At 38.1% G+C, this 57671-nt stretch carries 64 protein-coding genes, 2 pseudogenes and 3 riboswitches (2 of these 69 cut by a window edge); of the genes and pseudogenes, 54 read left to right on the forward strand and 12 right to left on the reverse strand.

The annotated features are described in order from the left end of the window. The 19 genes from BK574_RS20880 to BK574_RS20960 all read left to right on the forward strand — a co-directional run. Nucleotides 1-1421 carry the 3' portion of an acyl-CoA dehydrogenase family protein gene (locus tag BK574_RS20880; RefSeq protein WP_078429950.1) on the forward strand. 364 nt of this gene lie to the left of the window's left edge, so the window shows 1421 of its 1785 coding nt (coding positions 365-1785); the start codon falls outside the window, past its left edge; its stop codon occupies nt 1419-1421. A 215-nt stretch (nt 1422-1636) separates the two neighbouring features. After that, a complete protein-coding gene (locus tag BK574_RS20885; protein ID WP_078429951.1) occupies nt 1637-1996 on the forward strand; it encodes an arsenate reductase family protein in 360 nt (119 codons plus the stop codon). 70 nt (nt 1997-2066) lie between these two features. Continuing rightward, nucleotides 2067-2450 carry a glycine cleavage system protein GcvH gene (gene gcvH / locus BK574_RS20890; protein WP_078429952.1) on the forward strand — a complete coding sequence of 128 codons (384 nt, stop codon included), beginning with the start codon at nt 2067-2069 and terminating at the stop codon, nt 2448-2450. 215 nt (nt 2451-2665) lie between these two features. Continuing rightward, entirely contained in the window at nt 2666-2911 is a 246-nt protein-coding gene (locus BK574_RS20895; RefSeq protein WP_075387978.1) for a YusG family protein, read from the forward strand. A 186-nt stretch (nt 2912-3097) separates the two neighbouring features. Continuing rightward, complete coding sequence (locus BK574_RS20900; protein ID WP_078429953.1) at nt 3098-3511, forward strand: DUF4395 domain-containing protein; 414 nt, start codon at nt 3098-3100, stop codon at nt 3509-3511. Nucleotides 3512-3709: 198 nt separating this feature from the next. After that, entirely contained in the window at nt 3710-4951 is a 1242-nt protein-coding gene (locus BK574_RS20905; RefSeq protein ID WP_078429954.1) for an MFS transporter, read from the forward strand. Between the two features lie 90 nt (nt 4952-5041). Further along, a riboswitch (SAM riboswitch) is annotated at nt 5042-5159 on the forward strand. A gap of 178 nt (nt 5160-5337) precedes the next feature. Next, nucleotides 5338-6360, forward strand: coding sequence for a methionine ABC transporter ATP-binding protein (locus BK574_RS20910; protein WP_078429955.1), 1023 nt, complete (start codon nt 5338-5340; stop codon nt 6358-6360). Further along, nucleotides 6353-7021 carry a methionine ABC transporter permease gene (locus tag BK574_RS20915; protein WP_078429956.1) on the forward strand — a complete coding sequence of 223 codons (669 nt, stop codon included), beginning with the start codon at nt 6353-6355 and terminating at the stop codon, nt 7019-7021. The genes BK574_RS20910 and BK574_RS20915 overlap by 8 nt, the downstream gene beginning before the upstream one ends. Before the next feature lie 19 nt (nt 7022-7040). Beyond that, entirely contained in the window at nt 7041-7901 is an 861-nt protein-coding gene (locus BK574_RS20920) for a MetQ/NlpA family ABC transporter substrate-binding protein (protein WP_078429957.1), read from the forward strand. 1055 nt (nt 7902-8956) lie between these two features. Next, nucleotides 8957-9361: a carboxymuconolactone decarboxylase family protein gene (locus BK574_RS20925; RefSeq protein ID WP_078429958.1), complete on the forward strand. Its 405-nt coding sequence runs from the start codon at nt 8957-8959 to the stop codon at nt 9359-9361. 321 nt (nt 9362-9682) lie between these two features. Continuing rightward, complete coding sequence (locus BK574_RS29365; protein ID WP_274379203.1) at nt 9683-9814, forward strand: YuzK family famiily protein; 132 nt, start codon at nt 9683-9685, stop codon at nt 9812-9814. A 554-nt stretch (nt 9815-10368) separates the two neighbouring features. Then, nucleotides 10369-11148, forward strand: coding sequence for a Fe-S cluster assembly ATPase SufC (gene sufC / locus BK574_RS20930; protein ID WP_075387985.1), 780 nt, complete (start codon nt 10369-10371; stop codon nt 11146-11148). A gap of 19 nt (nt 11149-11167) precedes the next feature. After that, nucleotides 11168-12463 carry a Fe-S cluster assembly protein SufD gene (sufD, locus tag BK574_RS20935; RefSeq protein ID WP_078429959.1) on the forward strand — a complete coding sequence of 432 codons (1296 nt, stop codon included), beginning with the start codon at nt 11168-11170 and terminating at the stop codon, nt 12461-12463. Then, nucleotides 12463-13686 carry a cysteine desulfurase gene (locus BK574_RS20940; RefSeq protein ID WP_078429960.1) on the forward strand — a complete coding sequence of 408 codons (1224 nt, stop codon included), beginning with the start codon at nt 12463-12465 and terminating at the stop codon, nt 13684-13686. Before sufD ends, BK574_RS20940 begins: the two co-directional genes overlap by 1 nt. Further along, nucleotides 13673-14116, forward strand: coding sequence for a Fe-S cluster assembly sulfur transfer protein SufU (gene sufU, locus BK574_RS20945; protein WP_075387988.1), 444 nt, complete (start codon nt 13673-13675; stop codon nt 14114-14116). The genes BK574_RS20940 and sufU overlap by 14 nt, the downstream gene beginning before the upstream one ends. 12 nt (nt 14117-14128) lie before the next feature. Further along, the gene (gene sufB / locus BK574_RS20950) at nt 14129-15526 is read left to right on the forward strand and encodes a Fe-S cluster assembly protein SufB (RefSeq protein ID WP_078429961.1); all 1398 of its coding nucleotides are present in this window, start codon (nt 14129-14131) and stop codon (nt 15524-15526) included. Between the two features lie 149 nt (nt 15527-15675). Continuing rightward, on the forward strand, nt 15676-15810 hold the full coding sequence (locus BK574_RS28930; RefSeq protein WP_274379437.1) for a hypothetical protein: 135 nt from the start codon (nt 15676-15678) through the stop codon (nt 15808-15810). A 129-nt stretch (nt 15811-15939) separates the two neighbouring features. Beyond that, entirely contained in the window at nt 15940-16317 is a 378-nt protein-coding gene (locus BK574_RS20955) for a YmaF family protein (RefSeq protein WP_078429962.1), read from the forward strand. 141 nt (nt 16318-16458) lie between these two features. Beyond that, nucleotides 16459-16551, forward strand: a complete 93-nt coding sequence (locus BK574_RS20960; RefSeq protein WP_078429963.1) for a YjcZ family sporulation protein — start codon at nt 16459-16461, stop codon at nt 16549-16551. A 433-nt stretch (nt 16552-16984) separates the two neighbouring features. On the opposite strand, the pseudogene BK574_RS28935 reads toward BK574_RS20960, so the two are convergent. After that, nucleotides 16985-17134 (reverse strand): annotated as a pseudogene (locus BK574_RS28935) (spore coat protein); the annotation flags it as partial. Nucleotides 17135-17383: 249 nt separating this feature from the next. Here BK574_RS28935 and BK574_RS27665 point away from each other — a divergent pair. From BK574_RS27665 to BK574_RS21035, 15 genes are all read left to right on the forward strand, one after another. Further along, nucleotides 17384-17524 (forward strand): hypothetical protein, encoded by a 141-nt coding sequence (locus BK574_RS27665; protein ID WP_158211710.1) that lies wholly within the window; start codon nt 17384-17386, stop codon nt 17522-17524. 335 nt (nt 17525-17859) lie between these two features. Further along, complete coding sequence (locus tag BK574_RS20970) at nt 17860-17991, forward strand: cytochrome c oxidase subunit 2A (protein WP_078429965.1); 132 nt, start codon at nt 17860-17862, stop codon at nt 17989-17991. Nucleotides 17992-18013: 22 nt separating this feature from the next. Next, the gene (locus BK574_RS20975; RefSeq protein WP_078429966.1) at nt 18014-18520 is read left to right on the forward strand and encodes a cupredoxin domain-containing protein; all 507 of its coding nucleotides are present in this window, start codon (nt 18014-18016) and stop codon (nt 18518-18520) included. Then, nucleotides 18517-20208, forward strand: a complete 1692-nt coding sequence (locus tag BK574_RS20980) for a b(o/a)3-type cytochrome-c oxidase subunit 1 (protein ID WP_078429967.1) — start codon at nt 18517-18519, stop codon at nt 20206-20208. Before BK574_RS20975 ends, BK574_RS20980 begins: the two co-directional genes overlap by 4 nt. A 253-nt stretch (nt 20209-20461) precedes the next feature. Beyond that, nucleotides 20462-21325 (forward strand): DUF72 domain-containing protein, encoded by an 864-nt coding sequence (locus BK574_RS20985; protein ID WP_078429968.1) that lies wholly within the window; start codon nt 20462-20464, stop codon nt 21323-21325. 27 nt (nt 21326-21352) lie between these two features. Then, nucleotides 21353-22177 carry a sulfite exporter TauE/SafE family protein gene (locus BK574_RS20990; protein ID WP_078429969.1) on the forward strand — a complete coding sequence of 275 codons (825 nt, stop codon included), beginning with the start codon at nt 21353-21355 and terminating at the stop codon, nt 22175-22177. A 63-nt stretch (nt 22178-22240) separates the two neighbouring features. Next, on the forward strand, nt 22241-23638 hold the full coding sequence (locus BK574_RS20995) for a bifunctional metallophosphatase/5'-nucleotidase (RefSeq protein WP_078429970.1): 1398 nt from the start codon (nt 22241-22243) through the stop codon (nt 23636-23638). A 196-nt stretch (nt 23639-23834) separates the two neighbouring features. Next, nucleotides 23835-24128: a YunC family protein gene (locus BK574_RS21000; RefSeq protein WP_420797001.1), complete on the forward strand. Its 294-nt coding sequence runs from the start codon at nt 23835-23837 to the stop codon at nt 24126-24128. A 372-nt stretch (nt 24129-24500) separates the two neighbouring features. Continuing rightward, on the forward strand, nt 24501-25595 hold the full coding sequence (locus BK574_RS21005; protein WP_078429971.1) for an HD-GYP domain-containing protein: 1095 nt from the start codon (nt 24501-24503) through the stop codon (nt 25593-25595). A gap of 54 nt (nt 25596-25649) precedes the next feature. Then, complete coding sequence (locus tag BK574_RS21010; RefSeq protein WP_078430935.1) at nt 25650-26591, forward strand: thymidylate synthase; 942 nt, start codon at nt 25650-25652, stop codon at nt 26589-26591. 403 nt (nt 26592-26994) lie between these two features. Beyond that, complete coding sequence (locus tag BK574_RS21015) at nt 26995-27492, forward strand: dihydrofolate reductase (protein ID WP_078429972.1); 498 nt, start codon at nt 26995-26997, stop codon at nt 27490-27492. A gap of 178 nt (nt 27493-27670) precedes the next feature. Continuing rightward, on the forward strand, nt 27671-28525 hold the full coding sequence (gene yunB, locus BK574_RS21020; protein ID WP_238458066.1) for a sporulation protein YunB: 855 nt from the start codon (nt 27671-27673) through the stop codon (nt 28523-28525). A gap of 200 nt (nt 28526-28725) precedes the next feature. Beyond that, nucleotides 28726-28898, forward strand: a riboswitch (Lysine riboswitch). A 199-nt stretch (nt 28899-29097) separates the two neighbouring features. Then, entirely contained in the window at nt 29098-30630 is a 1533-nt protein-coding gene (locus BK574_RS21025; protein WP_078429973.1) for a Na+/H+ antiporter NhaC family protein, read from the forward strand. Between the two features lie 364 nt (nt 30631-30994). After that, on the forward strand, nt 30995-32509 hold the full coding sequence (locus BK574_RS21030; protein ID WP_078429974.1) for a sodium-dependent transporter: 1515 nt from the start codon (nt 30995-30997) through the stop codon (nt 32507-32509). Further along, a complete protein-coding gene (locus tag BK574_RS21035) occupies nt 32509-32613 on the forward strand; it encodes a methionine/alanine import family NSS transporter small subunit (protein WP_078429975.1) in 105 nt (34 codons plus the stop codon). Before BK574_RS21030 ends, BK574_RS21035 begins: the two co-directional genes overlap by 1 nt. A 370-nt stretch (nt 32614-32983) precedes the next feature. On the opposite strand, the gene BK574_RS21045 is transcribed toward BK574_RS21035, so the two are convergent. Then, on the reverse strand, nt 32984-33985 hold the full coding sequence (locus tag BK574_RS21045; RefSeq protein WP_078429977.1) for a M23 family metallopeptidase: 1002 nt from the start codon (nt 33983-33985) through the stop codon (nt 32984-32986). Between the two features lie 164 nt (nt 33986-34149). On the opposite strand from BK574_RS21045, the gene lipA reads away from it, so the two are divergent. After that, entirely contained in the window at nt 34150-35091 is a 942-nt protein-coding gene (lipA, locus tag BK574_RS21050; RefSeq protein ID WP_274379468.1) for a lipoyl synthase, read from the forward strand. Between the two features lie 139 nt (nt 35092-35230). On the opposite strand, the gene BK574_RS21055 is transcribed toward lipA, so the two are convergent. Then, nucleotides 35231-35908 carry a YhcN/YlaJ family sporulation lipoprotein gene (locus BK574_RS21055; protein WP_075388007.1) on the reverse strand — a complete coding sequence of 226 codons (678 nt, stop codon included), beginning with the start codon at nt 35906-35908 and terminating at the stop codon, nt 35231-35233. Between the two features lie 468 nt (nt 35909-36376). On the opposite strand from BK574_RS21055, the gene BK574_RS21060 reads away from it, so the two are divergent. Further along, entirely contained in the window at nt 36377-36667 is a 291-nt protein-coding gene (locus BK574_RS21060) for a YutD family protein (RefSeq protein ID WP_078429978.1), read from the forward strand. Nucleotides 36668-36793: 126 nt separating this feature from the next. Here BK574_RS21060 and BK574_RS21065 read toward each other — a convergent pair whose 3' ends face one another. The 3 genes from BK574_RS21065 to glpX all read right to left on the reverse strand — a co-directional run bounded on the left by BK574_RS21065 (nt 36794) and on the right by glpX (nt 38520). Next, complete coding sequence (locus BK574_RS21065; RefSeq protein WP_078429979.1) at nt 36794-37102, reverse strand: cytosolic protein; 309 nt, start codon at nt 37100-37102, stop codon at nt 36794-36796. A gap of 166 nt (nt 37103-37268) precedes the next feature. Continuing rightward, nucleotides 37269-37535 carry a DUF3055 domain-containing protein gene (locus tag BK574_RS21070; RefSeq protein ID WP_075388010.1) on the reverse strand — a complete coding sequence of 89 codons (267 nt, stop codon included), beginning with the start codon at nt 37533-37535 and terminating at the stop codon, nt 37269-37271. A 10-nt stretch (nt 37536-37545) separates the two neighbouring features. Next, complete coding sequence (glpX, locus tag BK574_RS21075) at nt 37546-38520, reverse strand: class II fructose-bisphosphatase (protein WP_078429980.1); 975 nt, start codon at nt 38518-38520, stop codon at nt 37546-37548. A 242-nt stretch (nt 38521-38762) separates the two neighbouring features. Here glpX and BK574_RS21080 point away from each other — a divergent pair, with 242 nt between their 5' ends. Continuing rightward, entirely contained in the window at nt 38763-39209 is a 447-nt protein-coding gene (locus BK574_RS21080; RefSeq protein ID WP_078429981.1) for a DUF86 domain-containing protein, read from the forward strand. 8 nt (nt 39210-39217) lie between these two features. On the opposite strand, the gene BK574_RS27675 is transcribed toward BK574_RS21080, so the two are convergent. Then, nucleotides 39218-39379 (reverse strand): hypothetical protein, encoded by a 162-nt coding sequence (locus BK574_RS27675; RefSeq protein ID WP_158211712.1) that lies wholly within the window; start codon nt 39377-39379, stop codon nt 39218-39220. A gap of 133 nt (nt 39380-39512) precedes the next feature. Continuing rightward, a riboswitch (SAM riboswitch) is annotated at nt 39513-39617 on the forward strand. A gap of 234 nt (nt 39618-39851) precedes the next feature. On the opposite strand from BK574_RS27675, the gene BK574_RS21085 reads away from it, so the two are divergent. The 5 genes from BK574_RS21085 to BK574_RS21105 all read left to right on the forward strand — a co-directional run bounded on the left by BK574_RS21085 (nt 39852) and on the right by BK574_RS21105 (nt 44194). Further along, nucleotides 39852-40895 carry a methionine ABC transporter ATP-binding protein gene (locus BK574_RS21085; RefSeq protein ID WP_078429982.1) on the forward strand — a complete coding sequence of 348 codons (1044 nt, stop codon included), beginning with the start codon at nt 39852-39854 and terminating at the stop codon, nt 40893-40895. After that, complete coding sequence (locus BK574_RS21090; protein ID WP_078429983.1) at nt 40855-41517, forward strand: methionine ABC transporter permease; 663 nt, start codon at nt 40855-40857, stop codon at nt 41515-41517. Before BK574_RS21085 ends, BK574_RS21090 begins: the two co-directional genes overlap by 41 nt. Before the next feature lie 77 nt (nt 41518-41594). Continuing rightward, on the forward strand, nt 41595-42452 hold the full coding sequence (locus BK574_RS21095) for a MetQ/NlpA family ABC transporter substrate-binding protein (RefSeq protein WP_078429984.1): 858 nt from the start codon (nt 41595-41597) through the stop codon (nt 42450-42452). A gap of 224 nt (nt 42453-42676) precedes the next feature. Next, on the forward strand, nt 42677-43321 hold the full coding sequence (locus tag BK574_RS21100; protein ID WP_075388016.1) for a helix-turn-helix transcriptional regulator: 645 nt from the start codon (nt 42677-42679) through the stop codon (nt 43319-43321). A gap of 99 nt (nt 43322-43420) precedes the next feature. Continuing rightward, nucleotides 43421-44194, forward strand: coding sequence for a TIGR01457 family HAD-type hydrolase (locus BK574_RS21105; RefSeq protein ID WP_078429985.1), 774 nt, complete (start codon nt 43421-43423; stop codon nt 44192-44194). A 230-nt stretch (nt 44195-44424) separates the two neighbouring features. Here the strand turns inward: BK574_RS21105 and BK574_RS21110 are convergent, their stop codons facing one another. Beyond that, complete coding sequence (locus tag BK574_RS21110; protein ID WP_078429986.1) at nt 44425-44916, reverse strand: phosphatidylglycerophosphatase A family protein; 492 nt, start codon at nt 44914-44916, stop codon at nt 44425-44427. Between the two features lie 221 nt (nt 44917-45137). Between BK574_RS21110 and yutH the strand changes: the two genes are divergently transcribed. From yutH to thrB, 6 genes are all read left to right on the forward strand, one after another. Further along, nucleotides 45138-46175 carry a spore coat putative kinase YutH gene (gene yutH, locus BK574_RS21115; protein ID WP_078429987.1) on the forward strand — a complete coding sequence of 346 codons (1038 nt, stop codon included), beginning with the start codon at nt 45138-45140 and terminating at the stop codon, nt 46173-46175. A gap of 34 nt (nt 46176-46209) precedes the next feature. Beyond that, nucleotides 46210-47190, forward strand: a complete 981-nt coding sequence (locus BK574_RS21120) for a 2-hydroxyacid dehydrogenase (RefSeq protein WP_142248010.1) — start codon at nt 46210-46212, stop codon at nt 47188-47190. 1 nt (nt 47191) lies between these two features. Continuing rightward, entirely contained in the window at nt 47192-47413 is a 222-nt protein-coding gene (locus BK574_RS29310; protein ID WP_078429989.1) for a DUF1450 domain-containing protein, read from the forward strand. Between the two features lie 342 nt (nt 47414-47755). After that, entirely contained in the window at nt 47756-49048 is a 1293-nt protein-coding gene (locus BK574_RS21130) for a homoserine dehydrogenase (protein ID WP_075388021.1), read from the forward strand. Between the two features lie 3 nt (nt 49049-49051). Then, on the forward strand, nt 49052-50116 hold the full coding sequence (gene thrC, locus BK574_RS21135) for a threonine synthase (RefSeq protein WP_078429991.1): 1065 nt from the start codon (nt 49052-49054) through the stop codon (nt 50114-50116). Next, entirely contained in the window at nt 50113-51030 is a 918-nt protein-coding gene (gene thrB, locus BK574_RS21140; RefSeq protein ID WP_078429992.1) for a homoserine kinase, read from the forward strand. The genes thrC and thrB overlap by 4 nt, the downstream gene beginning before the upstream one ends. 153 nt (nt 51031-51183) lie before the next feature. On the opposite strand, the gene BK574_RS21145 is transcribed toward thrB, so the two are convergent. Further along, nucleotides 51184-51423 (reverse strand): NifU family protein, encoded by a 240-nt coding sequence (locus BK574_RS21145; RefSeq protein WP_075388024.1) that lies wholly within the window; start codon nt 51421-51423, stop codon nt 51184-51186. A 173-nt stretch (nt 51424-51596) separates the two neighbouring features. Between BK574_RS21145 and BK574_RS21150 the strand changes: the two genes are divergently transcribed. Further along, nucleotides 51597-51905 (forward strand): YuzD family protein, encoded by a 309-nt coding sequence (locus BK574_RS21150; protein ID WP_078429993.1) that lies wholly within the window; start codon nt 51597-51599, stop codon nt 51903-51905. 146 nt (nt 51906-52051) lie between these two features. Here BK574_RS21150 and BK574_RS21155 read toward each other — a convergent pair whose 3' ends face one another. Next, a complete protein-coding gene (locus BK574_RS21155; protein WP_420797002.1) occupies nt 52052-53119 on the reverse strand; it encodes an NAD(P)/FAD-dependent oxidoreductase in 1068 nt (355 codons plus the stop codon). A gap of 456 nt (nt 53120-53575) precedes the next feature. Beyond that, nucleotides 53576-53689: pseudogene (locus tag BK574_RS29315) on the reverse strand (TetR/AcrR family transcriptional regulator); the annotation flags it as partial. A 268-nt stretch (nt 53690-53957) separates the two neighbouring features. On the opposite strand from BK574_RS29315, the gene BK574_RS21160 reads away from it, so the two are divergent. The 3 genes from BK574_RS21160 to dapF all read left to right on the forward strand — a co-directional run bounded on the left by BK574_RS21160 (nt 53958) and on the right by dapF (nt 55382). Further along, nucleotides 53958-54194 (forward strand): YuzB family protein, encoded by a 237-nt coding sequence (locus BK574_RS21160; protein ID WP_078430937.1) that lies wholly within the window; start codon nt 53958-53960, stop codon nt 54192-54194. A 90-nt stretch (nt 54195-54284) separates the two neighbouring features. Then, nucleotides 54285-54524, forward strand: coding sequence for a hypothetical protein (locus tag BK574_RS21165; protein WP_078429995.1), 240 nt, complete (start codon nt 54285-54287; stop codon nt 54522-54524). A 9-nt stretch (nt 54525-54533) separates the two neighbouring features. Next, entirely contained in the window at nt 54534-55382 is an 849-nt protein-coding gene (gene dapF / locus BK574_RS21170; protein ID WP_078429996.1) for a diaminopimelate epimerase, read from the forward strand. A 422-nt stretch (nt 55383-55804) separates the two neighbouring features. On the opposite strand, the gene mqnE is transcribed toward dapF, so the two are convergent. Beyond that, nucleotides 55805-56899: an aminofutalosine synthase MqnE gene (gene mqnE / locus BK574_RS21175; RefSeq protein ID WP_078429997.1), complete on the reverse strand. Its 1095-nt coding sequence runs from the start codon at nt 56897-56899 to the stop codon at nt 55805-55807. A 497-nt stretch (nt 56900-57396) separates the two neighbouring features. On the opposite strand from mqnE, the gene BK574_RS21180 reads away from it, so the two are divergent. Beyond that, nucleotides 57397-57582 (forward strand): Spo0E family sporulation regulatory protein-aspartic acid phosphatase, encoded by a 186-nt coding sequence (locus BK574_RS21180; protein ID WP_238457594.1) that lies wholly within the window; start codon nt 57397-57399, stop codon nt 57580-57582. 70 nt (nt 57583-57652) lie between these two features. Then, nucleotides 57653-57671, forward strand: partial view of a HesB/IscA family protein gene (locus BK574_RS21185; protein ID WP_078429998.1) — the 5' end (the start) only. The gene runs 335 nt beyond the window's last position; 19 of the gene's 354 nt are visible here — the first part of the coding sequence; it begins with the start codon at nt 57653-57655; the stop codon falls past the right edge of the window.

Raw genomic sequence — 57671 nt, forward strand, 5'->3', positions numbered from 1 at the left:
CAATCGTATTTTTCGGTAACCATGAACAAAAATCAAAGTACCTTCCAGATCTTGCTTCTGGTGCAAAAATTGCTGCATACGCACTTACAGAGCCAGGTTCAGGTTCAGATGCGCTAGGTGCAAAAACGACTGCGGTTCTTAATGAAGCAGGTACTCACTATGTATTAAACGGACAAAAACAATGGATTACAAACTCTGCATTTGCAGACGTATTTGTAGTATATGCAAAAATCGATGGTGAGCACTTCAGCGCATTTATCGTAGAAAAAGCATTCGATGGCGTTTCCACAGGTCCAGAAGAGAAGAAAATGGGTATCAAAGGTTCTTCGACTCGTACATTAATTTTAGAAGATGTTCATGTGCCAAAAGAAAACCTACTTGGTGAAGTTGGTAAAGGACACGTTATCGCGTTTAACATCTTAAACGTAGGTCGTTACAAGCTTGGGGTAGGTACTGTTGGAGGAGCTAAGCGTGCGCTTGAATTAGCAGCTAAATATGCAAATGAGCGTAAGCAGTTCAAACAACCGATCGCAAAATTCACGTTAATTCAAGAAAAATTAGCGAGTATGGCGACAGCGATTTATGGTGCGGAAAGCTCGATTTACCGTACAGGTGGTTTGTTCGAAGACCGCTTAGGATGCTTAACAGATGAAGAGCAAAAAGACGGCCGTAAAGTGGCGGAGGCAATTGCCGAATATGCAATTGAGTGCTCTTTAAATAAAATTGTTGGTTCAGAAACGTTAGACTTCTGTGCTGATGAAGCGGTCCAAATTCACGGTGGTTATGGATTTATGGCTGAATACGAAGTAGAACGCATTTACCGTGACTCTCGTATTAACCGTATTTTTGAAGGTACAAATGAAATTAACCGTCTTTTGGTGCCTGGAACTATCCTTCGTAAAGCAATGAAAGGTGAGCTTCCTTTACTCGAAAAAGCAATGTCACTTCAAGAAGAATTAATGATGATGATGCCAGAAGAAGTTGGAACTGAGCCGTTAGAGCAAGAAAAATATTTATTAAAAATGGCAAAGAAGGTCTTCTTAATGATCGCTGGTACTGGAGCGCAAAAATACCAACAAAAGCTTCAGCATGAACAAGAGCTTCTTGCGAATGTAGCAGACATCGTTAGTGAAGTGTTTAATATGGAATCGGCAATTCTTCGTACAGAAAAAGCAATCAACCGCAATGGTTTAGATAAAAACGAGCAGAAATTACTTTTAACGCAAGTATACTGCCAAGAAGCGTTTAACCGTATCGAGGCACATGCGAAAGAATCGTTAGTTGCTATGGAAGAAGGCGACACTCTTCGTACAATGATTTCAATTTTACGTAAATTAACTCGTCACACTCCAGTTAACGTCATTGCGAAGAAGCGCCAAATTGCTGAACGTGTACTAACAGAAGAGCGTTACACTGTTTAATTCATTTTGTTATTCAATTTTGGAGCATTAGTTCCAAAAAAAATATAATCTCCTTTCTACAAGGAAGCATTCTCCTCTCTACTAAGATCAAAGAAGTCCCAAATTGGGGCTTCTTTGACGTCGTAATTAATGTGTAGGGTGAAACATTATAGTTGTTAAACAACCCAGTTTAAGGAATAATGTCTATATAAAGTAAACTTTAAGGAGGAGAAACAATGAGCTTACAATTTTACTGGTATCCAAATTGTGGAACATGTAAAAAAGCAAAAAAGTGGTTTGATGACAATGAAATTGAGTATGAAGCTATACATATCGTTGAACATCCACCTAGTCGAGAAGAATTAGAGTCGCTCTACAACAAAAGTGGATTAGAAATTAAAAAGTTTTTTAATACGAGTGGAAAAAAATATCGTGAACTCGGGTTGAAAGATAAAGTAAAGGAATCTTCACCTGAAGAATTACTAGATATCCTCGTAACAGATGGTATGTTAATTAAACGTCCAATTGTTACCGATGGTGAAAAAGTGACGGTTGGGTTTAAAGAAGAGGAATTTGAAGAGAATTGGAAAAAGTAACTAGGGTTGTATAACGTTACTAATTTATTATATAGTAACGATGAACACCGAAATTATTGGAGGGATATTCGTGAATTTACCACAAGAACTAAAATACTCTGAAGAACATGAATGGGTAAAAATTGAAGGAAATAAAGTGCATATTGGAATTACAGATTTCGCACAATCTGAATTAGGTGATATCGTATTCGTTGAACTACCAGAAATTGGCGATGAAATTACTGCGGACGAGCCATTCGGTAGCGTTGAATCGGTAAAAACCGTTTCAGAACTATACGCTCCAGTGAGTGGTAAAGTCGTTGAAATTAACGAAGGATTAGACGATGCACCCGAACTTGTAAATGAATCACCGTATGAAAAAGCATGGATGATTGTAGTTGAATTATCAGATGCGTCTGAATTAGATAAATTAATGTCAGCTGAAAAATACCAAGAAATGATTAGTGAAGACTAAGATCTAATCATAAAAGGTTGACGGAAAGTGTTATCCTTAGGAGTGAAATGGCAGTAAATGCGGCACTCATGAGAGATTACAATGCTTGAAGTCAGCCTTTTTATTTTCCCGAAATTTCCTCCCAACCAATGCAATAGCTAAGTTCTTCTCGGTTTGAAAAGCAAGAGTTTGGGGTATCGTAAACATAACCGCCCGAAAAGGAGGAGGTTTGATTTATGATTGAAAAACAAATGAAGAAAGTAGACGTAACAAGTAAAGTCGATGGAAAATTAGAAAACGGAGCAATGAATTTATATATGGATGAGGCGCGTATCGGTAAAATTATTATGACAAACCAGGGAAATCAGTATGAGATGGCCGAAGGTTTTGAGTTTGACAGTAATAAAGTGTACCGTTATGAAAATGCCCATCCAGAGAAACAAGATAAGTATGTCGATGATTGTGACTTAGGGTGGTGTTAGGTGAAAGCGAGGGGGAAGAGCCCTCGCTTTTTTCAGCGTGGTATAAACACCCGTAAGTTAAATAACCTTAATGTCGTTATTCCAAAAATAAAACTAGAAGGCACTTCCATTGCCAAAACGGATACTTTTCACATAAAATGACTTAAACACATAAATTCTTATCGGGATAAGGAGGCTTTGTATAGTATGAAGGATATTCCAAAATCTTTTGTAAGAGCAAACCAATATACAATGGTCGTTTTAACAGTACTTTCAATCAGCTTTCAAAGTGTGGCATTATTAGCCTTAACATTATTGTTTGTATTACTACCACTGTTTTTTGGACCGAAGGCAAATATTGCGTTTGCTGTCGCCAAGCAGTTAAACAAAGACGCTTCAAAGGATGAAACCGAAGCGGCTGAACTTCAACGCTTTAATCAAATGATTGCAGCATCCTTGTTAGGGATCGCGTTTATTTTACTCCTTGTAACAGGACATTGGTTCGGTTGGGTTCTCGTTGGCATGGTATCGGTGGCTGCGACAGTGGCGTTACTAGGTTTTTGCGTCGGCTGCTTTTTATATTTTCAATTTAAAAAATTAAAATACGACCTAAAGAAATGAGGATGACGAAAAGTCACCTCATTTTTTTCTGTCCAGTGGAGGAAGAGGAATACTTTTACTGGTGGAAGTTTCATTTTATATGGAACTCACCTTAATTTTACAAAAAAATTATAGTGAAAAACTCTATGCAAACTCGAAATAATTGACTATTATATTTAGGGTAGCGAAATTTATTTCGGGAAGGAAATTGAAATTAGAATGTCTAAGTTTATTGGGGATTGGGGTAATCAATTAAAAAGTTATAACAAAAATGTTCGGTTATTCTTACTCACATCCTTTTTAGGAAATGTCGGTATGGGCATTTTCATGATCATATACAATTATTATATTCGTGAACTGGGCTATGACGATCAAGTAAATGGAAAAGTGATTGCGATGACCGCAATGGCCTCAGCAATCTTTTTATTACCTGCGGGATTAATGAGTGATAAAGTTGGAAGAAAAAAGGTAATTTTAGTTGGGGCTGTTTTTTCTGCCATTACCTTACTTCTAAGGGCGGTCTTCGTGGACGAGTCACTTTTGCTTGTAAGTGCATTTTGTACCGGTGTTTTCATGGCATTTATACAAGTTTCTTCCATTCCCTTGCTGGCGGAAAACTCTACTGAAAAACAACGTGTTCATTTGTTTAGTTTTAATTTTGCATTAATAATGGTCGCTAATGTTGTCGGTAATGTAGTTGGAGGAACGTTAAGTGATGCGCTGCAAGCCTTTTTATCTTTAAGTCCCTTATGGAGTGTTCGAATTACGTTACTCGTTGGAGCAGCATTCTTCTTTGCTTCGATCATTCCTGTATTAAAAATCAATGAGAAAAAGAAGCTTAAAACTGAAAAAACAGCTGCAAGTTCATTTACAAGTATTTTCAAAACACAGAAATCAGGCTTGAAAATGATTGCGCTTTTTGCCATTGCTCAGTTAATTATAGGTTTTGGTTCAGGACTTGTAATACCGTACTTAAATTTATATTTTACCGATCGATTTGAGATTAACAAATCACTTGTTGGTATTATTTTAGCCCTTGGTCAAGCGAGCACTGCAATCGCATTAATGATTGGCCCAGCAGTCGTGAAACGATTTGGTGAAGTTCGAGCCGTTGTCATTTTACAACTATCTTCATTACCATTTCTGTTATTAACTGCTTACACTGAAAATCTTTGGTTCGCTGTGATTGGATTTTTATTCCGTCAGGCTTTAATGAATGCAGGAAATCCGATTCAAATGTCATTAATGATGAGGAGCGTGGATGACTCTATAAAAGGGTTAGCGAACTCAGTCGGACAAATGGTGTTCCAATTAGGTTGGGCGGTGATGGGGCCTGTTTCGATGACGTTTGTCATGTTATATGGTGCATATTATGGATATGCGATCGTCTTTTCAATCACTGGTGGACTGTATTTAATTGGCTCTATTTATTTTTATCTCGTATTTCGAAAGGTTAAATAAACGTTTAATTAAAAGTGGTTGACAACAAATTTCGACACATGTTATCATTCTCTCATTGCTTTAATAAATTCATAATTTAATAGCTATTAGCTCTTATCTAGAGTGGTGGAGGGACTGGCCCGAAGAAACCCGGCAACCTTTGAAAACACGAAAAAGTGTTAAGAAAGGTGCTAAATCCTGCAAGGTGAAATCCCTTGAAAGATGAGAGAAAGGACTAACATTGCGATTAAACCTTTCTGTTCATCTGTTGACGGAAAGGTTTTTTTATTCAAAAGTAAACTTTTAATAGAAGGTAGTATCGCCTTTATTACAAGTAAACATATAGGAAAAGTATAGATAGAAAAAATAGAGAGATGGGAGAAAAATAATAAAAAAGGAGGATCACGATGATAAATTTAAGCGGCATTCGAAAACTGTTTAAAACAAAAGACGGAATTGTAACAGCAGTAGATCATGTTGATTTAAATATAAATGATGGTGAAATTTACGGAATTATTGGTTACAGTGGTGCAGGAAAAAGTACACTCATTCGTATGCTAAATAGTCTAGAACGGCCGACAGAAGGAACGGTTACTGTTGCAGGAAAAGAGCTTTCGTCATTAAAAGGAAAATCATTACGGAAAGCGCGACAAGAAATTAGTATGATCTTCCAGCACTTTAACTTATTATGGTCAAGAACAGTCAGTGAAAATATTGTGTTCCCGTTGGAAATTGCTGGTGTGCCTAAAGAAGAACGTAAACAGCGAGTGGACGAGTTGATAAAGCTCGTTGGATTAGAGGGTAGAGGCGGATCGTATCCTTCCCAGCTGAGTGGGGGTCAAAAGCAAAGAGTCGGAATTGCAAGAGCGCTTGCGAATAACCCGAAAGTACTCCTTTGTGATGAAGCAACATCTGCGCTCGATCCAAAAACGACAGACTCGATTTTAGAATTACTCGTTGATATTAATAAAAAGCTTGGCTTAACGATTGTCCTAATTACGCATGAAATGCACGTCATTCGGAAGATCTGCCATCGTGTAGCCGTGATGGAAGCAGGGAAGGTCGTCGAAGAAGGTCCTGTTCTTGAGGTCTTTAAACATCCAACTGCTGGTATTACGAAACAGTTCGTAAAACAAGTTACAGATCCTGAAGAGACGAAAGAAACGATTTCCCACATTATTGAAGAAGAAACGGGAAAAGTCATTCAATTAAGCTTTGTTGGCGAAGAAACGGAAAAACCGTTAATCACTAGAATTATACGGAATTTTGATATAGAAGTTAACATTTTACAAGGAAAGATCTCGCAAACGCAAGAAGGAGCGTATGGAACGCTTTTTATACAGATTAAGGGAGCAGAAAATGAGATCGAAAATGTGATTGCCTTTATTCGAGAGCAAGGAGTTCAAGTGGAGGTGATCGATCATGTTTAATGAATGGCTTAGCAAAATGAAATGGGATAAATTATGGGAAGCAACGGTTGAAACCATTTATATGACGTCAATCTCGGTTGCCGCAACGTTCGTCATTGGGATTGTTTTAGGACTTATTTTATATTTAACAAGTAAGGGAAACTTATGGGAAAACCGTCCCGCTAATCTAATTGTAAGTTTGATTGTCAATGTATTTAGGTCTATTCCGTTTATTATCCTAATTGTATTACTCATCCCGTTTACAAGAGCGTTAATGGGTACAATGCTAGGGGCGAATGCGGCGCTACCCGCTTTAATTATTGGCGCGGCTCCTTTCTATGCTCGTATGGTAGAAATCGCCTTAAGAGAAATCGATAAAGGTGTGATTGAAGCCTCGCAGTCGATGGGTGCAACGAATTGGCAAATCATTTATAAAGTATTAATTCCAGAGTCACTACCAGCGTTAATCTCAGGAATTACCGTTACAGCGATTGCTCTCGTAAGTTATACAGCAATGGCAGGGGTGATCGGGGCTGGAGGACTGGGCCACTTTGCATACTTAGAAGGGTTCCAGAGGAATAATACAACCATTACTATGGTGGCAACAATCGCAATCCTATTAGTTGTTTTCGTTATTCAATGGATTGGAGATTATTTCACAAATAAAACAGATAAACGTTAATCAAGGGGGAAAAAAAGAGATGAAAAAGTTCTTAAGTTTAATTGGAGCTGCAGCGATTTCTTTATCATTAGTCGCTTGTGGCGGTGGCGCTGAAGAAGAGCCGCAAACAGAAGAAACACCAGGTGAAGAAGAAGCAGCACAAGAAGAACATGTAAAGCTAGTCGTAGGAGCATCAGCTGTTCCGCATACAGAAGTATTGGAATTTGCTGCTCCACTTTTAGCGGAAAAAGGGATCGATCTTGAAATTAGAACATTCACGGATTATATTTTACCGAACCAAACGTTAGAAAATGGCGAATTAGATGCGAACTATTTCCAAACACCAGGTTATTTAGCTATGCAAATTGAAGAGTTTGGTTATGAGTTCGAAAGCATCGGGCCCATTCACGCGGAGCCAATCGGTGTTTATTCAAAAGAGTACAGCAGTTTAGATGAACTTCCGGATGGAGCAACAATTATCATGAGTGAATCTTTTAGTGATCACGGTCGTATTTTACCAATCTTTGAGCGTGCAGGTGTGATCGAGCTTGACGTAGAAGAAGGTCAATTAGCACAGCGTGAAGACATTGTTTCCAATCCAAAAAACTTAGATTTTTCAACACTTGTAGAAGCTAGTTTGCTTGCTCCTTCATTTGAAAGTGGAGAAGGAGATGCAGTTGTTATCAATACAAACTTTGCACTACAGGGTGAAGTTGATATTGAAAAATACGGTATTGCATTTGAAGGACAAGATGTGCTTCAACCGAACTTAATCGTTGTTCGCTCTGAAGATGTAGATCGTCCAGAAATCCACACTTTATTTGAGGTGTTACGTTCTGAAGAAGTAGTAAACTTCATTCATGAAAGATATGACGGTGCCGTTATTCCTTGGAGTGAATAATAAATTAAAATGATGGCAAAGGTGTTCGAAAAGCTTAGGCTTTTCGGACACTTTTTTTATTCTAGAAACTGAAAAAAGACTAGGAAGAGGTGTTCGATATGAAGCGCGAGCATGGCGATCATGATGGTCGCGATAGGAAGTCACAAGAAGATCACGGACACTATAGGAGTTCATAGTGCCCGAAGAAGGCAGTTGCGAGTAGTTGGCGGTCACTATAGAGAGCTCATAGTGCCCGCAGGAGGCAGTTGCGAGTAGTTGGCGGTCACTATAGAGAGCTCATAGTGCCCGCAGGAGGCAGTTGCGAGTAGTTGGCGGTCACTATAGAGAGTTCATAGTGCCCGCAGGAGGAAGTCAAAAGAAGAGAGCGGTCACTATAGAGAGTTCATAGTGCCCGAAGGAGAAAGCAAAAGAAGAGAACGGTCACTATAAAGAGTTCATAGTGCCCGAAGAAGGAAGCCAAAAGAAGAGAACGGTCACTATAAAGAGTTCATAGTGACCGAAGAAGGAAGCCAAAAGAAGAGAGCGGTCACTATAGAGAGTTCATAGTTCCTGAAGGAGAAAGCAAAAGAAGAGAGCGGTCACTATAGAGAGCTCATAGTTCCTGAAGGAGAAAGCACAAAGGAAGAAAAATCACCATAATGCCCTATATATCAACGAAAAAATACTACTCCGTTTAACTGGCTCTAAAATTCACACATCAATGCTACCTGATAATAGGCAATGTTTATAGCAGCAAACGTAATAATATAGACAATTAAGATTATTTTCTGGCGCCATCGTGCAAATTTTATTAGCATCGTTGTCTTTAAGGAAACAAGAAAGTCTAAGTGGAAGATAAGCTCTAGCAAAAAACCGGTTGGTGCAACTCATACTAAGTGAGGGATGCAGGAAAACCCCCGCTGAATAGATTTTACTTTATACAACAAAAAACAAAAAAATCTAACCCCCTCTTTCCACCAGCTTGTAAGCACTATTGAACAACGATACATAAAATCCTGAGAAAAAGGCATAATAGGTTCGTTAATTGTGTTCAGCTAATAAGGAGGGTACATACGATGAATCAACAAGACCAAAATCAAGATCAGCAACAGGACAGCGTCATTCAAATGGCTTTGCAAGACTACAAAGAAGGTTTGGGACAGTTTCTTCAAAAAATGCCAGATATCGCAGGAAAATATAACGAATTCACGGAAGCTTGTTTTAAAGAAGGCAAACTAACAAAAAAAGAAAAACAGCTCATGGCATTAGGTATTAGTGTGTTTGCACAAGACGAGTATTGCATCATATACCATACAAAAGGTTGTCTCGATGAAGGGTGCAGCGAGGAAGAAATTCTTGAGGCGCTCGGTGTAACAGCCGCGTTTGGTGGAGGAGCAGCGATGAGTCAAGCGGTAACGTTAGTTCAAGAAGCAATTTCTGAATTAAGTAATTCAGATGATCAACAACAGCAGAAACATTAACCTTTATTTTAAACTGCCTGATTGCCCATACACAGTGGTTCATTTTCTCCATTTGTGAGCATGAAGGAGTATCTGTGTTGAATTGTATAGCATAACTACGTGAGAAAAGTTGACTGTATGAAATGAAAGATTGTCAGATAATTTAACACTATATCGTAGTTGGGAATAAATCGTCAGGATGATAAGATTGTTTGTAGATAAAGCGCAACTAAGCTCTCGTTTGTAAAAAACGACTAATCAAAAGTTCGCTTTAAAAATGGAAAGGATTGATTTATTATCCACTCGATTAAAACGAATTACACAGGTGAAATGGAAAAAGCGATGCAACAAAGCCATGGAATAGGGTATGAGGAGTATAATCGAAGCTTGGACAAACGTATGGAAATCGAAAAGGCGCGCGATATAGAATATAAGCGATCAATAAAATTAGCAATAGAATTCAATCCACGTTAAAATAATAAATGTAGATAGAGGCTGATTCATTCATCATGAGTCAGTCTCTTTATCTAGTTACAGTCTCTAGCTCCTCAAGGTCAAATGTTCTGCCATAACAAAAGTCAAAAAGCGGACTTTCGCCTGCCAGAACATTTGCTGGTCGGAGCTAAACAAGAGCCTTCCGCTTTTCTGTGTCTAGCTACAGTGTCCAGCGCCTAGTGAATTTTCGCGCCCCTCCTTACGATAAGTCAACATCGTATCGTTAGCACTCTACGTGTTTCCTTTATCTCATACGGGGGTGCTTCAATTCATACGTCGCTAAACGGACACTTTCGCTTTTCTGTCACACGTATGAGATAATAGGAAGATGAGAAACTAATGTTGTTGGACAAGGCGTTGAAATACTTTCTAAACATAAGTATATAAAAAGTGTATAAATGTTAGTAAAAAAGTTGAACTTAGTTTGCATTTGTTATAAGATTGTAATGAGAATAAATTGAGAATAAACAAAAGCACTTTTTTCGTCAAGACCTTAGTGCAAAATTTAGACAATATATTGGAGGTAGTAAAGAATGACAGCACCATACTTAAAGATTGAAAATCTTCATGTAGCAATAGAAGGTAAAGAAATCTTAAAAGATTTTAACCTAGAAATTAACGGTGGAGAGATCCACGCGATCATGGGACCAAATGGTACAGGTAAATCAACATTAGCATCTGCACTAATGGGTCACCCTAAATATGAAATTACGAGCGGAAACGTTACTTTTAACGGCAAAGATTTATTAGAAATGGAAGTAGATGAGCGTGCTCAAACAGGTTTATTTTTAGCAATGCAATACCCAAGTGAAATTAGTGGGATTACAAATGCGGACTTCCTTCGTTCAGCGATCAACTCGCGTCGTGAAGAAGGAGAAGAAATTTCATTAATGAAATTTATCCGTAAACTAGATGAAAAAATGGATCTTCTAGAAATGGACCAATCATTTGCACAACGTTATTTAAACGAAGGTTTCTCTGGTGGAGAAAAGAAACGTAATGAAATTTTACAATTAATGATGTTAGATCCGAAAATCGCGATCCTAGACGAAATTGACTCAGGTCTTGATATCGATGCACTTAAAGTCGTTTCTAAAGGTATTAATGCAATGCGTGGAGAAGAGTTCGGTTGCTTAATAATCACTCACTACCAACGCTTATTAAACTACATTACGCCTGATAAGGTTCACGTAATGATGCAAGGTCGTATCGTTAAATCAGGTGGTGCGGAGCTAGCTGAACGTTTAGAAGCAGAAGGATATGACTGGATTAAAGATGAGCTTGGCATTGAAGACGAAAAAGTAGAAGCATAAGGTAGTAAGGAGGGATAACATGTCAGTGGAAACGAAGCTAGCGTTCGATAAAGAGTATGTTAAACAATTTTCTACAGGGCGCGGCGAACCTGAATGGCTATTAAATTTTCGCCTAAAGGCGCTCGAACTAGCAGATAAATTAGACTTACCAAAACCAGATAAAACAAAAATTGATAACTGGAATTTCACGCAGTTTGCTCATCGTCAAGACGTTACAGTTCCATCTTTTGATGAGTTGGATGACGAAGTAAAAAGTTTAGCTGGTGAAGCAACAAATGAGCAAATTATCCTTGTCCAAAAAGATGGTGTAACTGCTCGTCTTCAAGTTAGCGAAAGCGTGAAGCAACAAGGAGTTATTTTTACGGATTTAGCGACAGCACTTAAAGAACACGGACAATTAGTTGAAAAACACTTTATGGCGGATGCTGTGAATGTCGATGAAAACCGTTTAGTAGCCCTACATGCAGCATTATTAAATGGTGGTACTTTTATCTATGTACCGAAAAATACAGAAGTGACTATACCTTTACAAGCGATTTATAATGTTAGTGATACGGCGCTATTTAACCACGTTATCGTTGTTGCAGAAGAAAATAGTTCTGTAACTTATGTAGAAAACTATGTTGGAAGCCCTCAAGAAGAAACAGTAGCGAACATCGTAGCTGAAGTTTATGCAGCTGCAGGTGCGCGAGTTTCTTTCGGAGCGGTTGATAACCTTTCTGAAAATGTAACAACATATGTCGTTCGTCGTGCGCATGTTGGCCGTGATGCACGAGTAGATTGGGCACTTGGTCAAATGAACGATGGAAACACAGTGAGTGACAATACAACGCATCTTATCGGTGAAGGTTCATATGCTGATACAAAAACGGTAACAATTGGCCGTGGAAAACAAAAACAAAACTTTACTACACAAATTTTCCATCATGGAAAACATTCAGAAGGATATATATTAAAACACGGTGTTATGCGTGAAGAAGCAACTTCAATTTTTAACGGAATTACGAAAATTGAACATGGTGCTTCTAAATCTAACGGGGAACAAACTGAGCGTATTCTTATGTTAAGTGAAAAAGCGCGTGGAGATGCAAACCCAATTCTTCTTATTGATGAAGACGATGTAACTGCAGGACACGCGGCATCGGTTGGACGAATTGATCCGCTCCAAATGTTCTATCTCATGAGTCGTGGGATTACAAAAAAAGAAGCGGAGCGCTTAATTATCCATGGTTTCCTTGCACCAGTAGTTAACCAACTTCCAGTTGAATCAGTAAAAGAGCGTTTTACTGAAGTTATTGAAAGGAAAGTAAAATAATGAACGTCCAAGAGGTTCGCAAACAATTTCCAATCTTACACCAGGAAGTGAACGGGAACCCACTTGTTTATTTAGATAGTGCGGCAACGTCTCAAAAGCCGATTCAAGTCATTGGAGCTTTAGATGATTATTATCGTCGCTATAATTCTAATGTACATCGTGGGGTTCATACCCTCGGTACACTTGCAACTGATGGCTATGAAGGTGCAAGGGAAAAGGTAAGAAAATTTATTAACGCCCATTCGACCGAAGAAATTGTTTTTACACGAGGAACAACGACTGCACTGAATTTAGTGGCTAGTAGTTACGGTCGTGCAAACGTAGGTGTTGGTGATGAAATTGTCATTACACCAATGGAACATCACAGTAATATCATTCCGTGGCAACAAGTGGCCAAAGCGACTGGTGCGACGTTAAAATATATTCCACTTCAAGAAGATGGAAGTATTGATTTAGGTGATGTTGAGAAAACCATTACTTCACAAACGAAAATTGTCTCGGTCATGCACGTATCGAATGTGTTGGGAGCAATAAATCCGATCAAAAAAATCGCTGCAATCGCTCATAAGCATGGTGCAATTATGGTAGTCGATGGGGCACAAAGTACGCCTCATATGAAAATAGATGTTCAAGATTTAGATTGTGATTTCTTTGCTTTTTCTGCCCATAAGATGGCTGGTCCTACAGGGATTGGGGCTCTTTACGGTAAGAAAAAGCTATTAGACAACATGGAACCCATTGAATTTGGTGGAGAAATGATTGACTTCGTCGGTCTTCAAGACTCCACTTGGAAAGAGTTACCGTGGAAATTCGAAGGCGGAACACCTATCATTGCAGGTGCAATTGGATTAGGTGCTGCCATCGACTTTTTAGAAGAAGTTGGCATGGATGCAATTTTAGCTCATGAGCACGAACTAGCACTATATGCGATGGAGCGAATGTCTGAAATTGAAGGATTAACGATTTACGGTCCTAAGAAAAGGGCTGGTGTTGTTACTTTCAATATCGATGATGTTCATCCTCACGATGTTGCGACGGTGCTTGATGCTGAAGGAATTGCTGTTCGTGCAGGACATCACTGCGCGCAACCATTAATGAAGTGGTTGAATGTAACAGCAACAGCGAGAGCAAGCTTTTATTTATACAACACGAAAGAAGATGTTGATGCACTTGTCAATGGATTAATAAAAACAAAGGAGTATTTCGGCGATGTCTTTAGGTAACAATCTCGATACTTTATATCGACAAGTGATCATGGACCATTATAAGAACCCTCGAAATCGTGGCGAGTTTGAAGAGGAATCCGTAACCGTGAATATGAATAACCCAACGTGTGGTGATCGTATTCAATTACAAATGCAAGTAGAAGATGGGAAAATATCTGCTGCTAAGTTTGTCGGTGAAGGATGTTCAATTAGCATGGCTTCTGCATCAATGATGACTCAAGCCGTTAAGGGCTTATCAGTTGACGATGCACTTAAAATGTCACGAATCTTCTCAGATATGATGCTAGGGAAAGACTATGATGACTCTACGTTTGACTTAGGGGACATTGAAGCACTACAAGGTGTTGCGAAGTTTCCCGCACGAATAAAATGTGCAACGTTAGCGTGGAAAGCGATGGAAAAGGGTATACAAAGCGAAAACGAATAAGGAGGTTTTCTCATGGCTAAGAAAATGCCGGAAATCGGTGAATATAAATATGGCTTTAGAGACAAAGACGTTTCGATTTTCCGTTCGAAAAAGGGATTAACTCGTGAGATCGTCGAGGAAATTTCTCGAATGAAAAATGAGCCACAGTGGATGTTAGATTTTCGTATCAAGTCACTTGAGCAATTTTACAAAATGCCAATGCCACAATGGGGTGGCGACCTTTCAGGATTAAATTTCGATGAGATTACGTATTATGTAAAACCGTCAGAGCGTTCTGAGAAGTCTTGGGATGAAGTTCCAGAAGAAATTAAAAATACGTTTGATAAACTAGGAATTCCAGAAGCAGAGCAAAAGTATTTAGCAGGTGTTTCTGCACAGTACGAATCTGAAGTTGTTTATCACAACATGCAAGAAGATTATGAAGATCTAGGAATTATCTTTAAAGATACTGACTCGGCTCTACGAGAGAATGAGGACATTTTTAGAAAGTACTTCGGTACTGTTATTCCTCCTTCTGATAATAAATTTGCGGCACTTAACTCAGCGGTTTGGTCGGGTGGATCATTCATCTACGTACCAAAAGGTGTAAAGGTTGAAACACCTCTACAAGCGTATTTCCGTATTAACTCAGAAAACATGGGTCAATTTGAGCGTACGTTAATCATTGCTGATGAAGATAGCCACGTACACTACGTAGAAGGCTGTACAGCACCTGTTTATTCAACAAATTCACTTCATAGTGCAGTTGTTGAAATTATCGTTAATAAAGGTGGTTACTGCCGTTATACGACGATCCAAAACTGGGCGCCAAACATCTTTAACCTTGTAACGAAACGTGCGGTTGCTGATGCTGGGGCAACAATGGAATGGGTTGATGGTAACATTGGTTCGAAATTAACGATGAAATATCCAGCTGTAGTCATGAAAGGTGAAGGAGCAAAAGGTACAATCCTTTCGATCGCTATTGCAGGTAAAGGTCAGCATCAAGATGCTGGGGCGAAAATTCATCACTTAGCACCAAACTGTTCTTCAACGATTGTTTCAAAATCAATTTCAAAACATGGTGGAAAAGTTACGTACCGAGGAATTGCTCACTTTGGACGTAAATCAGAAGGCTCAAAATCAAAAATTGAGTGTGATACGTTAATCATGGATAACGAGTCCACTTCTGATACAATTCCTTACAATGAAATTCTTAACAACAACATCACATTAGAGCATGAGGCGACAGTTTCTAAAGTGTCAGAAGACCAATTGTTCTATCTCATGAGTCGTGGTATTTCGGAAGTAGAAGCGACAGAAATGATTGTTATGGGCTTCATTGAACCATTTACAAAAGAATTACCGATGGAATATGCAGTAGAGATGAACCGTCTCATCAAGTTCGAGATGGAAGGTTCAATCGGTTAATCCGTTAATAGATCAGATCAAGCGAACCTTTCGGGGTTCGCTTCTTTCATTAGCAATCATATACAGTTCAATTGGTTATGGGATTTCAACCATTTAATACACATGGAAAAAGGCTTTGAGATTCGTCTCAAAGTCTTTTTTGTGTCTATTTGAAAATATGGTATTTAGAGTTAAGGATTGATGAAGAATTAAATGAAAAAAAAAAGATTGCAGATATCACTGGGGAAGATGATGAAGAAATTGTTATAAAGGCATTAAAAGAATATGTAGAAGTCAGAACGTAAAGAAGCTTACAGCTTAACTGTTTGGTTCTTTTAGTGTGAAATAATAATTTTTTTACAATTGCATGAATCCACTCGTTTTCAAACATTAGCTCATAGGATACAAGAGAATTAGAAAGGGTGATGGATTAAGTGACAAACGTACCTATAACAGGATATTTATACCATTCAGAAGAGAATGGTTCTGAACACTCGCACAATCTTTATATAACTACATGGGATGGACGACCTGTTCATACACATGAATTTAAAGGGGTAACCTCATTTGATGTGGGACATGACCATCGCTACGCTGGAACAACAGAACCTGCACCAAGTGGAGTACAGCATACACACCGCTATTTTACTTTTACTTCTATTGATGATAGGCACAGACACAGAATTCGTGGGGTAACAGGACCTGCAATATTTCTTCCAGATGGAGGGCATTACCATGAATTTAGTGGAGTAACAACTATTGATGGCGCAATTCCGCATAGGCATAGGTATGGTGGTAGAACTAGTTTATAAAGAGTAGTAAAGATGTATGTTTATCATTGGGAAAAAGATTATACATTTTAAATGGGGAATAGATACAAGCATTATAAAGTTACCAACATACCTTGGTATTCTGAGAGGGTATTTCACAATTTATCTTAAGGGGGTTAAATAATGAGCGGTTATGCAGGTTCAGGCTTTGCGTTAATCGTTGTACTATTCATATTATTAATCATTGTAGGTACAGCATTTGTTAGACCTTACTAACGTATACTAGATTTAATAGGGGGATTAAAAGAGTCAGCACAAAGTGTTTGGCTCTTTTGATGTTTAGGTATACAACAGTATTTACCACTTATCTGAAAGCGCTTTAGGGTGTTAATCTAAAAAATGGGCTTCTATTCTGTAAAGGAGGTCTATTTCTATTTGGAAAATTGGTACAAATGTTCAATATAAAAACTGCCATTATAAAATCATCTGGATATATAATAGTGGGTTATGTGAGATACAAAAAATTGATACTATTTATGTTGTAAAATTAGTTAGTATTTTAGAACTTACTCCTATAGAATAACCCAGTTTAGAAGCCCTATATTAAGGAAAAGTCAGCACTAGCCTGTGTTGGCTTTTTGGTCTTTATAATTTTTCATATGTTTTTTTGATAAGAGCCTTACAGCGTCAGCTGTTTGGCTCTTTAAGGTTAAAAAGGTTGATTTAATGCTTTGTTTGCAAGTTTTACATCGTTTTCTAGTAAACGCTCTAAGTTATATGATGGATAATAACTTCTTTCATACATGTAATTAAATATTTTTGCATGCATATCAATACCGCGATTTAATTGTTGTTTTAAAACATTTCTAAGTTAATAGTACTGTTTACATGCATAACTACATTGGGGGAATTTTCATGTAGACTTTTTAAGCATGTCGAGTATGGAAGAGGATGGGTATGACAAAGACTTTTGTTTCGTATTTAATACCATATTATTAAAATTCTATAATTCAGAAAAATAAGTAGCGTTTTATAATAAATTCAGTAAAAAGTACACAATATATTAATGTTAATTATCACAAAAACTTAATGTAGGGGAGATTAAAAAGTGACTAACAATAATAACAATCCGTCAGGTCAACAAGGAGCAATGGGTCAGACTAAAACGAACACTGCAACTTCGGGAGCAAATGCTGCTAATTCTAAAACAGTTGGTGTACGTGGAATTGGAAGGAATAATAAGAAATAAAAGTATTTAAAAAGATTCTTTTAATGTTGTCGACTCTTTTTTATAAATGGATATATTAGCAATCATATACTGATCAATTGGTTATGGGATTTGAACCATAGCTAATAGACCAAAAAAAGACTTTGAGCTTCGTCTCAAAGTCTTTTTTTGGTCTATTTTATCATCAAAGAAGCGTACAAGGAGTTCGTTAGCTCTTTTCATATTTCCAACCAATTTTTCCTTCATTCCTCCTTCAGAAACGTTCATTCAAAGTTCAAAGATTATGAATTTTTAAGTGATCTACATCACTATTAAAAATTTAATGTTTGCTAATCTGAAAAAGGGAGGTGAGGAAAATGAAAAAAGGTGAGCAAGAAAACAGCCATTCTAATTTGAAAGGCACATTGATTTCCGTATTTATTTTAATAGGTATTATTATTGTCAGTTGGGTGGGGGTATTTTTCTTATTTCTTTCAAGAGGTGTTTGAATTATTAAAGGAGTGATCTGGTATGCATATACACAAGTTTGAAAAGATCTGCATTTCTGTGGGAATTGCTACGTTAATCTTTTTCTTAGTCGTATTAGGATATGGTGGATTCCATCTAGGTGTCCATCCACAAAGTCATGCAGAAACGATTGATCCAGGGAATGTCCAAGCGCATGAAGCTTTTCAAAAGGAAAATCTAGGGTTAACACAAGTTAGTGAGGATCAGTACATTGTTAATGTTGTTGCGTCTTCATTTAATTATGATCTAGGTGTTGATGAAGAAGGGAAGCCAATTAGACATATTCGTATACCTAAAAGAGCAACTGTACTTTATCAAGTAGCAACAATTGATGTGATACACGGTTTTCATATTGTTGGAACGAATGTCAACATGATGGTTGAACCAGGCTACATTAGCAAGTTGGAAACGACAATGAATCAAGCAGGCGAGTTTACCCTGTTATGTAATGAGTATTGTGGAGTTGGTCACCATATGATGTTTTTAACTGTGGAGGTGTATGAAGAATGAGCTTGGCTAAACGAATAATACAGACAGAAGCTTCAACAGTTTATCTACCAATCACCAAACCAGAATCAAAGCTATATATGTCATTTATTTATGTAGCCTTTATATCTTTATTAATCGCTGGTTTAATGGGGCTTTTGCAAGTATTTGTTCGCTCGGGCCATTTTACACTCCCGTTTGGTATTGATTATTATCAAGTATTGACCGTGCATGGTGTAGTTTTGGCTCTCGTTCTTACGACGTTTTTCATCATTGGTTTTCAATATGCCTTGATGGGAAAAACGGTCGGAATTTCTGCAATGCAGCGGAGTTGGGCATGGATTGGGTTCTGGTTAATGACACTTGGAACAGTCATAACGGCTATTTCAGTGCTTCTAGGAAGAGCTAGTGTATTATATACATTCTATGCACCGTTACAGGCTCATCCAGCATTTTACATAGGTTTAACACTAGTCGTTATCGGAAGCTGGATTGCATGCTTTATAAACTGGAGACAGTTATATGTATGGAAGCAACATCATCCAGGCGAAAAATCTCCATTATTAGCTTTTATGGTAAACATTAATATGATTATGTGGTTTATCGCAACGCTTGGTCTAGCAGCAGCCATGCTCTTGCAGTTTATCCCATGGTCACTAGGGTTTTCGGAAACCATTAATGTTTTAGTTAGTCGAACATTATTCTGGTATTTCGGTCACCCATTAGTCTATTTCTGGTTACTGCCAGCTTATATGGCTTGGTATGCCATTATACCAAAAATTATCGGGGGAAAGTTGTTTAATGACTCGCTCGCTAGATTGTCTTTTATTCTGTTCCTATTTTTCTCTATCCCTGTTGGCTTTCATCATCAGCTATCTGAACCAGGAATTGATACAACTTGGAAGTTCATTCAAGTTGTACTGACATTTGTCGTTATTGTTCCGAGCTTAATGACAGCATTTTCTCTCTTTGCAACATTTGAAATTACAGGTAGAAAAAAGGGAAGTGGTGGTTTATTTGGATGGTGGAAGTATCTCCCTTGGAAAGACGTCCGCTTTCTAGCACCATTTATTGGTATGCTCGCATTTATTCCAGGGGGCGTAGGTGGGATTATCAATGCTTCCCATCAGATGAACGCAGTTGTGCATAACACGATATGGGTTACAGGTCATTTTCATTTAACCGTTGGAACAACTGTCATCTTAACCTTTTTCGGAATAACATATTGGCTCGTTCCCCATCTGATGAACAGACAACTGACACCGTCTCTTAACAAGTTAGGAATTATCCAATCGATCACATGGGCTGTCGGTATGTTGATTATGTCAACCGCTATGCATATTCAAGGGTTACTTGGTGGTCCAAGGCGTTCGGCCTACTCAGATTATGGTGGAACGGCACAGGCTGCTGAATGGGGAGCCTACCAAATGGCTCAAGCTATAGGTGGTACAATTTTGTTTATTGCAATCATTTTGATGGTGTACATCTTTATAAAGCTAGCATTTTTTGCACCGAGAGGAGAAGAGGAATTTCCAATTGCAGAAGAAGAGGAGGATGCGCCCCCTACACCGATGTGGATGGAAAGATGGAAGTTATGGATTGTGATTGCCATTGCGTTAATCTTGTTTGCTTACACGATTCCATTCATTGATATGATCCAGCATTCACCACCAGGATCCCCGCCATTTGATTGGCCGATTGGGAATAGGTAAATGAAAGCAAACCTTAACGAAAGTAGTCTAGTTATTGTGGAGAAAACTTTCTAAAAACCAGTTTAAATCTCATTAACAGCATGATTAACATTAATGAACGCTTGGGGTATAAACCAAGCGTTTTTCAATTCTTCTTTAACTAAAGCAACTGTAGCTTTGTAAATTAATAAGTACATTAATTGTGAAAATGGGAATGACAATAGTATTATTAATACATATCAGAAAATTTCATTACATTCATAAGGGGATTGTCATGATTTACATCGGATTAACAGGGTGGGGAGACCACGATGATTTATATGAGGGCATAAGACAACAGGAGAAGCTATGGACCTATAGTAGTCATTTTCCTATTGTTGAGGTCGATTCTTCGTTTTATGCGATTCAACCTGTTCGTAATTATGAAAAGTGGGTCCGTGAAACCCCTTCGTCTTTTCAATTTATTGTGAAAACATACCAAGGAATGACAGGTCATCAGCGAGGAGAAATTCCATTTCAATCGAAAGAGGAAATGTTTGAAGCGTTTATAGAATCCATCCAGCCACTAGTACGAGAAAACCGTTTAGCGATGGTTCTTTGTCAGTTTCCTCCTTGGTTTGATTGTAAAAAAGAAAATGTTCAGTATTTACGCTATGTTAAAGAGCAGCTTCAGTCTCTTCCAGTTGCGCTTGAGTTTCGTCATCAATCATGGTTTGCAGAAGACATCAAGGAAAAAACGCTACGATTTATGAAGGATAAGCGGTGGATTCACAGTATTTGTGATGAACCACAGGCTGGTCAGGGTAGTATACCGATCGTACTAGAAGCAACGGATGAAAACAAAACACTCATTCGTTTTCATGGTCGAAATCATTATGGTTGGCGTGATCCAGGAGAGGGGAACTGGAGAGATGTTCGTTATTTATATAATTATAACGATCAAGAATTAAATGAATGGGTAGAAAGAATTCGCTTATTAGAAAAGTCGACAAAGGACCTCTACGTTCTTTTTAATAACAATTCTGGTGGGGATGCAGCTGGAAATGCAAAACGATTTCAAACGATGCTTGGGGTTGAGTATGAAGGGCTTGCTCCAAGACAATTAAAATTATTTGATGATGGAAGTTTCCCTTTATAAGAACAGCAAGAAAGTTGGCGGATATGTATGGAATGGTTGTCATTAGTTGTCATCGGTCTTATTGCAGGGACATTAGGCAGCTTGATGGGGTTAGGTGGAGGAATTATTGTTGTACCTGCCCTAATGTTACTTAGTGGGTACATAAGTATATTAGTTGGAGTTACCCCACAAGTTGCTGTTGGTACTTCATTGTTAATTATGATTTTCACAGGGTTGTCTTCAACACTTGCTTATATTAAGCAGAAAAAAGTAGATTTTATAAGTGGATCCATCTTTTTGGTCGGCAGTATACCTGGAGCTTTATTTGGCGTATATTTAAACAAAGGCATTGATGTTTCTAGTTTTCTTATTTATTTTGGTTTTTTTATCATCATCGTTTCATTCATCTTAATGGTTAGAGAACATTTAAAGCCGATAAAGGTAGGAAATAAAGGGATAAAAAGAGAATATGTGAACGAGTTAGGTGAAACGATCCACTACGGATTTAGTCCATGGCTAGCCATTCCGATTTCGTTTATCGTTGGAATGTTATCAGGGTTATTTGGAATTGGTGGTGGTTCTCTTATGGTACCTGCGATGATCTTACTTTTCGGTTTTCCAGCCCATTTGGCAGTTGCGACTTCCATGTTTATGATCTTTTTCTCGGCTATTTCTAGTTCGATTTCTCATATTGTGTTAGGGAATGTTGATTGGCTTTATGCACTGGCATTAATTCCAGGTGCATGGATTGGTGGAAAATTAGGAGCTCAGATTGGTCAGAGATTAAAAAGTGATACACTGATTATGATTTTGCGAATTTTTTTAGTCATTATTGGTGCACGATTAGTGTGGCAAGGAATGACAATTGTATAAGTTTTTCTATCTTCCTCGATGAGGAATCTTTTATTTTTACACTATAAAAAGGAGGCTTTTTGAGTGTCTTCTGAACATTCTTTGTTTATTTATCATACGAACGATATTCATAGTTATTTTGAACATTGGCCGAAAATTGACCAATTTATTAAAAAACGTCGTAATCTGCATTTCAGAAAAAATGAAAACATGCTGTACTTTGATATTGGTGACCATGCTGATCGTTGTCATCCAATGACCGATGCAACAGATGGTCAAGGTAATGTAAAATTACTAAATGAAATCGGTGTTCAAGCTACGACGATCGGAAATAATGAAGGGTTAACGTTTTCTAAAGAGACTTTAAATCAATTATATAAGGACGCGACCTTTCCAGTACTAGTAGCCAATTTACTAGATGAAGATGGTGAGGTGCCGTTTTGGGCAAAGTCCTATCATTACATACAATTAGACAACAGTTTGAAAATTGGTCTTATCGGTGTAACTGCGCCATTCTTGCCTTTTTACGATAAGTTAGGATGGACCATTCAAGATCCATTTGAAATCTTGCCTCATTTGGTAGCAAAAGTGCGTGCGGAATGTGACATCGTCATTTTATTATCTCATCTAGGCTTTCCTGCAGATGAAGAAATTGCAGAGCATATAGAAGGTATTGATATTATATTAGGCGCCCATACTCACCACGTATTACAATCAGGGAAAAATGTGAAAGGAACGCTAATCGGTCAAGCTGGTAAGTTTGGCTATCATGTTGGCCAAATAAAGCTTACGATTCAATCAGAAACGAAAGAAATTGTGGAATTTGAAATGGCAGCAATTGAAACGAAAACAATGCCACCATCACCGCAAACCACTAATTTATTAGAGAGATTACAAGTAGAACAAGAAGAAATTATGAGTGAAGAGGTTGTCACGTTATATAGTGACTTGTCTGTCGATTGGTTCAAACCATCGACAGGACCGATCATATTGGCTGAAGCATTAAAAGAATGGTGTAAAACCAATATAAGTATGGTCAACGCTGGGGTCCTTCTCGAAAGTATTCCAGCGGGAAGAGTGACAAGAGGAGATATTCATCGAATATGTCCACACCCGATTAATCCAGCTGTTGTTAAGTTACGTGGGGATCGTTTAAAAGAAACCATTCTTCATTCGTTTACTGAGCGTATGCAACGTCTAGAATTAAAAGGTTTTGGCTTTCGGGGGGAAGTTTTAGGAAGAATGGCCTTTTCAGGTATTGATGTTCAAACAAAAAAATTAGGAGATAACGTTGAACACGTAGTGGGCATTTATATTGATGGCAACCCGATTGACCCGAAAAAAGAGTATGAATTAGCGACGTTAGATATGTTCACTTTTGGTAAATTGTATCCAGCGATCGCCGAATCTACTTCAAAGGTTTTTTATATGCCAGAACTTCTTCGTGATGTTTTGCTTTGGAAATTAAAGCAAAATAGGTAATCGTCCAACCTTTGCACTTTTTCGTTTGTTTTTCATATTGTAATAGCGAGGATAAGTCAAACGCCTTCATCGAAGCGACAACTTCATGAGGGAAGTTCAAGCGATTTGTTTTCATAGGAAGCCAGTTTTCAAGTAGAACCCCTATGGGAGCGAAAGACAATGTCCGAAAAACGAAGGAGTGATTTAAGTGCTTGAAATGGATCCGATTTCAATCGATGGTCATACCTTCATTGCTGTTACACTTAAGCTTCCAAAAACCAATTTTATGGCAGTCATGAGTGACAAAGGATATATTATGTGCGGAGCACTAGACATTGCATTGTTAAACGAAAAGCTAAAAGAACGTAAAATTATTGCAGGTCGTGCAGTCGGTGTCCGAACGATTGAACAATTATTAGATGCTCCACTTGAGTCAGTGACATTAGAGGCTGAAGCTGTAGGTGTGAAAGCAGGGATGAAAGGTAGAGATGCATTGTTAAAAATGCTATAAATAAAAAAGAAAAGTTCAAAAAGAATGAAAACTAGCGGCTTTGAAATTCTTTTCAGCTCTTGTTATTTTCTTTTTGAACACGGATTGCAAGAGGCCAATGTATTTTCATTGGCCTCTTTTGTATCAGGCTAATAGACCTATAAATAAATGTCGTTTTTTTCCAATATTATGAACCGTAGTCCTGAATTTTTGAAGAAACCTAAAAGTTAGTTAACAGATTTAGGATCTAATGTTAACCTTAATATGTCGAAAAAAGATTAAATATGTAAATTATTAAATATAGTTGGTATATTTTGTCGTTTATCTAAGTACGGTTAAATTATTGAATTGTCTGGAATGGAAATTATGTAAAATTGAAGTAGGAGCCACTTTATGAGACTAGTATCTACCAAATCGCTTAAAGAAAATACTTACCTTGCTAAGCCGATCATCAATGATAGTGGGCAAGTTCTTTTAAAACAAGGTGTTCTGCTATCTTCCAGAATGATCCAAAGATTGATTGACCTTGGGATTACGTTTGTATATATTCAAGATAAGCTTACCGAAGATATTGAATCGACTGAAGGAATTGCTGCGAAAGTTCGAGTGGAAGCAACGAATACAATTAAGTCGGAGTTTAACCAAATATGCAAAGACATCAAATTACAAAAGTCGTTTCACAATGATCATTTAGGTCAAAATTTTTCAAAAGTGATTCGTTCGATTTTAGCTGAAGTAAAAGGAAATCCAAAGGCAATTTCTCTGCTTTCCGATGTTTATTTGTACGATTCTTATATTTTTACTCATTCATTAAATGTGACGATCTATACATTAGCGCTTGCAATAAAATTAAAATATAACGAAAAACAACTGATGGAAATTGGTCTTGGAGCGATTTTACATGATGTCGGAAAAATGGCGATTCCAACTAAAATCCTAAATAAACCAGGTCGTTTGGACCCTGAGGAATTTTCCATTATAAAAACTCATGCTCAAGTTGGGTATGAGATTTTGAAAAAACAACCGAATCTCTCTTTGTTAACTGCCCATTGTGCATTTCAGCACCATGAACGAATAAATGGATCAGGTTACCCCCGAGGTATTAAGGGAGATGAGATCCACCCTTATGCTAAAATTATAGGCATATGTGATGTATTTGATGCGGTTACGTGCAATCGAGTTTACCGAAAAGCGATGCTTCCTCATGAAGCGATCGAATTATTGTACTCAGGTGTCGGTACATTGTACGATAAAGACTTAGTTGAAGCATTCGCAAAATCAATTGCTCTTTATCCAGTTGGGATTACGGTAGGTTTAAGTGATGGGCGAGAAGGGATCGTTCTTAAACAAAATAAAGAACTTTCCACTAGGCCTATTATTCGAGTGATTAGCGAGAATAATCAACAAGTTGAACCGTATGATCTTGATTTAATGAAACAAGTGAATGTGACGATTACGAGCTGTGAAGCAGTATTAGCGAATGAATAAGCAAATAAACTAAAAGTTAAAAAAGGAGTTGCGTTTACGTTGAGTACGAATGAAATGAATTATCTTCAATTGTGTAAGTTTGTACTTGAAAATGGAACGAAAAAAGAAGATCGAACAGGAACGGGAACGGTATCCATTTTTGGTCATCAGATGCGCTTTGATTTAAACGAAGGATTTCCCTTACTTACGACCAAACGTGTTCCTTTCCGACTCATAGCTACTGAGTTGTTGTGGTTTATGAAAGGTGACACGAATATTCGTTATTTGCTACAACAAAACAATAATATATGGAATGAATGGGCATTCGAACGTTGGGTGATGAGTAAAGAGTACGAGGGCCCGAATATGGAAAACTTCGGTTTACGCTCACAACAAGATGAAGCTTTTAGATTGCAATATGAGGAGCAGTTAGAGGCATTTAAAAAACGTATTCTTGAAGATGATGATTTTGCTCGTAAATATGGTGACCTAGGACAAGTCTATGGTAAACAATGGCGTGCATGGGAGACGAGAACAGGAGAGACACTTGATCAATTAAAAGATGTGATCGAAACGATTAAGAAAAACCCTTCATCGAGAAGGCTTATCGTATCCGCATGGAATCCTGAAGATGTTCCGTCGATGGCATTACCACCTTGTCATACACTGTTCCAGTTTTACGTATTAGATGGGAAACTATCGTGCCAGTTGTATCAAAGAAGTGGCGATATTTTTCTTGGTATTCCGTTTAATATCGCAAGCTACGCCCTGCTCACACACTTAATTGCACATGAATGTGGTTTGCAAGTTGGTGAGTTTATTCATACATTAGGGGATGCTCATATTTATTTAAATCATGTGGAACAAGTGAAAACACAGTTAAGTCGAGAAACGAAACCACTTCCGAAACTTATCTTAAATGAAGATGTGAAGTCTGCTTTTGATTTTGAGATTGAAGATATTTCAATTGAAGGCTATGACCCTCATCCGACAATCAAGGCACCAGTTGCCGTTTAAACTGCACGTACGGCTATAAATAATACATTTATATATAACTCAAGGATAGGTTCATCCTTGAGTCTTTTTTAAAAGATAAGCATTTATAAAACTTTGTTTGCAAAAAGCGTAGTGGGCGTAACTAAAGAGCGTTCATAGTGCCCATCGAGCAAGGGAAGGAAGAAGAACGGTAACTATAAAGCGTTCATAGTGCCCAATCGAGCAAGGGAGGAAGAAGAACAGTAACTATAAAGCGTTCATAGTGCCCATCGAGCAAGAGAGGGGAAGAAAACAGTAACTATAAAGCGTTCATAGTGCAAAACTAGCAGGAGAAGGGAGGGCTGACTCTATTCATTTCGTCACGGAATAGTCAGTCGCATGCGCTTTTCTTGCTTAAGTACTTAATAAAGGAAGGGTGTTTTAATTGATTTCATTTTTAGTAGCTATGGATCGAAATTGTGTCATCGGTAAAAATAATGATTTGCCATGGAAATTGCCTGCAGATCTTGCCTATTTTAAAAAAGTAACGATGGGTCATCCGATTGTAATGGGCCGTAAAACATATGAATCGATCGGCCGGCCACTTCCTGGACGACAGAATATTATCATCACTCGAAATCAAGAATATACGGCTGAAGGCTGTACTGTCCTTCATTCGATTGAAGATGTTCAAAAAGTGATCGATCATCATGATAAAGAAGTGTTCATTATCGGCGGGGCGGAAATTTTCAAAGAAGCCTTTCCGATCGCTGACAAGCTCTACATCACTCATATTGATGAGGAATTTGACGGTGATACGTTTTTTCCAGAATTCAACTTGAGCGACTGGCATGAGGTATCGCGAGAAAAAGGGATGAAGGATGAGAAAAATCCATATGATTACTATTTTTCGGTTTACGAAAAGAAGAGAAATACACAGTAAGCTTATATAATTGATGAAGGCGCCAAACAAGCAGCGGCACACCTGCCAATTACATGAATGTATTCCAATAAAATTTAACAACGATCTCTATTACTTAATGAAAATAAGGTTGTCCCATTAAAATTAAGGTCAAGGCCGTCCCCCTTTTGCATATATTTTTGCAAAGGGGGTTTTTAGAGTGGTTCGTTTTAGACAGCGTGGGGTATGGAAAGGCCCTCTCCTTAAAAGAAAAAGAGGGAACGGTTTCCTCTTTAATCAAAACAAAGGGAGTATGAAAGGTCCGCTTCCATTTCGTTATGTTCTGCTATTATCTTTTGTTATTTTTATAGTTCTCACCGCACAAGGTTTATGGCTAGTAGAAAAAGGAATTCGGCCGACGCTTATTCACATTGCGAAGACAGAAACACAAGTATTAGGTACAGAAGCCATTAATGATGCGATTTCTAAAAAAATTGTAGAACAATTAGATATGGATGAACTACTGATCATTGAGAGAGATCAAAATGGAGATATTACGTTAATCACATTTAACTCTTCGATTGCTACAAGAGTCATGTCAGAAGCAGTACAAAGGGTGCAAAAGTATTTACGTTTGATGGAGCAAGGAAGAGTTCATGAACTTGGTCTTCCGGATGGTGTGGAAGTAGAGTTTAACGAAGAAGTGTACACGCAAGATGGAATTATTTATACAATCCCTTTAGGGCAAGCGACCAATAACGCATTATTAGCTCATTTAGGACCGCAAATTCCTGTACGATTTACCGCAATTGGGGATGTAAAGGCTAATATGAGGCATGAAGTCGAGAACACAGGTATCAATAATACGATGTTATCTTTGTATGTTGACCTTCAAGTCGATGTCAAAATCGTTATTCCATTTGCAACCGATATGGAAGTCGTTAAGACATCCATTCCTATTGGTATGACGTTAGTTCCAGGGAAAGTTCCCGAATATTACAATGTCGGTGGAACAGGTCCTGCACCTACGTTTATACGAGAATCTGATATTCAAGATGCTGTGAACAATCAGTGATTGTTGAGAAAGGGTGAATTCTTTATATCACGATACCTTGTTCTGTTTGCGAGATGTGTATGACTAAGAGTTCACTCTTTTAAAAAATAGAGCTTTACTTATCCTAACTTTTAGAAAAAATTACAATTGGCGTTTTACTAGAATAATGATATACTATAGCGTGGTTAAAGGAAAGTGAATAATTACACCTCATCAGTGTACGATGAGGTAGAGGCGCAAGTGCCATTAGTAGTCAGTTGGAGGATGACAACTGGGAGGATTGACGAAAGGGAAACTTGCCGAAGTGAAGGATTGCGTCTACAAACCTTTGCTGGGGTTACATTGAATAAGTGTAACACTGTCACAGTAGGTACTGTGGAGAACTACTTTAGTTGATGGGGAGCCAGAAACTGTTTATTCGAGAGGCTTACTCAAAAAAAGAGTCACCATTTCAACTGTGAAGTGAGTTGGCGCTTAAGAGTAGGCCTTTTTTTGGTTCCATTTCAAAAACAATAAAGGAATAGAACGACATCGATTTTCGCCACCTTGACGTAAAATCGTGTTTGTTTATCCAAACAATAGGAGGCTGTCAGATGGAAGCATCAATTTGGTCATTAATTCCTCCAGTCCTAGCGTTAGTTATGGTTATTTTGACGAGACGTGTATTAATTTCGCTCGGGACAGGAATTATTGTCGGTGCGTTATTACTGAACGGATTTGATCCGATCGGGAGCGTAACGCAAATATTTAGTATTATTGCTGCTATTTTTTACGTGGATGGAGCAATCAATGATTGGGAACTTTATATTATCTTTTTCTTATTATTACTAGGAATGCTGGCTTCATTAGTCGCACTTTCGGGTGGAAGTCGTGCCTTTGGCGAATGGGCATTAAAGCGTGTAAAAACAAGAGTTGGCGCACAATTAGTAACGGTTGTTTTAGGTATTATTATTTTCATTGATGATTATTTCAATAGTTTAACGGTTGGTAATGTGAGTCGTCCGTTAACAGACCGTCACCGGATTTCACGTTCAAAATTAGCGTATCTCGTAGACTCAACAGCTGCACCAATGTGTGTTATTTCACCCATTTCAAGCTGGGGAGCATTTATCATTACGATTATCGCAGGAATTTTAGCTACACATAGTGTTACGCAATACGAGGCACTTCAAGCGTTTTTACTTATTGTACCCATGAACTATTATGCGTTATTTGCGGTGTTGCTTGTATTAGCAGTAGCCTTGCTTAAACTAGATTATGGTGCAATGAAAAAGCATGAAACATTAGCAATGGAAACAGGAGAGGTTTTCGATAAAACAAAAGGAACACCTCCTGGGGAGAATATGGACGTTCAACCTGTTGATAATGGCAAAGTAAGAGACTTAGTTCTGCCGATTGTAACCTTAATCATCGGTACGGTTCTTTTTATGATCATTACAGGGATACAAGGGACAGAAGGCGATGCAACGGTTCTTGAAATTTTTGAAAATACAGATGTTGCAGCGGCTCTTGTTTACGGTGGTTTACTAGGTTTAGCTGTTGCTGTTATTTTAACGATGATGAAAAAAGTGTCTGCACGTGATTTTGGTGTTGGATTATGGGCTGGGATTAAATCCATGTTACCTGCCATCTACATTTTAATTTTCGCATGGACGATTATTGAGATTATCGGTGATCTTGGTACGGGAGAGTATTTAGCATCCTTGATTGACGGCAATATTCCTGTTGCTCTTTTACCTGTGATTGTTTTTATTATTGCGGGTGCAATGGCCTTTTCAACAGGTACATCTTGGGGAACGTTCGGGATGTTATTACCTATTGCAGGGGATATCGCAGCCACGTTAGATATTACAATGTTATTACCGATGCTTGCAGCTGTATTAGCGGGAGCGATCTTCGGGGACCATTGTTCACCGATTTCAGATACAACGATCTTATCGAGTACGGGAGCAGGTAGTCATCACATTGACCACGTCATTACACAGCTACCTTATGCCATTCTTGTGGCCGTTATCTCGATTGTCGGTTTCTTAGTGCTTGGATTTACTGGGAGTATGTTGCTCGGCTTTGTCGCATCATTCGTGGCATTTGCAGTATCCGTATTAGTTTTAAAAAGAATAGTGTAATGAATTAAATAGAGGCTCTATAGGGGGCCTCTATTTTTATTTTCTGCAGATGTAGAAGGATAATAAGTCAAAATGTAATAGAAGGGAAGGATATTCGTTTTTTTTCGACAAAACTCTTTACAAAGCAGGGTGAAATTATTATAATGAAATAACGAATTGTCTGAAAATTAGTAATAGAAAGGAGAAATTACTATTCGATTCGTAGTCATTAGGATCAATTACTATAAAATTCGTCAGAACCAAATATTCTAAAAATTTTAAAAATAATAAATTTAAGGTAGACTATCTAATAAAAAGTAGAATATACTTGCATTAAAGAGATAGAAAATTTAGAAAACTATAAAAAGAAAGGGGTTATGAAAAAATGAATGGACGTGAACAGTGGGGCACACGTGCTGGATTTATTCTAGCGGCAGTCGGTTCAGCAGTAGGTTTAGGTAACATTTGGCGTTTTCCTTATGTTGCGTATGAAAATGGAGGAGGAGCGTTCTTTTTCCCATATTTATTCGCATTATTAACAGCAGGGATCCCATTATTGATTATGGAATTTACGATGGGGCATAAGTATCGTGGATCGGCTCCATTATCGTATGCACGATTGAATAAGAAAACCGAATGGATTGGTTGGTGGCAAGTAGGGATCTCTTTTGTGATCGCGACCTATTATGCGGTCATTATCGCTTGGGCGATGGCTTATGCATATTTTGCATTGGGTCTACGTTGGGGTGAAGACACGCAAGGATTTTTATTTGGAGAGTATTTACAGTTAGCAGACGTTCCTGGTCAAGTTGGAAGTATCGTACCATCCGTATTTATTCCATTAGTAATCGTATGGGTTATTGCGTTAGGAGTTTTATTTAAAGGTGTTAAGAAAGGTATTGAAGTTGCTAACCGTATCTTTATTCCTGCTCTTGTAATTTTATTCTTAATTATTGTTATTCGTGCTTTAACTCTAGAAGGAGCTACTGTTGGTCTTGATGCATTTTTCAAACCGAACTGGAGTGAAATTATGTCTCCTGGTGTATGGGTAGCCGCCTATGGCCAAGTGTTCTTCAGTTTATCAATCGGATTTGCAATTATGATCACGTACTCGAGTTATTTAGGAAGAAAATCAGATATTACAAACAATGCTTTCATTACTGGTTTCAGTAACTCCAGTTTTGAAGTTTTAGCTGGGATCGGTGTATTCGCTGCTTTAGGTTTCATGGCGACACAAGCAGGTGTTCCATTAGATGAAGTTGCCGCTGCTGGAGTTGGGTTAGCGTTCGTCGTTTTCCCACAAATTATTAATACATTCCCAGCGCTTAACGGGCTGTTTGGTTTCCTATTCTTTGCTTGTTTAGTATTAGCTGGTTTATCATCATTGATTTCAATTGTGCAAACATTTGTTGCAGGTATTCAAGATAAATTCAAAGTTTCGCGTGCAAAAGCAGTAGCATTTGGTGGAGGTCTTTCAGCTTTAATCTCAATCTTGTTTGCAACACAAGGTGGTTTATACTTCCTAGATGCAGCTGATTACTTCATTAACACATTCGGTGTCGCACTTGCAGGACTTGTATCTGTAATTACAGTCGTGTGGTTTGTGAAGAAACTTCCAGAACTTCAAGGTCATGCAGACTCTGTATCTGATATGCGTTTAGGTTTATGGTGGAAAATTTGTTTAGGTTTCATTACGCCAGTTGTTCTAGGGTATATGGCGGTTCAAAACTTAATTGGAAATCTTCGTGATAACTATGAAGGCTATGCAACATCATTCTTACTCTATTCTGGATGGGGTGTTGCAGTCGCTGCGATCATCGTCGGATTTATTTTCGCTTCGATGAAGTGGGGGAAAAATGACTTAGAAATGCCAAAAGAAGAAAAAGGAGCTGACTTATAATGAGTGCAAGTGCAATTACAATGATGCTCGTTGGGATAGCCATCGTTTGGGGCGGTTTAGCTCTAAGTATCATAAATGCAGTGAAAGTTTCGAAAAACAAATAAGTGAAAGTGAAGGTTTCGTTTAGAGAAAAGGCTCTCAGGTAGTATCTGAGTGCCTTTTTGCATTGCGCGTTCCCACGAGAGAGAAACTCAACAGGGTTACAGTAACGAAAGACAAGCATTCGAGCCCGCGGGAGGAAAAATTAGGAAAAAAGTAACGAAAGAGCTACTATCGTACCCTAGCAAGGAAAAAATTAGAAGAAATAAGTATCAAAAAGATGCAATCGTACCCCAGATAAACTCAGCAACAAAACAGATGAACACAGGTCCAATAAAAAAACGGATTGCAAATCTCTCGAGACTTGCAATCCGCATCTTATGTTACCAGCCGATACAATATACACTTACCTAAACGTAGATTATGTCCCGTAGCTTACCTTTTCCGTCTGGCGGCCCGTTCTTTCTTTTCCCACGAACGAAGGGAAGGATACGGATCAAATGACCATTCGGTAATACCGTTATCTCGATACATTCCATAATGAAGGTGTGGAGGGAATTTCCCTTGCGTTCCAGGTTTACCGTAACCCGAACTTCCTACATACCCGATGACTTGACCAGGCTCGACAATGGTACCAGGGTCGATGCCTTTTTCAAAGCCACTTAAATGAGCGTAATAATGATATATATTATTTAAGTCGCGAATCCCAATTCGCCAACCACCGTACCTATTCCAGCCTTTTAATTCTACGATTCCATAAGTGGTGGAGCGAACTGGTACGTTATAGTTCGCAAAGATATCCGTACCTTCATGAATTCTGCGTCCACCCCAGCCGCGACGATCTCCCCAAGTGCTTCGGTAACTGTAGTTATGATTGATTGGCATTGGGAATGCATTTTTTATTAGCTCGAGTGTCCCAAACTTTTCATAAATTTTTGCATGCCCTGAGATAATATTCACCGTTTGATCACGATGATAATGCTCCCACAGCGCTGTTCTGAAGTCATCAAAATCAAATCCATACGTTTCTAAATGTCTTGCCATTGTATAGAGAATATCTTCATCGTCTTCTCTGTCTGCTATACCGTCACCATTACCGTCAAGCCCGATACCTCCAAACATACTAATTGATAATGGGTCAGTATCTTCTGGGTTAGGGTTTAATGGTCCAACCCATTGCTCAGGTGAAAAGTATATACCAATTGCACCTATTTCTTCAGCGCGATCACGTCTCGCTTTTCGTAATCCTCGTTCATAAGTGTCAACAGCCGCTAAATAGTTCCAAGGAATGTTGGTTAGAGCTTCAACCTTTTTGAATAAGTTCATGCGTCTTTCATATACTGATTCGGTTTTCTGTTCCCCAAATACGATGTCAGGTTGAAATGTAGCAAACAGAAAAGGAATAACGGCAAAAATAATTGCGAGTTTTTTTAGCATTATGTTATTCTCCTTTCTAGTAGGTGTAGCATGCGATACCCTCCAAAAGTTCATAATATTAGTTTGTATTTTAAAGAGAAAATAATCTGAGTTAATTAATGGTAATCAAACAAGGTATTTGTGAGATTCAGGTAAAACATGATACATTAGTATTAAGAAAATTAATGGTTGGAGTGAACGATACCATGGCAAAAAAAGAAGAACATATTCGTAAACCCGATTGGTTGAAAATAAAGTTAAATACAAATGAAACATACACAGGCTTGAAAAAAATGATGCGTGAAAATAATTTACATACCGTTTGTGAAGAAGCTCGCTGTCCGAACATTCATGAATGTTGGGCAGAGCGTAAAACGGCGACATTTATGATTTTAGGTGATGTATGTACCCGAGCATGTCGTTTCTGTGCTGTAAAAACAGGGCTTCCAACAGAATTAGATTGGCAAGAACCTGAACGTGTAGCTGATTCTGTTCAATTGATGGGCTTAAAGCATGCTGTTATCACAGCTGTTGCGCGCGACGATTTAAAGGATGGTGGTGCTGCTGTCTTTGCTGAAACCGTTCGAGCAGTTCGTCGAAAAAACCCATTTACGACAATTGAAGTTCTTCCTTCAGACATGATGGGAGTGTATGAAAACGTCAAAACGTTAATGGATGCAAGACCGAACATATTAAACCATAATATTGAGACGGTGAAGCGCTTGACGCCAAGAGTGCGTGCTCGGGCAACGTATGAACGATCACTAGAATTTCTTAAAAGGGCTAAAGAATTACATCCCGATATTCCAACTAAATCGAGTTTGATGATCGGACTTGGCGAAACAAAGGAAGAAATTATTGAAACGATGGATGACCTACGAGCTAACAATGTAAATATCATGACAATTGGTCAATATTTACAGCCAACGAAAAAGCATCTTAAGGTAGTAAAATATTACCATCCAAATGAGTTTGAAGAAATGCGTGAAATTGCCATGTCGAAAGGCTTTAATCATTGTGAAGCAGGTCCTCTCGTCAGGTCCTCGTATCATGCAGACGAACAAGTCAATGAAGCACAAGTTCATCAAGAAGCTTCAAAAGTGATTGAAAAAGAGGCAAACTCGTAAACGATTGGCCCCTTTTATCGAATAGAGGTTACTCCATAAGAGTCAGGCGCCATCCAGCGGTGCCTGGCTCTTTGATGATGGAGTATTAGTATCTACTGACCTATTGCTACTGGAGTTGACCTCTTTTTCGTTCTTTTTGTTACATCGATTCTTGTCCTTCATCTTCTGGAAGTTGCTTTTCTCGGTCTAGTGGATACGGTTCATCTTGCTGCACTTCAAAATCATCTTCGTGTAACTGTTCAAGTTGTGGGAAAATAGGTTCCATATCATTAATTTGTTGTTCTAAAAGTTCATCCACTCGCGGTGTTAAACTGCTAAGACTTCCAAAGCGTTCAATTTGTTCCATCATTTCTGCATTGTCCGTTACATAAACGTCTAAGTACCGTGGAACCATTGACTGTGCCGTTACTTTTACTTGAAGAGCGACATCATCTCTATTTACATCACCGTTAGTTTCATAAGCGACAAGAACGTACTTGTCCGTGACGAGTGTCCCACACTCTTCCACTTGTGGTAGATAAACGGCCATTCGACTTATCGTATCTGCTAATAAATCACGATCTATATAGGAAGCATCGGGTTCACGATGTTCGCGCTGTTCTTGTGCTTTGTTGTGACGAACATAACCGAACTGGGCGTGTTCTGGGTTTTGTACGCGATTTCGTTCAGTATGCAGAATACCTGCACCACCACCACTTGGATTATATTGTGTATGTTTTGCTTGCATATTAGGAGCTTCATTTCCCATCATTGTTTGACAACCTGTAGTAATCAGCATCGAAGAAAGAACACAAGCAGTAATCATTTTCTTTTTCATTAAGACGACCCTCCTTTTTAAACTCGTACGTAGAAGTGCTTTGTTATAACTTAGTTGAAAAATCTCTTTTATAGCTTGAGCGACTGAGTCGAATTTTACTGAATGAAAATTTTGGTTAATTTGAATTAGTGTGACCGTTATTATTGAGCATCGTATAACACGCCCCACAAAACGCTGTATGAAGTTTCACTTTACCCCGTTTAACTAGTACTAAGACTCTTTAACAAACTAATTAGAGTCAAGTGCGGGTAACAACCCGATTGGTTCAACTAACACACAGCACAAAACGCTGTATGAAGTTTCACTTTACCCCGTTTAACTAGCACTAAGACTCTTTAACAAACTAATTAGAGTCAAGTGCGAGTAACAACCCGATTGGTTCAACTAACACACAGCACAAAACGCTGTATGAAGTTTCACTTTATGGTAAAATAAGATGATGAATGAAGTAAAAGAGGTGAAATCTTTATGATTCGGGTACAAGGCGTGAGTTTTGAAGTGATAGAAGATGTTCGAGAGGCTTGGAATGAAGAAGAATTTATGGGACGTTATAGTGACGTTTTAAATAAATATGACTATATTGTAGGAGATTGGGGTTATAGTCAGCTCCGATTAAGAGGTTTCTTTGAAGATAACAATAAAAAGTCAAATTATGATAATAAAATCAGTACACTTTCTGAGTATTTATATGAGTACTGTAACTTCGGTTGTCCTTATTTTGTTTTGAAAAGAGTAAAGGAAGGGCGGAAGAGTTCTTAAGTATGAAGTAAGTACATAAAGAACATGATTCTAGCTGAAGGTTAGATTAAGTATTGTTATTTAAACAATCGATAACACCAATTGTAAACAGTGAGGGAAGTGTTAACCCTCACTGTTTTGTTGATTTTATTTAGTCGTATACGGTGGCTCTTCATTTTTATCAGGATCATCATGTGGCGGATGCGCTCCTGGAAATTGCCGAGGTAAATTTTGGTGTAAAGATTTAAACTCATAGTTGAAATTGCTGTACGATCTCTGCCCCTCATGCCAAGGCGTACTTTTTCCCAATGGATAATCTGAGGGAGACCCATAGGGGCCATCAGGTAAATCTTCTGGGAAAACAAAATTACGTAGCGTCTCGACATTTGAAAAGTCTGTATATGATGCTTCGGTTGGTTGTTCTTTATCTTTCCGCTGTGGGTGTTGTTCATCCATAAAAAAACCACCTCCTATCGGTTAACTTGCCCGATGATGGTGGTTTTTAGCCTCTAAGCAAAAGCTTAAAACAGTTTAGTCTCAATTTATCGGTAAATCATCCTATTTGTCACAAGTAACGAAACTTCTGTCCAGCCGTTTTAGCCTTACCTTTTTGAAAACTCTTTTACATCATTTCTTGTAAGAAAGATCGTAGCTCTTCCGCGTCTTCATCATTAAGCTTGTATACATGCTCTAAATAGCCTGGTTCTTCTAAATCATCTTGTCCAATAATCGCAAAACGATTCGATTGTATATCGAGGACAAGCTGTTTTCCATAATGCTTTGTTGTTTTAATTATTGCTAGATCAAAGCGTTGGTTTTCTCCCATAAAACTTACGTAGCGGGCTTTTGTTGTTTCTTCTTCATCGTACAAAAAAAAGCGTTCAGACATTTTATCACCTCTATGAATTATGCATTTGTAAATGTGGTTTATATTCCAAATGATGGTGTGCTTTAATATATCGTACCGTTTTTGTTTTTGCACGCATCACAATGGAATCGGTTTCAACTAAGTCGCCACCTAAAAAGCGGACACCTTGTAGTAATTCGCCAGAGGATACACCTGTTGCTGCAAAAATGGCATCATCACCACGAACGAGATCATCGAGCGTCAAAATCTGATGTGGGTCTTCTAGCCCCATCTTCTTACAACGGTCAAATTCTTCGTCGTCTTGTGGCTTAAGACGTGCTAGCATGTCGCCGCCGAGTGCTTTTATCGCAGCAGCTGAAATGACACCCTCTGGCGCACCACCAATACCAACAAATAAATCGATCCCTGTATGAGGTAATGCTGTCGCGATAGAAGCTCCCACATCACCATCACCGAATAATTTTACCCGTGCACCTTTTTGACGAACTCTTTCGATTAATTCTACATGACGTTCACGTTCTTGAATGATGACGGTTACATCGTGTATACGCTTATTCGTCATTTTTGCAATAATATCAATCGTTTTTTCAATGGGGTCATCAAGTCGGACGAGCCCTGCAGCTTTTGGACCGACGGCTATTTTTTCCATATACATATCTGGGGCATGAAGAAGTGTTCCTTTATCAGCGACGGCAATAACCGCCATTGCATTTGGATGACCTTTGGCGACAATGTTTGTTCCTTCCAAAGGATCGACGGCAATATCGACTTCAGGTCCGTTACCACTTCCCACTTTTTCACCTATATAAAGCATTGGCGCTTCATCTAATTCACCTTCACCAATAACAACTTCCCCATTGCAATTGACTGAATCAAACATCGCACGCATTGCTGTTGTGGCCGCATCATCTGCTTCATTCTTTTTTCCACGGCCAAGCCATTGTGCTGATGCAAGAGCAGCTGCTTCTGTAACTCGGACGATCTCTAATGCTAGTTCACGATCCAATGTATTCTCCTCCAGTTCGTAGCTCTATATGTTCAATCATGTTTAATCATAACAAAATCATCATTAATAAGGAAACAGTATGAACAAATAAAGTGAAAAATTATTGAAATACGTAGGTTTTTACGGAAATATGTTATACTATTTATTAGAAAAGCATCAGTTGTTACTTCAAGCTTTGCGTAAAGATGTATAGTGATAACTGATACTAACAGCCTAAAAAAAAGAACGTCGGGTGATATAAAATGTATTTTGTAGATCGTGAAAAAATTGAAACTACGCTTAGTCATATTGAGGAATTATTAAATTTGTATCGAAATCAAACAACGTGGGAAAGCGTTATTGAAAAATTGGCGTTAGAAAGAATTGGTCATAATTTGATTGAGTCCATCATTGATGTGGGAAATGCAATGATTGACGGCTTTATTATGCGAGATCCAGGCAGTTACGAAGATATTATAGATATTCTAGAGGACGAAAAAGTAGTTGTACCGAGAATTGCAGAACAGCTAAGAAATGTGATTCGTTTGCGAAAACAACTAGTACAAGCATACGTAACCGTAGATCATCCTATTTTAGTTAACGTTTTAATAGAAAACTTATCTGCTATTGAAGCATTTCCAGAAGCGGTTCGTCATTATCTTGAGTCAGAACTAGGACCAGTATCAGCTTTTTTACCAAAAGAAGAATAATCTTAGTTCTAATCCATGAAGTCATTTGTACAAGCAGGTCGATGTTCAAAAGTTTGTGGTGTGGGATAGAGCGGTACACGGCGTGCTGCTCTTTTTTGCGTTGCCCACATAACGTTTGAAGAACTTCCGTTGTCTTTTTCCTCCTCTTCATTTTCTTCACCATTTTTCACCCTGAAATGTGTTGGTTTTACACATGTGTATATTTTCTGACTATTCGTATAATTTATTATATCAAAAAAATAACATTGACATTATTATGTTTTTTATTTATGATGAATTCATTCTTAAATTTCTAAAAATTAAATCTTATCAAGAGAGACTGAGGGAATAGGCCCAATGACGTCCGGCAACCGCCATTTTGGCATGGTGCTAACTCCTACAGAATACTTTCATTCTGGAAGATAAGGCTACGATATGTTCGTGCTGTTTCTTTCTATGTAGGAGAGAAGCTTTTTTTTATTCATTTTTTGGTAGTTTATTAAAGCGTTAAAACACTGATGGGTGTCGGGATGAATTGTTAGTGGATATTAGGAACATTAACGAAAGACTTTCATATCAAAATGAGAGCCACTCCAGGCATACATCGTAAAAAAACCAAGTTATCAGATGTGTAAATATGGAATTAGGAAAGAAGGTGCTTCTATGATCGAAATAAACAATTTAGTTAAAGAATATAAAACAAAAAAAGGAACGGTCATTGGCGTTGACCAGGTCTCCCTAACAATTGAAAAAGGTGAGATCTTTGGAATTGTGGGGTATAGTGGGGCTGGGAAAAGCTCATTGTTACGTTGTTTGAACTTAATGGAAAGACCGACTTCAGGTGAAATAAAAGTCGATGATGTAAACCTTGTTGAACTTAATAAAAAAGAGTTAAGAGAAGCAAGACAAAAGATTGGGATGATCTTTCAGCATTTTCACCTTGTTAGCTCAAAAACCGTGTTTGAAAATGTCGCATTTGCGCTCAAGGCGGCTAATAAGTCAAAAAGCGAAACCGAAACACGAGTCAATGGGCTGTTAGAGATGGTTGGTCTTGCTGATAAGAAGGACCAATACCCTTCTCAATTAAGTGGAGGGCAAAAGCAAAGGGTTGGAATTGCGCGTGCTCTAGCGAATGAACCTAAAGTTCTTTTATGTGATGAAGCTACATCAGCGCTTGATCCGAAAACAACCAAGTCCATTCTTAATCTCTTAAAAAAGATTAATCAAGAACTAGATTTGACGATCGTATTAATTACACATGAAATGGAAGTTGTAAAAGAAATTTGTGATCGAATGGCCGTTATGCAAAATGGACAAGTCATTGAAGAAGGTTCCGTTTACAATACGTTTGCTCATCCTAAAGAAGAACTGACAAAAGATTTTATTCAAAGTGTTTTACAATTTAACCTTCCAGAAGCTTTAACTAATAGCTGTAATGGAACGATCATTAAGATCCAATTTCATGGAGCGATCGCTGGAGAGTCGATTGTATCAGATGTGCTGCAAAGATTTGCAGTTAAGGGCAATATCTTGCATGGTAAGATCGAATATATAAAAGAAACTCCACTTGGCATTTTTATTATGGAGCTAAATGGAAACGAAAGCGAAGTCGAGAATGCCATTAATTATTTAGTTGAACGTACACAAGGAGTGGAGGTGATTCAATATGGTAGAAGCAGTGATCGCGTTGTTGCCGGAGTTAAATAAAGCATTTCTAGAAACACTTTATATGGTTTCGATTTCATTATCGATTGCCGTTATTGTTGGTCTTCCGCTCGGCATTTTATTATTCGTTACGGATCGTGATTTATTTTTAGAAAACAAAATTTTGAAATCGATCCTTGGAGTAGTTGTTAACTTAATTAGGTCGGTTCCATTTATCATCTTACTTGTCGCTTTGTTACCTTTAACGCAGTTGATCACAGGAACGACGATTGGACCAACAGCAGCATCGGTTTCCTTATCTGTAGCCGCTATACCGTTTTTTGCGAGAATAGTAGAGGCGGCGGTCAGGAAAATTGATAAAGGGGTCATCGAAGCCGCGATTGCTTGTGGAGCAACCCCTTGGATGATTATAAAAGATGTGCTATTACCTGAGTCGAAATCGGGAATCATTCAAGGATTAACGATCACAACGATCAGCCTAATTGGTTACTCAGCCATGGCAGGGATTATTGGCGGTGGTGGAATTGGTGATTTAGCTGTCCGCTTTGGGTATTATCGTTATGACAATAATGTAATGTTTACGACCATTATTATTCTGATTTGTCTTGTACAATTTATCCAATATACGGGTGATTTCATCGCGAAACGAGTAGATAAACGATAAACATTAAATAAGTATTTAACGATTAGCAGTAGCTAAAGTTTAAATAAAATAATAAACAACTAGAGAGGAAGAACCAAATGAACAAATTAAAATTATTCATTTTTGCCATTGTAGCAGTAGGTCTTTTAGCTGCATGTTCAAGTAATTCTGAAGATGCAAGCGCTGAATCTACTAATGGAGGAACAGAGCAAGCTGAGGATAAAGGAAAGCTAACGATTGGAGCAACAGCTGGTCCTTACAGTGATATGGTGACAAAAGCGATCAAACCGATTTTAGAAGAACAAGGTTACACGATTGAAGTAAGAGAATTTAGTGATTATGTACAACCTAACTTGGCCCTTGGAAATGGTTCGATTGATGCGAACGTATTCCAACATATCATTTACATGAATTCGTTTGCTGAAGGGAATAATTTAGAGTTATCAGATGTTATCGCTATCCCTACTGCACCAATGGGGATTTACTCTAAGCAGTTTGACACTCTTGAAAACATTGAAGAAGGCGCAGAAATTGCAATTCCTAATGACCCTACGAATTTAGCAAGAGCATTATTGATTTTGGAGAGAGAAGGGTTAATTACAATTAGTGAAGATGTCGACCCATTAACCATGTCCGAAAAAGATGTAAAGGATAATTACAAAAATCTTCAATTCAGACCAATTGAAGCTGCGCAATTACCAAGAACACTTGATAGTGTCGCTTTAGCTGCTGTCCCTGGTAACTTTGCGCTTGCAGCGAATATGGAACTTCTCGATGCCCTTAAATTGGAAACTTTGTTTGAAGATTATCAAAACCGTGTCGTTGTGAACACGAGTGACTTAGATGAACAGTTTGTCAAAGATATTCAAGCAGCTGTGGAGTCAGTTGAATTTGAACAAGTCATTGACGCTGAGTTCCAAGGATTCGGAAAACCAGAGTGGATGGAAAATAAATAATTTCATTAATGAAGCCTAGGTTACCGATTGGTGGCCTAGGTCTTTTTATTTTAAGACTTCCTGATGTGGTAGGCTAAAATATTTCAAAAATGGTACATACGAAAAACCTAATGTTAATAATCTTGTAGGGAAGGCCATTTGCTGTTATTTTCTAAACATTTTAGTTTAATAAATTTACTTACTTCCTGAAATCGATTACAATATTAAGGAAGGTGGTGGATAGGATGGATAAAAAAACCTCCTCAACTCGCGAGCAAATTTTACAATTGTTAAAAAAACATAAAAGCTTGACGGTTGCTCATTTAGCCAGTTCTCTTGGTATTACAGAAATGGCCGTCAGAAGGCATTTAAGTACGTTAGAAAGAGATCAAATGGTTGAAACGAAAATAGTGAGGCAAGCTATGGGGAGGCCATCGACACTCTATTCATTATCAAAAGAAGGCGAAGAAGTTTTTCCACGTAATTATGCAGCACTTACATTAGGATTTTTGAAAGATATTGAAAAGTTAAATGGTAAGCAAATGATTGATGATTTGTTTGAATTACGACGGCAACGTATGAAAGAAGAGTTAGAAGTGCGGTTTAAAGGAAAAAGCTTTGATGAACGAATTCAAGAATTAGCAAATTTGCAAACAAAGAACGGTTATATGGTGGAGTGGGAGAAAACAGATGACGGTATCATTCATTTTAAAGAATACAACTGCCCTATTTCTCAAATTGCAGAAGAGTTTCCTGTCGCTTGCGCTTGTGAACAGTCTCTATTTCAAGACTTATTAGAAACAGAGGAAATCGAATGTGAAACGTGTATGGCAATTAATGAAACACCACATTGTTATTATAAAATTAAACCTCCTGTCAATGAGGAATAATCGAAGAAGTATGGCATAAAGCTGTGCTTCTTTTTTTATATTCTTTATAATATAAAGTAAATATATGGTGTAAGATACCATAACTAAAAGGAGAGTTAAATGAAAAGGTATAAAGGTTTCTTAATTGATTTAGACGGAACGGTATATAAAGGAAAGGAAAGAATTGAAGAAGCAGTGGATTGGATTAACGAAATTCATCATTCAGGAGTCCCTTACTTATTTGTGACAAATAACTCATCGAAGACACCAGCACAAGTGTCAGAAACGTTAAATCAGATGGGAATACCGTGCACGCAGGATCATGTTTTTACGACGAGTCAAGCAACAGCCAATTACATTGCAGATAAAAATGAGAACGCGAAAGTATTTATGACGGGAGAAATCGGGTTGGAATCAGCATTAAAAGCAAAAGGCCTGCAAATAGTCGAAGAGGATGCAGAGGTGGTCGTGATGGGAATTGATCGACACATTACATATGAAAAGTTCGCGAAAGCATGTCTTTTTGTTCGGAATGGTGCTATGTTTGTATCAACAAATGGAGACAAAGCAATACCGACGGAACGAGGATTAATGCCTGGAAACGGCTCACTAACTTCAGTTGTTTCAGTTTCGACAGGGGTGACACCAACTTTTATAGGAAAGCCAGAGTCCATCATTATTGAGCAGGCATTACAACAGCTAGGTACTAGAAAAGAAGAGACCTTAATGGTTGGTGATAATTACGATACAGACATTATGGCGGGAATTCGTGCTGGCATTGATACGCTTATCGTCCACACGGGAGTAACGTCAAAAGAAGATTTACAACAAGTCGAACACCAACCAACATATTCGCTTTCTTCGTTGACGGAGTATGTGTTTTTGGAGGAATAATTTTATTGTCCCGTATCAATTGCTATCACAACTAAAGTGAACATAGACGGTGCAACGTCCTGTGGCACCGTCTGTGTAACCCTAGCGTGTAGGCTATAACAAAATATCAGTGGGGGAAGAGGAAAACCCCATGGATGAAGTTTCACTTAATTGTCCAAAATGGCCATGGTTTAGTACAGAAGAAAAAAATGCGATAAATTTCGTTCTTTTTTTATTATTAGACACTAACATTACTCACAATTGGCTGCCCGGTGAGCTAATCGACTTGATGCTGCTGCAGCTATCGCGCCAACAATGTCATCTAAAAACGTATGACACTCTTTTGACTCTTTATCATTCAACTTTTCAAGTATGCCAGGCTTTTGCTTGTCGATATAGCCGTAATTTGTAAAACCAATGGATCCATATACATTAACAATAGATAAAGCAATGATCTCATCTACTCCGTATAAGCCCTCATCTTCTTGAATAATACTTAATAATGGTTCTTCAATTAGGCCTTGTTCTGCCAATTTGTCTAACTGTATTCCCGTTATGATCGCATTTTGTACTTCTCGTTTCGATAGCACTCGATCAACATTGAGTTTACATTCTTCGATATCTAGATTAGGATGGTATTTCACTTGTAAAAAGTAAACCAAATCAGCAATATCATCAAGCGTAACTCCGCGTTCTTCTAACGCTTTTCTTGCGACTTGCTCGAGGTTATACTCTTCTTTCATTCTCATCACCTCAATTAAAATTTCCAGCACTAGTTGTCCATCTTATTTGGATTTGTACAAACTCAGTTGGTGTTAACAAATGACTCGTATATTCTTTATTGTATGTTGTTCCAGTAAAAACATACTTGTCATACTCGTAACAGGCTTAATGTGTTGTTACACTTTTTTAAATTTGGGTCATAGACTATATTATGAAGTTGGCTGACGAGGAGTGAATCAACATGTTTGAACGCAATATCTACGACCATTATCAGCTGTACTGTGAAGAGCGGTTTATGTTAGGGGACTATGAAGGGTTTATGGCGAATCAAGACTATTATGTGTTCGTTCCGATAGACCGTACTGCAGGTCAATCAATACAAGATATGATGCTAATGACTGAACATTTAAAGACAACTGGTGAACGAGTCGTTGCTGAAGTGTTTCCGACCGTTCAAAAACAATCGGTGGCATTAATTGACGGTGTTGACGGGTATTTACTTAAACTGCCTAATAGATCTGAAGAATGGAGAGGGGAAGAGGAAGAGAGTCTTGGCCACGCCCTTGCTTTTTTTCATTATAAAGGCGCGAATATTCAATCGGGGCGACATTCCACGTCAAACTACTTTGGGCAATGGAAATTCATTTGGGAGAAACGGTTAACACAATTAGAGCAATGGTATCAAAAAATGTTACAACAGCTTCCACAAACAGAAATTGATGATGCTTTCATTATGAGTTTTCCCTATTATATGGGGCTCACTGAAAATGCGATTCAGTATGTAGCAGATAGTGATATTGATGAACCGTATCGAGCGAATGAACAATCTGTCATTTGTCATCATTGTTTTATGGAAAATACGTGGGTTAGTTCTCCAGGAGTGTCGAAATCGTTAGTTAAACTTCCTACGGACTTTATTATCGATCACCCGAGTCGCGATGTTGCAGAGCTCATTCGCCATGAATTTTATAGTGAAGATTATTCGGAAGAAAAGATTGTTTCTTTTATTTATGACTATGAAAGTGTAAAGCCGCTAACGGCTTATGCCTGGAGAATGGTATATGCTAGGCTATTGTTTCCATTAAAGTACTTTGAGACGCTAGAAAATTATTACGGCACGCAATTAAGAAATGAACGGTTATTTTATGGAGAACAATTTCTAGATTTATTAGATCAAGAACAGAGAAATCAGACATTTCTATCACATTTTCATGAATTAGTCGGAAATAGCGAAATGATTATTGGTGTTCCAAAGGTTGATTGGCTTCAAGAGATATGAGATGATCATATTAAAAAAAGGTAGGAATTACTATATGAAGCCATATGTTTTTGTTACGAGAAAAATGCCAGAACACTTACTATCAGACCTTTACGAAATAGCCGAAGTGGGTATGTGGGAACATGAGGATATTCCTGTCCCATCTGAAGTCTTACAAAAAGAATTAGAACGAGCGGACGCATTATTTTCGCTAGTTTCTGATCCACTTCGTTCACAACAATTAGCTAAGTGTCCTAAGTTAAAAGTGATTGCCAATATGGCAGTAGGCTATGACAATATCGATGTGGAACATGCGACGAATAAAGGCATTGTCGTTTGCCATACACCAGATGTATTAACCGATACAACGGCAGATTTAACGTTTGCATTATTATTAGCAACAGCAAGAAAAATTCCTGAAGCAACGGATTATATTAAAAATGACCAATGGCAACAGTGGAGCCCTTATTTGCTAGCTGGCACAGATGTACACCATAAAACGATTGGAATTGTTGGAATGGGACGCATTGGCGAAGCAGTTGCAAAAAGAGCTAAAGGGTTTGATATGGAAATTTTGTATCACAACCGCTCAAGAAAAATGGAAACGGAACAGCAACTGGGTGCAAAGTATTGTTCGTTTGAAGAATTGCTACAGCAGTCTGATTATGTTGTTTGCTTAGCCCCGTTTACCCCTGTAACGAAAGAATTATTTGATCAACAAGCTTTTCAACAAATGAAGAACTCGGCTATATTCATCAATGCTTCAAGAGGTGGTTTAGTGAATGAAGCAGCTTTACAAGAAGCGCTCGAAAAGGGTGTCATTCAAGCAGCAGGCCTCGATGTGTTTGCTGAAGAGCCAGTTAGAGCTAACCATCCACTCGTTCAGCTTCCTAATGTGGTCGCAATTCCGCATATCGGAAGTGCAACTGTAGAGACGCGAGATGCGATGGTGAAGATGACGGTTGAAAACATCAAAAAAGTCTTAGAAGGTAAACCACCACTGGCGGCTGTTAATTTTAAAGAATTAGGAGTTTAGAATGCGCCATGCCATTGAATGTTGTTTTATCAATCGGTTAAACGCGAGCGAGGAATTGTTTTCACAGCTTGAAAAAAGAAAGGACATTTCCGTTCAAACGTTTAGTTGCATTGGAAACTGCCATCACTGTGCAACGCATTCCCACTGTATTCTAAATGGTGAGCGTATAGAAGCAGAGACTCCAGAGCTTTTATACGAAAAAATAATTCAAAAGGTAAAATGAGGTAAAAAGGATGATTCTAAAGAGTCATCCTTTTTTTTGTAAAAAAAGCGATCGCCACAGAGGTTGAGTGAAATCTCACTACGAAGAAAACGGATATAATAACCATGAAAATCGAGGAGAAACGAGTAAGGTTACGTAAAAATCATATTGTTCACGAATTTTCTATAATGGAATCAAGCACAATGTGTTAGAATTATTATAATTGAAAAACAATTCAAATAACCCCTTGTAAATTAAGTGTGGTAGAATTATAATGTCCTTTATAGATATACATTTGTTTATTCAGGATACACATATAAATAGACAAAAAGAATGTAACAACTCATGTGAGGAGTGGAGAATGTGAACGGAATTTCGATCGGCTTGCTTGGATTAGGAACGGTTGGGACGGGTGTTATTAAAATTATTGAAGGACACCAAGAAGAGTTAATGCACAAAGTTGGATGTCCAGTGACAGTCGGAAAAGTGCTTGTTCGATCTCTTGAAAAGAAACGTAATGTACAAATAGATGAAAACAAACTTACAGAGAATCCAGAGGATATTATTGATAACCCGAATGTCGATATTGTCATTGAAGTCATGGGGGGAGTAAAAGAAGCTAAATCTTATATCGTCCGGGCGTTGCAAAATAAAAAACACGTCGTGACAGCCAATAAAGATTTAATGGCATTATATGGTGCTGAGTTACTTCAAATTGCGCAAGATAATGGCTGTGACTTGTACTATGAAGCAAGTGTCGCAGGGGGAATTCCAATCATTCGTAGTTTATCAGAAGGGTTAGCCTCTGATCGAATTACAAAAATGATGGGGATCGTCAATGGAACGACAAACTTTATTTTAACGAAAATGAGTAAGCAAGGAAGTTCTTATGAAGACGTATTAAAAGAAGCTCAAGAATTGGGTTTTGCCGAGAGTGATCCAACTTCAGATGTTGAAGGGCTTGATGCAGCTAGAAAAATGTCTATTTTAGCGACATTAGGTTTTTCTATGAATGTTGGGTTAGAAGATGTTGTCGTCCGCGGAATTACGACAGTAACCCAAGATGATCTTCATTATTGTGATCACCTTGGGTATACGATGAAACTAATCGGTTTAGCGCAACGAAATGAAGGTCGAGTAGAAGTGAGTGTTCAACCAACCTTATTACCGAGCGAGCACCCACTAGCGTCTGTAAACGATGAGTATAATGCGGTATACGTCTATGGTGAAGCGGTTGGAGAAACGATGTTCTATGGCCCAGGGGCGGGTTCTTTACCGACAGCAACAGCAATTGTGTCCGATCTTGTTACGGTCATGAAAAATATGCGTCTTGGAGTAACTGGACGTCATATTACCACACCTCTTTATCATAAAGAGTTAAAATCGGATGAGGAAATTCAGTCTAAATATTTCTTGCGTTTACATGTTGTTGATAAGGCAGGTACATTCTCGGCGATTACTTCCTTGTTTGCAGAACACGGTGTAAGCTTTGAGAAGTTATTACAGTTACCGATTAAAGGATCGAATTTATCCGAAATTATTATTATTACGCATACGACAAGTAAAAGAACATATGAAGAAATTTATCAAGCATTAGATCAGCTAGATGTTGTTCATTCTGTTCAAAGTAGTTACCGTGTCGAGGGAGGAGAATAAGTCATGAGTCAGTGGAAAGGTTTATTAGAAGAATACAAACAATTTTTGCCTGTTAATGAGAATACACCAATGCTTTCGTTAAGAGAAGGAAATACGCCACTCATTCCATTAGAAAACTTGTCAAAAGAATGGGGAGTTGACGTTTATGTAAAAGTAGAAGGAGCGAATCCAACAGGATCGTTCAAAGACCGCGGAATGGTGATGGCGGTTGCAAAAGCTAAGGAAGAAGGTAGTAAGACGATCATTTGTGCTTCAACTGGTAATACTTCTGCCGCGGCAGCAGCGTACGGAGCTCGTGCAGGTCTCCGTTGCATCGTCGTTATACCAGAAGGGAAGATCGCTCTCGGGAAACTGGCGCAAGCCGTTATGTACGGTGCAGAAGTTCTAGAAATTAAAGGAAACTTTGATAATGCTTTAGATATCGTTCGTAAAATTAGTGAACAAGAACCGATCACACTCGTTAACTCAGTGAACCCTTACCGCATCGAAGGGCAAAAAACAGCCGCATTTGAAATTTGCGATGCGCTCGGGCAGGCTCCAGATGTGTTAGCCATTCCAGTTGGAAATGCAGGTAACATTACAGCGTATTGGAAAGGTTTTAAAGAATATAACGAAGCTAAGCAAACAGGATTACCACAAATGCGTGGGTTCCAAGCATGGGGATCAGCAGCGATTGTTCGTAACGAAGTTATTGAAAGTCCAGAGACAATTGCGACAGCCATTCGAATTGGAAATCCAGCAAGTTGGAAGCAAGCAGTAGCTGCACGTGACGAGTCCAATGGTCATATCGACTCGGTAACGGATGAAGAAATTTTAGCAGCATATCAATTATTAGCTAGCCGTGAAGGTGTATTTGCAGAGCCTGCTTCATGTGCATCAATTGCAGGGCTAATAAAACAAATCAATACAGGTGAGATCAAAAAAGGTGCAAAAGTTGTTTGTGTTCTTACAGGGAACGGCTTAAAGGATCCAACGACAGCAATGGATACAGTTGAAGTGAAACCAATTGTGTTACCAAATAGTGAGGAAGCCTTTATGCAACATATTAAGGGCGGTGTACATCAATGAGTTTAGAAAAAATGCTTATCACGGTACCTGCGAGCTCTGCGAATTTAGGTCCAGGTTTCGATTCGATTGGCATTGCCGTTAATCGCTATTTAACGTTAAAAGTACAGCCGAGCGAAAAGTGGTATTTTCATTCGAATTCAGCCGAGCTAAAAGGGGTACCAGAAGGCAAAGAAAACCTCATATATGAAGTAGCAGAACATATCGCGCACGAGCTTGGTGGTGACCTTTCACCGTGTAATGTGGAAATGATTAGTGATATCCCGCTTGCTAGAGGTTTAGGAAGTAGTGCAGCTGCAATAGTCGCAGGAATTGAATTAGCGAATCAATTGTTAAAAGCTGAATTGACAGTGGATCAAAAAGTTAGATTTGCTAGCCTGTGGGAAGGGCATCCTGATAATGTCGCCCCATCGATTTATGGAGGCCTAATAGTCGGTAGTCATAGCGAGGAACGTACAGATGTTGTTTATTGTGGCGTGCCTGAAATTGATCTCGTGATGCTCGTACCCGATAAAGAATTATTAACGAAAAAAGCAAGAAGTATTTTACCCGAACAACTTCCTTTTAAAGAGGCCATTAGAGGCAGTGGACTTGCGAATGTATTAGTGGCTGCGATTATACAGGGAAATTGGCAGTTAGCAGGGGAAATGATGACTCGTGATCTTTTCCACCACCCGTATCGTTTACCACTTGTTGACGGATTAGAAGATGTAATGAAGTCCATACGTGAGCTTGGTGGATATGGTGCGGCATTAAGTGGTGCAGGGCCAGCGATCATTTGCTTTACAGAAAAAAATTCAGGCGATCAATTGCGCTTGAAATTGTCAGAGGAGTATCCTAGTTTTTCCGTTGAGCTCGTTGAACCAGCCACTGAAGGGATAAAAGTCGAACTTTTTCATTCAATTACTGAGAAATAAATGATTAAATACGCTTGAAGCTTTACGTGAAGCAAAATCCAATCTAATAAAAAAATCGCATTGGAAGTTGAGATCCCAATGCGATTTTTTACTGTTCATCACTTTATCCCGTTCACCAGTGTGTTACCTGGAGCGGGGAGCTTTTTGAAATGATTAGAATACTTGCTCGATTTCCTTTACGCCAGGAACTTCTTCAAGCAGAGCACGCTCAATACCAGCTTTTAACGTAATCGTTGAACTTGGACAAGATCCGCAAGCTCCTAATAGACGAACTTTTACAACACCTTCGTCGTCGATATCTACAAACTCAACATCTCCACCATCACGGAGAAGGAATGGACGAAGCTTATCTAATACTTCTTCAACTTGTGAACGCATTTCTTCACTAGCCATTTATAACAACTCCTTTCTTTCCTCAATTATAATATCCATTCACTAAAAAATCTATGATTGTGCACTGAGAATTACGATTTCCAATTAAAATATTCAGAAATACGGTATATCGATTGGCATTTATTATTATACAGTGTATGATCAACTTAATAAAATGTTGAGGGGCGATAGACTTGAGTACGGTCACGATTAGTATTTACGGAGCAGAAGTGAAATGTGCAAGTTGTGTCAACTTACCAACTTCATTAGAAACGAAGGAATGGTTAGAGGCTGCACTTTCCCGCAAATATCCTAACGCTCCGTTACAATTTCGATACATAGATATAGAACAAGAAGTAGAAGAGGCTGACGAGAAGTATGTTGATGCGATCAATAATGAAGAATACTTCTACCCGTTAATCGTCATAGACGATGAAGTTGTTGCAGAAGGTAATCCAAAGCTAAAAGCGATCTGTGAGAAAATTGAAAAAATGCTACGTTAGGATTACTTTTTTGAAAAGTGTAGAGGGTAGGTTAGATGAATATTAATAATTTAGGTCGTAATCAAGTGAAAACGTCTAAATGAACAATTTAAAGAGAGAAAAGGAATTGCAGCGTATATGCAATTCCTTTTGACGTTTTCTAAGCATCAACCTGAATGATATTTATACATCCAGAGGACTCCACTTTTGAGGACACGTGGTACACGACCGAGTAAAGTTCGCTCTCCCATTAGTCCGAAACCGTGTTTCTTACCAAGTGATCCTAGAACACCTTTAAGTTTAATTTTTGGTAGCGTATCTGGAATTGTTTCATTGTTCCAGCGTTTTTTCAACACCATAACGATTTGTTCCCCTTGACCTTCAGCGAGTTGTGCGCTTGGTGCGTGTGGTAAGCTTGCACAGTCACCAACAACAAAGACGTTTTCATCATTTGGCAAATGATGATGAGATGTTAATTTCACACGACCTTGGTCATCTTTTTCCACGTCTAAATTTCTTACTACTTCAACAGGCTGAATTCCAGCTGTCCAAATGATCGCATCACAGTGAATCGGTTCGTTATGATTATACAATGTATTTTCTTCAACGCCAGTAATGTTTGACTTATTATAAACTTCAACACCATGATCCTCAAACCAATTTTGCACATAAGCGCTTAAGCGTTGAGGAAACATTGATAGAACAATTTCACCACGGTCAAACAGTTTAATGGTTAAATCTGGGCGGCTTTCTCGTAGTTCACTTGCAACTTCAACACCACTTAATCCTGCTCCAACAATGGACACGACTGCATTTGGATGAAGGTTGCTAATCGTTTCATATGTTTTTCTTGTTGCTTCCATACTTTGGATGCTTAACGTATGCTCGGGTGCACCTGGTACATTATGATACTTATCCTCGCAACCTAAGCCGATAATAAGCGTGTCATATGAAAAAGCATCTTCATCTTTTAAATATATTAATTTATTTTCTAAATCAAGATTTTCAACATTGGCATATTTAACTGTTAAACGAGGGTCTTCTGGGAAGTGAACACGTATATGGTGATCGGACTCAGTGCCAGCAGCGAGTGCATAGTATTCTGTTTTTAAGCAATGATAAGGCATTCTATCTATTAGCGTAACTTCAATATTGTTAGGTAGGTCATTAGTGAGTAAGCGTTGCGAAATTCGCATACCACCATACCCGCCTCCTAAGACTACGAGTTTATGCATGTGATGATTTCCCCTTTTTTCTAATATTGCCTCTAAACAAATGGTAATTAACTCCATCATTTGCTTAACTAATTTAGTCTTCGGTTGTCTGTCGGCAAACATGACAAGGCCGTATAAAAATTGACTATTTAATAGATGACTCCAGTGTTTTACAGATGTCGTGGAAGCAATTTCGTTTAATATGATTGCATTTGTTAATAAGTTTTCCCAATATGTAAGTATAGTTTGCTCAGATTGTAGGGAATGAACCCACATTTTTAACGATAATTCAGGATTATCGTTATAATCAGCTAATAACTCCGCAATGACTTTTTCAATCTTATATAAAAGTGACCGTTGATAAAAGGAAGGCTTATTGATCAACTGATCAACAGCTACCAAGCGTTCTTCAATTAAAGATTGTAAGATCGACTCTTTTGTAGGGAAGTAATTAAAAAATGTTCCTTTAGCCACTTCCGCAGCTTCGGTAATTTCTTTTACGGTTGTCGCATCAAAGCCGTTCTTACGAAAAAGACCAATTGCAGCGCGTACAATCCGTTCTTTGGTTCGTTCTTTTTTATTTTTTTCCATTGCAGTACTCCTTAAAAGTGACCGTGGTCAGTTTGAATTATAACAATTTCATGTCTAAATAACAACAAATTTGTGAAAAAAATTTTAGAAGACATAATGTGAGAATATTTGAGTATTTTCTTTGCAAACGTGTTAAAATTGATTTTATAATATAGCTGTTTTCGTAAATGTTGGTGTTTATTCCGTTCAATTGGTGCTAAGAATAAATAAATGTTTATCATAAAGGGATAGAAAAATGGCAGAGTGAGAAATAGAGGTGACCATCGTGATTAAACCGATTGTAGAATTTTGCCTGAGTAATCTAGCAAGTGGAAGTCAAAAGGCAAAAGAAGAATTAGAAAGAGATCCTAATTTAGATGTGATTGAATATGGGTGTCTAGGACATTGTGGGCAATGTGCAGTATCACATTTTGCTCTAGTAAATGGAGAATTTGTATACGGGGATTCAACAGATAAATTAGTACAAAACATCTATGTATATATTGAAGAAAATCCAATGTTTTAAAAATATGCCAGCTCTCTTTTCGAGGAGCAGGCTTATTTTATTATGACAATATGAAAGTAGTTCCATACTTGAAAAAAAGGAGTTTTTTTGATGGATGTAATTCCTTTTGAAAATACATGGCCGTATGAAAAAATCATGAATGATATTTATTTAAGTGAGTGTCCTTATTGTGAAGCAGAAAATGTGCTCATTCATTTAAAAGCAAGAGATTTGCAAAGAGCAAAAGAAAGCATTAAGACAATTGTCGTAATGCCTTGCTGTAATCATAAAATGACGATCTTAGAAGCCGATGATGACTATTTTTGGACGGATGAGAAGTTAAGAAAGTGAGGAAGGTATATGAAATTTACAAAAATGCATGGTCTTGGGAATAGCTATATTTACGTTGATTTGTTTCAAGAAGTCCTTAAAGAGGAAGAATTGCCACAATTAGCAATCGAAGTTGCTGATAAAAATAAAGGAATTGGTTCGGATGGAATGATTCTCGTTTGTCCGTCTGAAGTAGCTCCAGTTAAGATGCGCGTGTTCAATAATGATGGATCTGAAGCCAAAAATTGTGGAAATGGTCTGCGATGTGTGGCTAAATTTGCTTATGAACATGGATATGTAAAAGAACCAACGTTTCAAATCGAAACACTTGGTGGTTTAGTCGAAGCAACGGTTCATGTTTCAGATAACCAAGTAAAAGAAGTAACGGTTAATATGGGACAACCTAGACTCCAGCGAAAAGACTTACCGATGACTGGAAACCCTGAGGAGCAAGTGATTGCCGAACCGCTTGAGCGCAATGGATATTCACTTGAAATGACAGCTGTATCGATGGGGAACCCGCATGCTGTATTTTTTGTAGATCAAATTGATGAGGCACCTGTAGAAACATTAGGTCCTGTATTAGAAAAAGATGAAATTTTTCCAGAATGGGTTAATGTGGAGTTTGTAGAAGCAGTTAATGCGGATGAATTACATTTTCGTGTGTGGGAAAGAGGCTCAGGAATTACGCAAGCATGTGGAACGGGTGCATGTGCTGCAGTTGTCGCCGCTGTATTAAATGAGAAAGTGGAGAAGGGGAAAGAGATTATAGTTCACCTGCTCGGGGGCGATTTAAAAATCACATGGACTGTTGATGGCGATGTGCTGATGACAGGCGCAGCAGAAACGGTTTGTACAGGAGAATATTTTCGAAAATAAGCAGAGCTTAACAAAATAAAGGAACTTAAGTCCTTTTAAATCATGAAAAGTCGCATAGGAGATAAATTCCCATGCGACTTTTGTGATGTAGAACGCTAAGTGTATTTCAAGCGGACTTCCGTCTGCCAGAACATTTGCTTGTCGGAGCTAGCAGGGGACTTTCGCTTTTCTATGTCTAGCTGTAGTCCCCAGCTCCTCGAGGTCAAATAACCTGTCAGGATAAAAGTCAAAAAGCGGACTTTTACCTGCCAGAACATTTGCTTGTCGGAGCTAGCAGGGGACTTTCGCTTTTCTATGTCTAGCTGTAGTCCCCAGCTCCTCGAGGTCAAATAACCTGTCAGGATAAAAGTCAAAAAGCGACTTGTGTCTGCCCGAACATTTGCTTGTCGGGGCTAAGCAAGTGCCTTCCGCTTTTCTTTTAATTAATATTCTTTTATGATGTTATAGAAAGTGTCTCTCTCGACAGGTGTTCTTCCTGCTGTTTTGATAAGGTGAATTAATTCATCACGAGTAATTCCTGCTGATGTTAACGCTCCAACGGAGTGCGAGATGCGTTCTTCGATTAAAGTACCGTGGATATCATCGGAACCGAATGTTAGCGCCATTTGTGTTAGTTGAACGCCGATATTAATCCAATACGCTTTAATATGATCGAAGTTGTCCAACATCAGTCGGCTAATCGCTACAGTTCTCATATCATCAAAAGCAGAAGTACGACGTTTTAATCCTGCATTAATGGATTTCGGTTGCATCGCAAGTGGAATAAAGACCATATAACCATTCGTACGGTCTTGTAATTGACGCAAACGATCCATATGAATTAAACGTTCTTCCTTTGACTCAATTGAACCGTATAGCATAGTTGCGTGTGTCTTTAATCCAAGACCATGAGCAATTTCATGCGCTTCTAACCATTGGTCAGTAGAGGCTTTATCAGGACTCATTTTTTCACGATAGCGTTCTGTTAAAATTTCAGCGCCACCACCTGGCAATGTATCTAATCCAGCTTTAATTAATTCTTCAAGCACTTCTTTCATTGAAATGCCAGCAATTCTTGAGAAAAATTCAATCTCCGCACCTGTGTAGGCCTTAACCGTTGCTTGTGGATAATGTTTCTTTAACGTACGAATCGTATCCAAATAGTAATCAAACGGTACTTCATGATTATGACCACCAACAATGTGGAATTCACGAATATTATTGTTCCAGCGATCACTAACATATTTTAGCAATGCTTCCTCATCCATTGTATATGCGCCTTCTTCACCTGGCTTACGTTTAAAGCCACAGAAGCTACAGCTTGCTTCACAGACGTTTGTTGGGTTAATATACATATTTTCAATAAAGTAAACATTTTTTCCGTTCTTTCTATAATTTACGTCATTTGCAAATTGTGCAACAGACAATAAATCTGGTGTGTCGTATAAATAGAGACCATCTTCAATTGAGAGACGTTCACCATTTTGTATTTTGTTTGCAATCTCTTGCATCCGTTTATCAAGAGTCAGCGTAGACATTACATTACCTCTTTTCATTTCAATTATTTTAACGAGTTAAATATGGATACAAAATCAAAAAAATTAGTTACGTTCAAGGTGTAGACAATATCACTGAGATATAATGAATTCGTTATTTTACATATTTATTGTACCACCGAAATCATTAACGCCCAAGTGTAGTGAATATCTTATCTACCACGGTTATTAAAAATAAGTCGTTGTTCATGTGTAAACAAATGTTCTTCTATTATACTATCAGAAAAAAACAAAAAAAATAAAGTGAGAAGAATTGTAAATACTAGATTTGTGGTTTAGCAATTTACGGAAATGGGAAAACTAATAGTATCGTAGTAAAAAACTGTAATTTTCTTAAAATATTCACAAAAAGAGCGGTTGATTAGCTATTTTATTTTTGTAAAGAATGGGAGTTTTTGATAAAATAAAATATAAGGTCGTCCATTTAAAAAAGAGAACAGGGATCTTTGTCCATTAGGCGACGGTTGGGGGTGAGTGGTTTGGAGAGAATATGTTGTGAAGAATGCCTTTCGAAAATTGAAGTATTAAGAGAAAAAATGGTTTCAACAGCACTATTATATGGATTTAACCACCCACTTGTATTAGAATACAGCCAGAAACTAGATGAAAAACATAACGAAATATTAAGTAAGCAAAAAAAAGAGTTTTTTTTGTTAGGACAGTAAAGAAAACGTCCTTCCTTGAGAACAATATGTATAGGTAGTAAAATAAGATGTAGTAGAGGAGGGAATTTCAATGATAACAATTACTGAGT

The organism is Alkalihalobacterium alkalinitrilicum (assembly GCF_002019605.1).
In the GTDB taxonomy this organism is placed as follows: domain Bacteria; phylum Bacillota; class Bacilli; order Bacillales; family Bacillaceae_F; genus Alkalihalobacterium; species Alkalihalobacterium alkalinitrilicum.

What these genes read in the sequence shown, in the direction of transcription:
- BK574_RS20885 (WP_078429951.1), top strand. Translation starts at nt 1,637, where the DNA reads ATGAGCTTACAATTTTACTGGTATCCAAATTGTGGAACATGTAAAAAA.
- BK574_RS20895 (WP_075387978.1), top strand. Translation starts at nt 2,666, where the DNA reads ATGATTGAAAAACAAATGAAGAAAGTAGACGTAACAAGTAAAGTCGAT.
- BK574_RS20900 (WP_078429953.1), top strand. Translation starts at nt 3,098, where the DNA reads ATGAAGGATATTCCAAAATCTTTTGTAAGAGCAAACCAATATACAATG.
- BK574_RS20905 (WP_078429954.1), top strand. Translation starts at nt 3,710, where the DNA reads ATGTCTAAGTTTATTGGGGATTGGGGTAATCAATTAAAAAGTTATAAC.
- BK574_RS20910 (WP_078429955.1), top strand. Translation starts at nt 5,338, where the DNA reads ATGATAAATTTAAGCGGCATTCGAAAACTGTTTAAAACAAAAGACGGA.
- BK574_RS20915 (WP_078429956.1), top strand. Translation starts at nt 6,353, where the DNA reads ATGTTTAATGAATGGCTTAGCAAAATGAAATGGGATAAATTATGGGAA.
- BK574_RS20920 (WP_078429957.1), top strand. Translation starts at nt 7,041, where the DNA reads ATGAAAAAGTTCTTAAGTTTAATTGGAGCTGCAGCGATTTCTTTATCA.
- BK574_RS20925 (WP_078429958.1), top strand. Translation starts at nt 8,957, where the DNA reads ATGAATCAACAAGACCAAAATCAAGATCAGCAACAGGACAGCGTCATT.
- BK574_RS29365 (WP_274379203.1), top strand. Translation starts at nt 9,683, where the DNA reads ATGCAACAAAGCCATGGAATAGGGTATGAGGAGTATAATCGAAGCTTG.
- sufC (WP_075387985.1), top strand. Translation starts at nt 10,369, where the DNA reads ATGACAGCACCATACTTAAAGATTGAAAATCTTCATGTAGCAATAGAA.
- sufD (WP_078429959.1), top strand. Translation starts at nt 11,168, where the DNA reads ATGTCAGTGGAAACGAAGCTAGCGTTCGATAAAGAGTATGTTAAACAA.
- BK574_RS20940 (WP_078429960.1), top strand. Translation starts at nt 12,463, where the DNA reads ATGAACGTCCAAGAGGTTCGCAAACAATTTCCAATCTTACACCAGGAA.
- sufU (WP_075387988.1), top strand. Translation starts at nt 13,673, where the DNA reads ATGTCTTTAGGTAACAATCTCGATACTTTATATCGACAAGTGATCATG.
- sufB (WP_078429961.1), top strand. Translation starts at nt 14,129, where the DNA reads ATGGCTAAGAAAATGCCGGAAATCGGTGAATATAAATATGGCTTTAGA.
- BK574_RS20960 (WP_078429963.1), top strand. Translation starts at nt 16,459, where the DNA reads ATGAGCGGTTATGCAGGTTCAGGCTTTGCGTTAATCGTTGTACTATTC.
- BK574_RS20970 (WP_078429965.1), top strand. Translation starts at nt 17,860, where the DNA reads ATGAAAAAAGGTGAGCAAGAAAACAGCCATTCTAATTTGAAAGGCACA.
- BK574_RS20975 (WP_078429966.1), top strand. Translation starts at nt 18,014, where the DNA reads ATGCATATACACAAGTTTGAAAAGATCTGCATTTCTGTGGGAATTGCT.
- BK574_RS20980 (WP_078429967.1), top strand. Translation starts at nt 18,517, where the DNA reads ATGAGCTTGGCTAAACGAATAATACAGACAGAAGCTTCAACAGTTTAT.
- BK574_RS20985 (WP_078429968.1), top strand. Translation starts at nt 20,462, where the DNA reads ATGATTTACATCGGATTAACAGGGTGGGGAGACCACGATGATTTATAT.
- BK574_RS20990 (WP_078429969.1), top strand. Translation starts at nt 21,353, where the DNA reads ATGGAATGGTTGTCATTAGTTGTCATCGGTCTTATTGCAGGGACATTA.
- BK574_RS21000 (WP_420797001.1), top strand. Translation starts at nt 23,835, where the DNA reads ATGGATCCGATTTCAATCGATGGTCATACCTTCATTGCTGTTACACTT.
- BK574_RS21005 (WP_078429971.1), top strand. Translation starts at nt 24,501, where the DNA reads ATGAGACTAGTATCTACCAAATCGCTTAAAGAAAATACTTACCTTGCT.
- BK574_RS21010 (WP_078430935.1), top strand. Translation starts at nt 25,650, where the DNA reads ATGAATTATCTTCAATTGTGTAAGTTTGTACTTGAAAATGGAACGAAA.
- BK574_RS21025 (WP_078429973.1), top strand. Translation starts at nt 29,098, where the DNA reads ATGGAAGCATCAATTTGGTCATTAATTCCTCCAGTCCTAGCGTTAGTT.
- BK574_RS21030 (WP_078429974.1), top strand. Translation starts at nt 30,995, where the DNA reads ATGAATGGACGTGAACAGTGGGGCACACGTGCTGGATTTATTCTAGCG.
- BK574_RS21035 (WP_078429975.1), top strand. Translation starts at nt 32,509, where the DNA reads ATGAGTGCAAGTGCAATTACAATGATGCTCGTTGGGATAGCCATCGTT.
- BK574_RS21045 (WP_078429977.1), bottom strand. Translation starts at nt 33,985, where the DNA reads ATGCTAAAAAAACTCGCAATTATTTTTGCCGTTATTCCTTTTCTGTTT.
- lipA (WP_274379468.1), top strand. Translation starts at nt 34,150, where the DNA reads ATGGTTGGAGTGAACGATACCATGGCAAAAAAAGAAGAACATATTCGT.
- BK574_RS21055 (WP_075388007.1), bottom strand. Translation starts at nt 35,908, where the DNA reads ATGAAAAAGAAAATGATTACTGCTTGTGTTCTTTCTTCGATGCTGATT.
- BK574_RS21060 (WP_078429978.1), top strand. Translation starts at nt 36,377, where the DNA reads ATGATTCGGGTACAAGGCGTGAGTTTTGAAGTGATAGAAGATGTTCGA.
- BK574_RS21065 (WP_078429979.1), bottom strand. Translation starts at nt 37,102, where the DNA reads ATGGATGAACAACACCCACAGCGGAAAGATAAAGAACAACCAACCGAA.
- BK574_RS21070 (WP_075388010.1), bottom strand. Translation starts at nt 37,535, where the DNA reads ATGTCTGAACGCTTTTTTTTGTACGATGAAGAAGAAACAACAAAAGCC.
- BK574_RS21080 (WP_078429981.1), top strand. Translation starts at nt 38,763, where the DNA reads ATGTATTTTGTAGATCGTGAAAAAATTGAAACTACGCTTAGTCATATT.
- BK574_RS21085 (WP_078429982.1), top strand. Translation starts at nt 39,852, where the DNA reads ATGATCGAAATAAACAATTTAGTTAAAGAATATAAAACAAAAAAAGGA.
- BK574_RS21090 (WP_078429983.1), top strand. Translation starts at nt 40,855, where the DNA reads ATGGTAGAAGCAGTGATCGCGTTGTTGCCGGAGTTAAATAAAGCATTT.
- BK574_RS21095 (WP_078429984.1), top strand. Translation starts at nt 41,595, where the DNA reads ATGAACAAATTAAAATTATTCATTTTTGCCATTGTAGCAGTAGGTCTT.
- BK574_RS21100 (WP_075388016.1), top strand. Translation starts at nt 42,677, where the DNA reads ATGGATAAAAAAACCTCCTCAACTCGCGAGCAAATTTTACAATTGTTA.
- BK574_RS21105 (WP_078429985.1), top strand. Translation starts at nt 43,421, where the DNA reads ATGAAAAGGTATAAAGGTTTCTTAATTGATTTAGACGGAACGGTATAT.
- BK574_RS21110 (WP_078429986.1), bottom strand. Translation starts at nt 44,916, where the DNA reads ATGAAAGAAGAGTATAACCTCGAGCAAGTCGCAAGAAAAGCGTTAGAA.
- yutH (WP_078429987.1), top strand. Translation starts at nt 45,138, where the DNA reads ATGTTTGAACGCAATATCTACGACCATTATCAGCTGTACTGTGAAGAG.
- BK574_RS21120 (WP_142248010.1), top strand. Translation starts at nt 46,210, where the DNA reads ATGAAGCCATATGTTTTTGTTACGAGAAAAATGCCAGAACACTTACTA.
- BK574_RS29310 (WP_078429989.1), top strand. Translation starts at nt 47,192, where the DNA reads ATGCGCCATGCCATTGAATGTTGTTTTATCAATCGGTTAAACGCGAGC.
- thrC (WP_078429991.1), top strand. Translation starts at nt 49,052, where the DNA reads ATGAGTCAGTGGAAAGGTTTATTAGAAGAATACAAACAATTTTTGCCT.
- thrB (WP_078429992.1), top strand. Translation starts at nt 50,113, where the DNA reads ATGAGTTTAGAAAAAATGCTTATCACGGTACCTGCGAGCTCTGCGAAT.
- BK574_RS21145 (WP_075388024.1), bottom strand. Translation starts at nt 51,423, where the DNA reads ATGGCTAGTGAAGAAATGCGTTCACAAGTTGAAGAAGTATTAGATAAG.
- BK574_RS21155 (WP_420797002.1), bottom strand. Translation starts at nt 53,119, where the DNA reads ATGCATAAACTCGTAGTCTTAGGAGGCGGGTATGGTGGTATGCGAATT.
- BK574_RS21165 (WP_078429995.1), top strand. Translation starts at nt 54,285, where the DNA reads ATGGATGTAATTCCTTTTGAAAATACATGGCCGTATGAAAAAATCATG.
- dapF (WP_078429996.1), top strand. Translation starts at nt 54,534, where the DNA reads ATGAAATTTACAAAAATGCATGGTCTTGGGAATAGCTATATTTACGTT.
- mqnE (WP_078429997.1), bottom strand. Translation starts at nt 56,899, where the DNA reads ATGTCTACGCTGACTCTTGATAAACGGATGCAAGAGATTGCAAACAAA.